Origin of the sequence: Methanobrevibacter wolinii SH (genome assembly GCF_000621965.1) — an archaeon.
Taxonomy (GTDB): domain Archaea; phylum Methanobacteriota; class Methanobacteria; order Methanobacteriales; family Methanobacteriaceae; genus Methanarmilla; species Methanarmilla wolinii.
Genome location: NZ_JHWX01000021.1, coordinates 1 through 44,201, shown reverse-complemented (window position 1 = coordinate 44,201; position 44,201 = coordinate 1). Strand labels below are relative to the sequence as shown.

Annotated in this window: 37 protein-coding genes, 1 pseudogene and 1 riboswitch; of the genes and pseudogenes, 18 read left to right on the top strand and 20 right to left on the bottom strand. The window is 24.9% G+C overall.

Annotated features, from left to right (window positions below; genetic code table 11):
* Positions 1 to 151: 151 nt before the first annotated feature.
* A complete protein-coding gene (gene tfrA, locus T523_RS03330) occupies positions 152 to 1,828 on the bottom strand; it encodes a fumarate reductase (CoM/CoB) subunit TfrA (protein ID WP_042707507.1) in 1,677 nt (558 codons plus the stop codon).
* A 224-nt stretch (positions 1,829 to 2,052) separates the two neighbouring features.
* Positions 2,053 to 2,805, bottom strand: coding sequence for a 3,4-dihydroxy-2-butanone-4-phosphate synthase (gene ribB, locus T523_RS03325; protein ID WP_232229033.1), 753 nt, complete (start codon positions 2,803 to 2,805; stop codon positions 2,053 to 2,055).
* Positions 2,790 to 2,925, bottom strand: a riboswitch (FMN riboswitch). (Overlaps the previous gene by 16 nt.)
* Positions 2,926 to 3,131: 206 nt before the next feature.
* Here ribB and T523_RS03320 point away from each other — a divergent pair.
* Positions 3,132 to 3,512 (top strand): DUF120 domain-containing protein, encoded by a 381-nt coding sequence (locus T523_RS03320; RefSeq protein WP_042707506.1) that lies wholly within the window; start codon positions 3,132 to 3,134, stop codon positions 3,510 to 3,512.
* Positions 3,513 to 3,892: 380 nt separating this feature from the next.
* On the opposite strand, the gene T523_RS03315 is transcribed toward T523_RS03320, so the two are convergent.
* The 3 genes from T523_RS03315 to gatA all read right to left on the bottom strand — a co-directional run bounded on the left by T523_RS03315 (position 3,893) and on the right by gatA (position 8,151).
* Positions 3,893 to 5,416 carry an AAA family ATPase gene (locus tag T523_RS03315; RefSeq protein WP_042707505.1) on the bottom strand — a complete coding sequence of 508 codons (1,524 nt, stop codon included), beginning with the start codon at positions 5,414 to 5,416 and terminating at the stop codon, positions 3,893 to 3,895.
* Between the two features lie 209 nt (positions 5,417 to 5,625).
* Complete coding sequence (locus T523_RS03310) at positions 5,626 to 6,627, bottom strand: glycosyltransferase family 2 protein (RefSeq protein WP_042707504.1); 1,002 nt, start codon at positions 6,625 to 6,627, stop codon at positions 5,626 to 5,628.
* Positions 6,628 to 6,771: 144 nt separating this feature from the next.
* Entirely contained in the window at positions 6,772 to 8,151 is a 1,380-nt protein-coding gene (gene gatA, locus T523_RS03305; RefSeq protein WP_042707503.1) for an Asp-tRNA(Asn)/Glu-tRNA(Gln) amidotransferase subunit GatA, read from the bottom strand.
* Between the two features lie 211 nt (positions 8,152 to 8,362).
* Here gatA and T523_RS03300 point away from each other — a divergent pair, with 211 nt between their 5' ends.
* Positions 8,363 to 9,160: an HAD family hydrolase gene (locus T523_RS03300; protein WP_042707502.1), complete on the top strand. Its 798-nt coding sequence runs from the start codon at positions 8,363 to 8,365 to the stop codon at positions 9,158 to 9,160.
* Positions 9,161 to 9,230: 70 nt separating this feature from the next.
* On the opposite strand, the gene T523_RS03295 is transcribed toward T523_RS03300, so the two are convergent.
* Both T523_RS03295 and nudC read right to left on the bottom strand, forming a co-directional pair.
* Entirely contained in the window at positions 9,231 to 9,992 is a 762-nt protein-coding gene (locus T523_RS03295) for a sugar phosphate isomerase/epimerase family protein (RefSeq protein ID WP_042707501.1), read from the bottom strand.
* Between the two features lie 165 nt (positions 9,993 to 10,157).
* Positions 10,158 to 10,967, bottom strand: coding sequence for an NAD(+) diphosphatase (gene nudC, locus T523_RS03290; RefSeq protein WP_042707500.1), 810 nt, complete (start codon positions 10,965 to 10,967; stop codon positions 10,158 to 10,160).
* A 124-nt stretch (positions 10,968 to 11,091) separates the two neighbouring features.
* On the opposite strand from nudC, the gene T523_RS03285 reads away from it, so the two are divergent.
* The 4 genes from T523_RS03285 to T523_RS03270 are packed head-to-tail and all read left to right on the top strand — an operon-like array spanning position 11,092 to position 15,077.
* Positions 11,092 to 11,541 (top strand): PadR family transcriptional regulator, encoded by a 450-nt coding sequence (locus T523_RS03285; protein WP_052334623.1) that lies wholly within the window; start codon positions 11,092 to 11,094, stop codon positions 11,539 to 11,541.
* A 25-nt stretch (positions 11,542 to 11,566) separates the two neighbouring features.
* Positions 11,567 to 12,649: a daunorubicin resistance protein DrrA family ABC transporter ATP-binding protein gene (locus T523_RS03280; RefSeq protein ID WP_042707499.1), complete on the top strand. Its 1,083-nt coding sequence runs from the start codon at positions 11,567 to 11,569 to the stop codon at positions 12,647 to 12,649.
* A 7-nt stretch (positions 12,650 to 12,656) separates the two neighbouring features.
* Positions 12,657 to 13,832 carry an ABC transporter permease gene (locus T523_RS03275; protein WP_042707498.1) on the top strand — a complete coding sequence of 392 codons (1,176 nt, stop codon included), beginning with the start codon at positions 12,657 to 12,659 and terminating at the stop codon, positions 13,830 to 13,832.
* Positions 13,833 to 13,841: 9 nt separating this feature from the next.
* Positions 13,842 to 15,077 (top strand): outer membrane protein assembly factor BamB family protein, encoded by a 1,236-nt coding sequence (locus T523_RS03270; protein WP_042707497.1) that lies wholly within the window; start codon positions 13,842 to 13,844, stop codon positions 15,075 to 15,077.
* A 540-nt stretch (positions 15,078 to 15,617) separates the two neighbouring features.
* Here T523_RS03270 and albA read toward each other — a convergent pair.
* The 4 genes from albA to T523_RS03250 all read right to left on the bottom strand — a co-directional run bounded on the left by albA (position 15,618) and on the right by T523_RS03250 (position 19,535).
* Complete coding sequence (gene albA / locus T523_RS03265; protein WP_042707496.1) at positions 15,618 to 15,890, bottom strand: DNA-binding protein Alba; 273 nt, start codon at positions 15,888 to 15,890, stop codon at positions 15,618 to 15,620.
* Between the two features lie 42 nt (positions 15,891 to 15,932).
* Entirely contained in the window at positions 15,933 to 17,483 is a 1,551-nt protein-coding gene (locus tag T523_RS03260; protein WP_084486407.1) for a 2-isopropylmalate synthase, read from the bottom strand.
* A gap of 311 nt (positions 17,484 to 17,794) precedes the next feature.
* On the bottom strand, positions 17,795 to 18,460 hold the full coding sequence (locus tag T523_RS03255; protein WP_042707495.1) for a PHP domain-containing protein: 666 nt from the start codon (positions 18,458 to 18,460) through the stop codon (positions 17,795 to 17,797).
* A 10-nt stretch (positions 18,461 to 18,470) separates the two neighbouring features.
* On the bottom strand, positions 18,471 to 19,535 hold the full coding sequence (locus T523_RS03250) for a DUF1786 domain-containing protein (protein ID WP_042707494.1): 1,065 nt from the start codon (positions 19,533 to 19,535) through the stop codon (positions 18,471 to 18,473).
* Between the two features lie 501 nt (positions 19,536 to 20,036).
* Here T523_RS03250 and T523_RS03245 point away from each other — a divergent pair.
* Together T523_RS03245 and T523_RS08845 are read left to right on the top strand one after the other, a co-directional pair.
* Positions 20,037 to 20,813 (top strand): ParA family protein, encoded by a 777-nt coding sequence (locus tag T523_RS03245; RefSeq protein WP_042707493.1) that lies wholly within the window; start codon positions 20,037 to 20,039, stop codon positions 20,811 to 20,813.
* Between the two features lie 11 nt (positions 20,814 to 20,824).
* The gene (locus tag T523_RS08845) at positions 20,825 to 21,313 is read left to right on the top strand and encodes a hypothetical protein (RefSeq protein ID WP_042707492.1); all 489 of its coding nucleotides are present in this window, start codon (positions 20,825 to 20,827) and stop codon (positions 21,311 to 21,313) included.
* Positions 21,314 to 21,658: 345 nt separating this feature from the next.
* Here T523_RS08845 and T523_RS03235 read toward each other — a convergent pair whose 3' ends face one another.
* A complete protein-coding gene (locus T523_RS03235; RefSeq protein ID WP_042707491.1) occupies positions 21,659 to 22,777 on the bottom strand; it encodes a radical SAM protein in 1,119 nt (372 codons plus the stop codon).
* A 173-nt stretch (positions 22,778 to 22,950) separates the two neighbouring features.
* Between T523_RS03235 and cfbB the strand changes: the two genes are divergently transcribed.
* The 4 genes from cfbB to T523_RS03215 all read left to right on the top strand — a co-directional run bounded on the left by cfbB (position 22,951) and on the right by T523_RS03215 (position 29,045).
* A complete protein-coding gene (cfbB, locus tag T523_RS03230; protein ID WP_042707490.1) occupies positions 22,951 to 24,351 on the top strand; it encodes a Ni-sirohydrochlorin a,c-diamide synthase in 1,401 nt (466 codons plus the stop codon).
* Positions 24,352 to 24,603: 252 nt separating this feature from the next.
* The gene (locus tag T523_RS03225) at positions 24,604 to 25,773 is read left to right on the top strand and encodes an oligosaccharide repeat unit polymerase family protein (RefSeq protein WP_042707489.1); all 1,170 of its coding nucleotides are present in this window, start codon (positions 24,604 to 24,606) and stop codon (positions 25,771 to 25,773) included.
* A 371-nt stretch (positions 25,774 to 26,144) separates the two neighbouring features.
* A complete protein-coding gene (locus T523_RS03220) occupies positions 26,145 to 27,623 on the top strand; it encodes a hypothetical protein (protein WP_042707488.1) in 1,479 nt (492 codons plus the stop codon).
* A gap of 591 nt (positions 27,624 to 28,214) precedes the next feature.
* A complete protein-coding gene (locus tag T523_RS03215) occupies positions 28,215 to 29,045 on the top strand; it encodes a F420-dependent methylenetetrahydromethanopterin dehydrogenase (RefSeq protein ID WP_042707487.1) in 831 nt (276 codons plus the stop codon).
* 618 nt (positions 29,046 to 29,663) lie between these two features.
* On the opposite strand, the gene hisB is transcribed toward T523_RS03215, so the two are convergent.
* The 5 genes from hisB to T523_RS03190 form a co-directional block, all read right to left on the bottom strand.
* Positions 29,664 to 30,242, bottom strand: a complete 579-nt coding sequence (gene hisB, locus T523_RS03210) for an imidazoleglycerol-phosphate dehydratase HisB (protein WP_042707486.1) — start codon at positions 30,240 to 30,242, stop codon at positions 29,664 to 29,666.
* 24 nt (positions 30,243 to 30,266) lie between these two features.
* Positions 30,267 to 30,470 carry a 4Fe-4S dicluster domain-containing protein gene (locus T523_RS03205; RefSeq protein WP_232229032.1) on the bottom strand — a complete coding sequence of 68 codons (204 nt, stop codon included), beginning with the start codon at positions 30,468 to 30,470 and terminating at the stop codon, positions 30,267 to 30,269.
* Between the two features lies 1 nt (position 30,471).
* Positions 30,472 to 31,164, bottom strand: a complete 693-nt coding sequence (locus T523_RS03200) for a TOBE domain-containing protein (RefSeq protein WP_042707485.1) — start codon at positions 31,162 to 31,164, stop codon at positions 30,472 to 30,474.
* A 118-nt stretch (positions 31,165 to 31,282) separates the two neighbouring features.
* Complete coding sequence (locus T523_RS03195) at positions 31,283 to 32,845, bottom strand: flippase (protein WP_042707484.1); 1,563 nt, start codon at positions 32,843 to 32,845, stop codon at positions 31,283 to 31,285.
* Between the two features lie 322 nt (positions 32,846 to 33,167).
* Positions 33,168 to 33,770 (bottom strand): flavodoxin family protein, encoded by a 603-nt coding sequence (locus T523_RS03190; protein ID WP_042707483.1) that lies wholly within the window; start codon positions 33,768 to 33,770, stop codon positions 33,168 to 33,170.
* 164 nt (positions 33,771 to 33,934) lie between these two features.
* On the opposite strand from T523_RS03190, the gene T523_RS03185 reads away from it, so the two are divergent.
* Positions 33,935 to 34,834, top strand: coding sequence for a V-type ATP synthase subunit I domain-containing protein (locus tag T523_RS03185; protein ID WP_042707482.1), 900 nt, complete (start codon positions 33,935 to 33,937; stop codon positions 34,832 to 34,834).
* Positions 34,835 to 35,159: 325 nt separating this feature from the next.
* Here T523_RS03185 and T523_RS03180 read toward each other — a convergent pair whose 3' ends face one another.
* From T523_RS03180 to T523_RS03170, 3 genes are all read right to left on the bottom strand, one after another.
* Positions 35,160 to 35,477 carry a zinc ribbon domain-containing protein gene (locus T523_RS03180; RefSeq protein WP_042707481.1) on the bottom strand — a complete coding sequence of 106 codons (318 nt, stop codon included), beginning with the start codon at positions 35,475 to 35,477 and terminating at the stop codon, positions 35,160 to 35,162.
* A gap of 73 nt (positions 35,478 to 35,550) precedes the next feature.
* A complete protein-coding gene (locus T523_RS03175; protein ID WP_042707480.1) occupies positions 35,551 to 36,774 on the bottom strand; it encodes a bifunctional 5,6,7,8-tetrahydromethanopterin hydro-lyase/3-hexulose-6-phosphate synthase in 1,224 nt (407 codons plus the stop codon).
* A gap of 208 nt (positions 36,775 to 36,982) precedes the next feature.
* Positions 36,983 to 38,815, bottom strand: a complete 1,833-nt coding sequence (locus T523_RS03170; RefSeq protein WP_042707479.1) for a threonine--tRNA ligase — start codon at positions 38,813 to 38,815, stop codon at positions 36,983 to 36,985.
* Positions 38,816 to 39,066: 251 nt separating this feature from the next.
* On the opposite strand from T523_RS03170, the gene ilvD reads away from it, so the two are divergent.
* From ilvD to T523_RS08975, 5 genes and pseudogenes are all read left to right on the top strand, one after another.
* Positions 39,067 to 40,722 (top strand): dihydroxy-acid dehydratase, encoded by a 1,656-nt coding sequence (ilvD, locus tag T523_RS03165; protein WP_042707478.1) that lies wholly within the window; start codon positions 39,067 to 39,069, stop codon positions 40,720 to 40,722.
* A gap of 355 nt (positions 40,723 to 41,077) precedes the next feature.
* Positions 41,078 to 41,500, top strand: coding sequence for a signal peptidase I (locus T523_RS03160; protein ID WP_042707477.1), 423 nt, complete (start codon positions 41,078 to 41,080; stop codon positions 41,498 to 41,500).
* Between the two features lie 78 nt (positions 41,501 to 41,578).
* Positions 41,579 to 43,303: an arginine--tRNA ligase gene (gene argS / locus T523_RS03155; protein WP_042707476.1), complete on the top strand. Its 1,725-nt coding sequence runs from the start codon at positions 41,579 to 41,581 to the stop codon at positions 43,301 to 43,303.
* A gap of 201 nt (positions 43,304 to 43,504) precedes the next feature.
* Complete coding sequence (locus T523_RS03150) at positions 43,505 to 43,888, top strand: acyltransferase family protein (RefSeq protein WP_042707475.1); 384 nt, start codon at positions 43,505 to 43,507, stop codon at positions 43,886 to 43,888.
* 170 nt (positions 43,889 to 44,058) lie between these two features.
* Positions 44,059 to 44,201 (top strand): annotated as a pseudogene (locus tag T523_RS08975) (IS5-like element ISMefo1 family transposase); the annotation flags it as partial.

Below are 44,201 nucleotides of genomic sequence, written 5' to 3'. Positions count from 1 at the left end.
AGTGATTATTATTTATTATTTTTTAAAGTTTAGTTTACTCTATTTAGATTAAGTGATTATTATTTATTATTTTTTAAAGTTTAGTTTACTCTATTGAAATAAGTAATTATTTATAGCTTAGATTTATTTAAAAATAAGTATTTAAAAGAGTTTACTCATTAAGAGTAAATTTTCTATCTCTTTTAACAAATCTTACTTTAGTTGGTCCAAAAACAATACTTTTTTCCCAACCTTTTTTTGTTTCAGGGAAATCTTCCCTATAATGTGCACCTCTACTTTCACGTCTTAATATTGCTGATTTTACAACAAGTATTGCAACTTCACACATATTTATTGCTTCTAATGCATTTTGAAGGTCTTTATTATAGTATTTTATATCTTTAACATCCATATTTTGAAGTTCATTTTCTTTTAAATCAAGAAGACGTTTTAAACCTAAACGTAAGTGGGTTTCATTACGTATAATAGATACATTTTCCCACATTATTTTTTTAATTTTATTTTTAACTTTTTTTGGTTTAATATTACCTTTAGATACAAGATTTTTAATACGATTTTCTTCTTCTTCTATTTCTTCTTCATTAATTTCAAATTCTTCAATTTCAGATGCTATTGCAGCTGCTTTTCCTGCTCTTTTTCCAAATACTTGAGTGTCTGCAAGTGCATTTCCACCTAGACGATTAGCTCCATGAACTCCTCCTGCAGCTTCACCACATGCATATAAACCTTCAACTGTAGATTTACAATCTTCATTTATAAATACTCCTCCCATAAAGTGGTGAGCAGTAGGTGCAACTTCCATTGGTTCGTTTTTAATATCTACACCAACATCTTTAAATTGTTCTACCATAGTTTCAAGTTTTTCATCAATAATATCATCGTCAAGGTGACTAATATCAAGGTATACTCCACCATCTTTTGTACCTCTACCTTCACGAATCTCGTTATAAATTGATCTTGCAACTATATCACGTGTAGCAAGTTCTCCTCTATCATCATAATTAAACATGAACCTTTCATGATTTTTATTATAAAGTATTCCTCCTTCTCCACGTACTGCTTCTGTTACAAGGACTCCTGCTTTAGATTTTGGTTTAATCATACCTGTTGGGTGAAATTGAACTTCTTCCATATCAACTAGATTTGCTCCAGCATCCCATGCAAGTGCATATCCATCACCATTTTTCTGTACTGTATTTGAACTTACTGGATAAAGTTGTCCTGCACCACCGCTTGCGATAATTACTTCTTTAGCTTGGAAAAATATTGTACTAGAATCTTTTAAATTAAATCCAATTGCACCTATGACTTTTGGAAAATCATCATTGTTTTTTATTAATTTTGTAATCATAACTTCATCAATTGTTTCTATGCCTAATCTAGTTACTTCTTCTTTAAGTGCAGTTATGATTTCGTGACCAGTTCTATCTCCTGAAAAGCAAGTTCTTCTATATCTTTGACCACCAAATGGCCTTTGATTAAGTTTACCATTTTCTTGTCTATCAAATAGTGCACCATAATTTTCAAGATCTATTAATCTATCTGGTGCTTCATCAACAAGAATATTTACAAGTTTACTATCATTGAGATAACTTCCACCTTTTAATGTATCTTCAAAATGTGCTTTTTTACTATCTTCAGAATCTACAAATCCAAAAGTAGCATTATAACCTCCTTCTGCCATTCCTGTACATCCTGATTTAAAAGATAATCCTTTTGAAACTATAATTGGTTTTAATCCCTGTTTTTTAACCTCTATAGCTGCTCTAGATCCTGCTCCTCCAGAACCAATAATCAATACATCTGATTGAATAATTTTACTTTCCATAAAAATTCCTCACTATAATAAAATAATCTTAAAATTAGTCCTTTTTGACTTTGTGATTTTTTTAATATAATATTTTATAAGATTATTTAATATAATAAATCTATTTAAAATAAGTAATTTTTTATTTTTATATATTATTTTAAAAAATAGTGCATGATTTTATTTAAAATATATAGATATTAAAAGTTTAAAAAAAGATTTAAAATTAAATTTTATTTAAAAATTTAATTTTCATGGTTTAATCTATATTTTTTAATATCATCAATGGTTACAATAGGCATATCTCTTTCTTTAGAGAATTTAATAACATCTGGCATTCTTGCCATTGTACCATCTTCTTTTGTGATTTCACATAAAACACCACATGGTGTAAGGTTTGCTAATTTCATCATATCTATATTAGCTTCTGTATGGCCATCACGTTCTAGGACTCCTCCATTTTTAGCTCTAAGTGGGAAAACATGTCCTGGATGATGTAAATCTTCAGGTTTTGCACCATTTTTAGATGCTGCTTTAACTGTAGTTACTCTATCTGCAGCACTTACACCAGTTGTAACACCTTCTGCAGCTTCAATACTTATAGTAAATGCTGTACCATAAGTACTTGTATTATCTTCAACCATTAATGGTAATTCTAATTCATCTGCTTTTTCGTCACTCATACATAAACAGACAATTCCACTACCTTCTCTTATTAAAAGGGCCATTTGTTCATTTGTAAGGTAGTCTGAAGAAAAGAACATATCTCCTTCATTTTCTCTATCTTCATCATCTGTTACTATAATACCTTTACCTTCTTTAAGGTAATCTATAGCAGTATTTACACGTTCTTCATATGTTCCTTTTAGCATACATTCTTGATTCATAGTAATCTCCTTAATTCTTAATAATGTTCTAGATTTCTTAGAATCAGGGCAAAAAAAGATATTATACCTATAATTAACTAAATAATTATAATTTTCTGTATTCTCTTTCATCCGGACTTTCACCGTTGGTTTTGGACTTTAACCAAATCAACACTCTTGTGCTCGTGGACTTTTTAATATTTTTATTAAATTACCACCAGTGGAGAATTTCACTCCGCCCTGAGAATAATTAATTTTTATTCACTATATGTTTTTATTTTTTAATAATATATAATTTTATATTAATCTTTTTTGATTTAATAAAAAGTTTATATTATTTTAAAATTGTTTTTAATTATTTTAGTTATTTTTAAATAGTGGATTTTTATAAATTTATATATTTAAATATTATTTTAACTATAATATATTATTAGAATTTTTTAAATAAGAGGTATAATATGGAAATTAATGGTACTGTTACATCAGGTTTTGGAAAAGCTGCATATTTTTTAGGTCAAGATTTTTATAAATCTCAGTTTAAAGTTAAATGTGGTTTTATCCCATATCCAGGTACTTTAAATCTTACAGTCCCTGAAAAAGATCTTGATAAAATTAATAATATAAAGAATAATTGTAGAAATGTAATAAAATCTGATCAAGGGTTTGGTGGAGTTAAATATATTAAAGCAAAATTAGAAAATTCTGTTACTGGTGCTATTGTTTTTCCAGATAAAACAACACATGAAGAAAATTATTTAGAATTTATTGCTAAAGATAATCTTAGAAAAAAATTACATTTAAAAGATGGTAATAAGGTTTCCTTAGAAATTAATATCTAATTTCTTTTTTATTTTATTTACTAATTTTTTCTATTTATTTAAATTTCTTCTTTTATTTTGGTTTTTTTAGGTTTTTTTGTTATAAGTTATAAGTTATACTTGTGGTTTATTTTTTTCTTATTCTGGTTTTTTGTTATAAGTTATAAGTTATACATACTTTTTTGTTTTTTGTTTTTTATTATAAGTTATAAGTTATACATACTTTTTTGTTTTTTGTTTTTTATTATAAGTTATAAGTTATGTTTGTTTTCTTGTTTTTGGTTTTTTATTATAAGTTATAACTTATACTTAATAATTTTAAAAATAGTTTAAAATATTCATTAATTTTAATTATTAAATTAATATAAAAAAAGTTAAGATATATTTTTTTAGAATATATCTTATTTATTATAAATCTTTTTAATTTCATCAAAACTTAAATATCTATCAAATTTAGGTTTTTCTTTGATATCAGATATTATTCTAATATCAAAATTGTTATTTACTGTTTCATAAGCTTTTAATGCAAAATCTTCTAATTTAATTTCTACTTCTGGAGTTCCACCACGAGATTCTATTTTAACTTTTGGTATTCCAATCACTGTATTAATACCAGTTTCTTTTTGGATATATTCTTTAACCTCATTGAAAATATCCATATCATATATTTTATTAAGTATTATGGCTTTAATATTTACACCAAAGTCTTTTAGTTTTTTAGCATGTGAACTAATATCAATTGCAGCAGACTCAATACCTCCTTTATTAACACCAGTAGTTAATATAACTGGAATATTTCCTGATTTAGCTATTTCTGCTGTAGAATATGGTATTTTTTTATTTAATATTCCAGTAAATGCACTCATAACTCCTTCTATTAATACAACATCATAATTTGAGTTTTTAAGCCTTTTTAATATGTTTGATAATTCCATCCATCCAAGATTAGATATTTGAATGCTTCCATAATCTTCCATATAACCTTTTGTAAGGTATAAACCTGGAACAATATCACGTATATCTGGACCAACTTTTAAAAGACCTACTTTAAGGCCTTTTTCTCTAAATACTCCTGCAAGTCCAGTTGTAATAAATGTTTTTCCAGAATCTGATCCAGTACTTGCCATTAAAACTACAGTTGGCATTTTACCATCAGATTTTTTAAGATCTTTTGTAAGGCAATTTTTACCAGGTATTCTTATATCCACATCTGTTTCAATACCAATTTCTTTATTAATGTACTTATTAAATTCAAGATTTCTTTTATATATTGAGTTAATATCTTCTTCAGATGCATCTATAAATTTTAGTACATTTTTTACAACATCTGGATTATTATCAAGAGATCTATGTATTAAAGTGCCAATAACATTTCCATCATCACTAACTACACCAGATAATATTTTTTTATTTTTATTTGAATAGTTTACTCTTTTTATATTTGAATATAAAACTTCTTTTGCATTACCTTCAATATGTCCATAAGTATGACAATGAAAACCAGTAATTGGTGTTTTTATATTTTTAGTAAAAAATGAATCTCCAACAATCTCTCCTTCTACACGATCATTACTAATTAATGGTGAGAAATTTACATCAAGTATACCTAATCCTTTTTTAATTATTGGTATTTCTGATTTTCTTCCAACATCTGTCTGATTTGCAAGTAATTGGAATCCAGAACATATACCAATTATTGCTTTACCTTCTTTACTCATTTTTATAATTTCTTTTGAAAGTTCACAATCATATGGTATTCCTTCTGATTCTACTATACTTCCACCAGGAATTATTAAGGCATCTAATTCTTCACTTGCTTTATTACCATTTACTAATCCATTAGTTTTAACTATGTCTGTTGGGAGATGTCCAAAGTTTTCATAACCTGGAAGTGCTCCTTTTACATATGTAAGGCCTATTTTCATTTTTTCAACTTCTTTTAAAATTATTGCCCTTAAGATGAAATCTTCTATATTGTATTTTAAGATATTAAATTATTTAATGTTTATATTTTTTTAGTTTTGATTTTTAAATTTATTTAATTGCCAGTTGGGTTATGATAATTTTAATTATATTTAACTGATTGTGAAATAATTTTATTTAATTATCAGTTGGCTATATGCTAATTTTATGTTTAACTAATTGTGAAATAATCTTTTCTAAATTGACATACATTTTTTGTATTAAGTATAGAGTTAAATATTCTTAAATTTTTATTGTTCATATATTTTAAAAAGTCTTCTTTGTATTTGCTATTATATATTTTTTTAAATTCTTCTTTAGATAGATTATAGAATTCTCCAAGTAAATTACTATCTATACAGTTTACAGTAAGTCTATATGCATCGATTCTATAATTAATTAAATCTTCTTTATAATCTTTGTAAAAGTCATTTTCAATAAAGATTTTAAATAATTCTATACCACTTGGTATAATATCAAAGAATTTTTTATCACAAGTACCAGTAATAGATTCAGGATGTACTCTTCTTATATAATATTGTTTTTTGATTATTGTAATACGTTTTGCTTTAAGCCATACATAGTAGAAAAAAGGATTATCTTCAAAATATATTCCAACAGGAAATTTAGCATTAATATCATCTAAAAAACTTTTTTTATAGATTTTTTGACATGCACTAACTGGTAATTTAAAAAGAAAATTTTTGGTTTTACTTGCATCAAATACTTTATTGTCATATTCATTACTTAATTCATCTAAATTAGACCATTTATTTTCATGAAAACTTTTATTTTCATCATTGTAATTAGTCATTTGAAACATAGTAATATCTGTATTTAGTTTTTTAGATTTATTATAGGTTTCTTCTAAGCATTCTTTTTTAATCCAGTCATCCCCATCAACAAATGCAATGTATTCTCCTTTAGCTATTTTTAATCCATTATTTCTACTTAATCCAAGTCCTAGATTTTCTTCATTATTGATTAATTTAATTCTTTTATCTTTACTTTTATATTCTTTTATAATTTCAAGAGATTTATCACTTGATTTATCATTAATACAAATTACTTCGATTTCTTTAAGACTTTGATTAAGTATACTATCTAAAGCTTTTTTAAGATATTTTTCTTCATTATAAACTGATATAATAACTGTTACTTTTGGATTAGTCATTTTATCACCTTAAAATTTTGATTATATATCTTTATTAGATTTATTTAAAATAAGAATTTCTATATTGAATATATTAAGATTTAAAAATAGTATTTTAATTAGTTATTTAAAAAAATAAAAAAAGTAGATTGAATAATTCAATCCTTATAATTCATATGCAGCTATAGCTTTGATGATTTTTTCATCATCTTCAGGTTTAGCTTGTATTTGTAATCCTACTGGAATATTATCAACTTCACCAGCTTTAATACTTGCAGCTGGAATACCTGCAAGATTTGCAATTACAGTTAATACATCGTATGCATACATTTCCATAGGTTCTAATTTATCACCAATATTATGTGGTAATTTAGGAACTGTAGGACCTACAATTAAATCAACTTCATCTAACATTTTATTGATTTCATTTCTAATAAGAGATCTTGCTTGAAGTGCTTTTTTATAATATTTTCCACTGTATTCTTGTTGTGAAATATAAGAACCAATTTGAATTCTTCTTAATACTTCTTCTCCACAAGTTTCTTCAATTCTTGAACCATATTCTCTTCCATCATATTTTCTAGTAGCTGAGAAGAATTCTACATAGTTAATAAGATAATAAGTTGGTAGACAAATATCAATATAATCAAAACTTAATTCAACAAGTTCTGCACCTTGTTCTACTAATTTATTAATAGCTTTATCAACAACATCATTGATTTTATCATCAGTAACTTCAGTAAATTCTTTTACTTTAGCTATTTTCATACCTTTTAATGGTTTTTCTTCATCTTTTGTTTTTTTAGCTATATCAGTGAAATTAGGAATTTCAGTGTTTAAAGTTGTACATTCTGAAGAATCATATCCAGTAATAGTATCAAGTGCAAGTGTAAGACCATATACATCACTTGACATTGGACCAATTTGATCAAGACTCATTGATAAATCAAGTAAACCTTGTCTTGAAACAAGACCATAAGTAGGTTTAAAACCATCAATACCACAATGTGAAGACGGATTTCTAATTGAACCACCAGTATCTGATCCAATTGCTATATCACACATTTTACCTGCAATAGCTGCAGCTCCTCCTCCACTTGAACCACCAGTGATTTTTCCAGGTGCTGCTGGGTTATTACATACTCCATAATATGATGTTTCTGTAGAACTTCCTGCTGCAAATTCATCCATATTATTTATACCTATTATAATTCCATCTTCAGCTTTAATTCTTTTTACAACAGTAGCATCATAACTTCCAATATAGTCTTCAAGAGTTTTACTTGCTGCAGAAATAGTAAAATCTTCTACATTAATATTTGCTTTTATTCCAATAACAAGACCTGCAAGTAAACCTACTTCTTCACCATTTGCTATTTTTTCATCGATTTCTTTTGCTTTATTAATAGCATTTTCTTTGTTAATTTCTAAAAACGCATTAATTGAATCATTAGTTTCATCAATTACTTTTATATAATTATTAACATTATCTAATGCTTTTATTTCACCATTTTTAATTGCATTAGCTTTTTCTAGTATATTCATTGAAACACCTAATAAGTATTAAATTATTAATTAATTATGAAAAAATTTATTTTATAATCTTTATATTAATTAATTATATATTTATTTAACTTTAAATATTTAGCTATTAAATAAACTTTTTATTTATATATTTTTTAGAATTTATTAAATCTATAATTTTTTATAAGATTAAACAAATATTATTTTTTAATTAAATTTATAAAATGGTAATATGAATAAGAAAGCTGTTGTTTTTGATAATTCTGGTACTTTAATTAAAAGGTATAAAATCTTGAAAGATGTTATAAATAAAGAATTTATTACTGATAAAAATTCATTTGAGATTATTCATAACTTTGAATCTGCTGCTCTTGTTATCCTACAGTTTAATACCTCTTGTTTGTTAAAACTTGATCCTAATACTAAAATTTCAGATTTACTTTCTGATTATAATATTGAGTTTTCTGTTAGTTATAGTTCAACTAATCTTAATAATGATGATATATTGGATATAATTAAAAATGATGATACTGCAGTGATTTCAGATATTACTGATGGATTTAGTATTTTGAAAAAACAAGTTCCAAATATGGAAATATGTAATGGAACTGCATTAATTATTGATTGTAAAAATAAGAGGATTTTATATACTATTACTACAGCAGGTAAATTGTTTGATAATGCATTATATACAGTAGATAAACTTAAAAATAGAGGTTATGAAATATTTATTGCATCTGGTGATAGAGTCGGTGCTATTAAAACCTTAACTAAATTTTTAGATATTGATTCTTCTCATGGATTTCCAACTGCAAGTCCTATAGGTAAAAAGAATATTGTTAAAGATTTGCAATCTGAGGGATATAATGTTACAATGGTTGGAGATGGGCCTAATGATTATTTTGCATTAAATCAAGCTGATTGTGGAATATTAACTATTGCTCAAAGTTTTATTGAAGAAGATTATTTACTTGTAGCTTCTGATTATATTATTAATGATTTAATAGAACTTCTAAATATATTATATTAGTATAATTATTATTGTCAAATATATATTTTATTTATCAATATTTTCTGTATATTTTCTAGTAGATATTATTTTAATTTATTAATTTTAGTTCTTCTATTATATTTTTTGTTTTTAATACATTTTCATATTTGTTTAATTCTATAATTCCATTGTTTACTTTTTTTAATAAATTTAAATCCAAATTACCTTCTTTAAGTACTAAATGTTGGTCTTTTTTTCCATTGTTATCATGTATATGATAATATATTATATTATTTAAATCAAAAAATTCTCTGCAATTATCACATGTATTTGCATGACCAGTGTCTATTGTTATGTAAGAATTTGTATTTTCTTGGATATACTCTAATTCTTCTACATTATTTCCAATAAAATTAAATCTATTTGGTAAATTTTCTACAGATATCTTAACATTCTTATTATTGTCTTTACTATAATCTATACATTTATTAATTGAATCTATTGCATAATCTATGACTACTTTTCGTATCCTTTCATCATTTCTTCCTACTTGTCCAGCATGTATTGTTATTGCTTCTCCACCTAATTTATTTGCAAGATCTATTGTTTCATATATCTGTTTAATAGATTCTTCTCTTATTCCTTTATTTAAACTTGCTAAATTTATATCAACATTAGGCCCATGTAAATATAATTTTATTCCTTTTTTATCTAAATTATTAATAATTTCTGAGTGTTTTAATAAGTTATATGGGATATATGGCCCTTCACTTAATAATTCAATTAATTCAAATCCATCTCTTTTTGCAATGTCAAACATATTTTGTATTGGTTTCATAAAAAGAGATAATGTTGAAAATCCTAATTTCATAATATTACCTTCTTTTTATATTATAATTTATTTAGAGTATTTTATAGATACTAATTTTTATTATTTTTAATTTTATTATATAAGAGATTATAGATATTAATTTATTTTTCTTAATCTTTATTATCTAAAGATTGATAGAGTATAACCTTTTGATAGTTTATAGATTTATTTATTATCTAAAAAATCATCTATTAACCATGAAGATATACTTATATTTGATCTTCTTTTTATTTGATTTCTATTAAACCATTTTGCATCTAGAATCTCGAAGTTATCTACCTCTATTTCACCACTATCATATTCTGCAGTAAAACCTACCATTAAAGAGTTTGGAAATGGCCATGATTGACTTCCAAAATATTTGATATTTTTAATATTTATTCCAACTTCTTCTTTTACTTCCCTTCTTACAGCTTCTTCTAATGTTTCTCCCGCCTCTACAAATCCTGCTAATAAAGAATAATCATTTGTTTTATAATAACTATGATATGCCATTAATAATTTATCTTCTTTTCTTATGGCTACAATTATTGCAGGAGCAATTCTAGTATAATTTAAGTGACCACATTTTGGACATTTAAGCATCATTTCTCTTTCATCTATTATATTGTGTTCTCCACATACTCCACAATATTGATGATTTTTATACCAATCTCTAACTTGTGATCCTCTTCCACCTATTAAGAATAATTCTTCATTTATATTAAATACTTCATGTAAATTATAGAATCCTTTATCATTTTTTCTATTTATTAAGTTTACTACAAAACATGCTTTATTTTTATATGTTCCAATATATAAGTCAAAGTCCACATCGAATGTTTTATACAATTCTTCTTTAGTAAGTAATGGAATATAATTATTTTCTAAATATATTTCATCATTATAAAATATTAAAAAATAAGATTTTTCATCTGTTTTATATTCTTCTTTAAAATCAATACTGTAGTTATCATAAAGGCTTGAGTTTATCATATTTGTATTATATGTTTTTATTTTATATAATCTATTTTTAAGTAAAACCTTTATATACTACTAAAGTATATCTATATATGATATATATCAAAATTTGATATAATAATTTTTATGGAGGTATATTTTGGAAGTTTTAAACTCTTATGATTTTGATAAAACTGAATTTTTTGATGAAAAATTTGTTAAAGAGCATAAAAAAATTCAAAAAGTTTTTATTAATTCTTTAACTCCTTTATTAATTCTTTGGTTTTTAAGTAAAGAAGATTTACATGGTTATGGATTAATGAAAAAATTAGATTCATTTTTTCAATTTCAAATTGAAAAAGGTATCCTTAAAAAATTTAATTCCAGTAAAGTTTATCCTATATTACAGAAAGCTGAAAGTATAGAATTTATTGAAGGTAATTGGAAAATTAATAATGGTAAGCGTATAAAAGTTTATAATTTAACTGATAAAGGTTATAAATTCCTTTATTCTATGAGAAAAAGAAATTTTTATCTACTTGAAGAACATAAACTTGATAATTTCATAGAGTTTCAAGATTTTCTCATTTCTAATCCTGATAATGACTGAAATTAAATTATAAATTGGTGATTTAATGAAATATGCAATTGAAACTTTTGATTTAACTAAAAAATATAAAGATTTCACTGCAGTTAATTCTTTAAATATGAAAATTCCTAATAAATCAATTTTTGGTATGTTAGGACCTAATGGTGCAGGTAAAACCACAACTATTAAAATGTTAACTTGTCTTACAATACCAACAAAAGGTACAGCTACTGTTGGTGGTTATGATATTAATGATAATCCTAATGAAGTTCGTAAACTATTAGGTATGGTACCTCAACAAGTTAGTTTATATAAAGATTTAACTGTAAAAGAAAATGCAGAATTATGTGCAGATTTTTATGGTGTTCCATCTGATGAGAAAGAAGATAGAATTAATGAATTAATGGAACTTGTAGATATCTCATATGCAAAAGATAAAAGAATAGGTAAAATGTCTGGTGGTCAAAAACAAAAAGCATCACTTGTAGCTAGTTTAGTTCATAGACCAGATATTTTATTTTTAGATGAACCTACTATTGGGCTTGATCCAACTACAAAAAGAGTTTTATGGGATTTAATTCAAGATTTAAATGATTCTGGACATACAATTATTTTATGTTCTCATGATATGCATGAGGTAGATATGTTATGTGATAATGTAGGAATTATAAGTACAGGTAATCTTGTTGCTTATGATTCACCAAGAGCATTAAAAGATCAATTAATCAGTTCTCAAAAAGAAGAATATACTAATCTTAATAATGCTATGTATCAATTTAAAAAAGATAATAAGGTTAATGATAAGATTTTATCTGATAGTGAAAAAGCTCTTGAGATTCAAAAACAAGAACTTTTCTCTTATAAAGAAATGTCTTTTTTACTTAAAAATCCTTCTGATGAACTTTTAAATTATATAAAAACTTTACCTTATGTTCATGGTCTTGAAGTAAATAAAAACGGTAGAATCTCTCTTAAAATTGATAAATTTGATGATAATGCAGTTACTGATATTTTAAAAGCATTATTTAATAAAGGTGCTATTATTAGTTCAATTTCTACTCAGGAACCATCTCTTGAAGATGTATTTATTAAAACAACTTCAGAAGCAGATTTAGGTCCAAGGGTTTAGTGATATTATGTTTGAATATAAAAAAATGTTTTGGATGATTAAAAAAGAATGGTTAAGTTTAAAAAGACATCCATCTCGTCTTGCTGCTATTATTATAATGCCAATTGTAATGATTTTATTATTTGGTTATGGTATGGGAGGAGACTTAACTGATTTACCTGTTGTTGTAGTCTCTCAATCTCATGGTAATCTTACAGATACAACATTAAATGATATAAAATCAACTAGTGTTTTTAAAGTTACAGATATTATGGATAATGTTACAGAGGCAAAGGAAATGGTAGATAATGGAAAGGTTAAAGCGGCTATTATACTGCCAACTAATTATGATGATGATACGAATTCTCAAAAAACGGCCACATTATATTTAGATTCTTCAGATCAAATGGCTTCTCAAACTATTGTTCCAGCATCTCAACAATTATTTAATCAATTATCTATTAATCAACTTCAATCTTCACAAACACAATCAAATCAAGCAAATCTTTCAGTACAAAATGCATCTAGTAAAAATTCAGTTTCATCACAAATTAATAGTGTTAAATCTGGTATTGCTATTCAAATTAATAGAATTTATGGTAATATTAAGTATATTGACTTTTTAGTACCTGCAGTACTTGGTATGACTGTTATGATGAGTTGTATGATGGGTATGGGTGCATCTATTGCTGGTGAACGTGAAACTGGTGAACTTGCAAGGTTATTCATGACTCCTACATCTGTTTCAACTGTTATTGCAGGTAAAATATTTGCAAAACTTTCAGTTGAAATGATGCGTGCATTAATATTATTATTTGCAGCTATTATTCTATTTAATGTTGTTGTTAAAGGAGGAATTTTACAAACATTATTCCTATTATTCCTTGGAGCAATATGTTTCGTTGGATTTGGTGTTGCATTATCTTCTCGTGCTCAAAATCAAGAGGATTATTCACAATTGGTCATGCCATTTTCTATGCCTATGATGTTTGTTTCTGGAGTATTTTATCCAGTTGAAACAATGCCTTGGATATTCCAAAAAATTGCATATATATGTCCATTAACTTATTTAAATGATGCAATGAGAGCTGTAATGATTCAAGGTCATTCACTTGGATTTGTATGGGTGGATATTTTAGTAATTTTAGGATTTACATTATTGTTCTTCTTAATAGGTGTTGTAAGTTTCGATAGGGATGTATAGGTGAAAAACATGTTTAAACAAAAGAAGTTTTTAATTATTATAACAGTAGTTCTATCATTGTCTTTAATTAGCAGTCCAATTTATAGTGCAGATTGGACTATGTTTCAGAATTCTCCAGATCATGTGGGATTTGTTGAAGAAAATAGTAATTTTGTTTCAAATCTTTGGTCTTCTAAAATTTCATCATCAATTAATTCTACACCTGCAATTCATAATAATACATTGTTTTTAATTTCAAGTGATGGTGTTTTAAACTCAATAAATATGATTAATGGAACAATTAACTGGTATAATGATTTATCTAATAATGTATCTGCTTCACCAGTTGTTAAAGATGATTTATTATTTGTTGGTGATTTAAATGGTCATTTTTATGCTTTTAATGTAAGTTCTCATAATATTAAATGGACTTTTAAAGCACCAAAAGCTATTGAATCTACAGCCGTTGTTAATGGTGATAATGTTTACTTTGGTTGTGATGATGGTAAAGTATATTCATTATCAACTAAAGATGGTAAGAAAAATTGGAATAAACAGATTGGAGGTAAAATTAAAACTCCATTAACCTTATCTAATGATACATTGTATTTTGGATCTACTAATGGAGGAATTTATGCTATAAAATCTACTAATGGAAACTCTGTATGGAATTATACTACTGGAGATGAAGTATTATCTGCTCCAGCATATGGTAATGGTAGAATTGCTGTTGGTTCTGTTGATAATACATTATATGTTTTAAATAGTTCTAATGGTAATTTACTTTGGAAACAAACAATGGATAATAAAGTAATTTCTTCACCATCAATTGATGGATACAATAATAATATTTATGTTGGTGATGATTCTGGTAATTTATCTTGTTTAGATTTAAGAGATGGAACAATTAAATGGTCTTATTTAACTGGAGGTGCTATTAGATCTAGTCCTGCTATAGTAAATAATTCTCTTGTATTTACATCTTCTGATGATACTGTATATGTTTTAAATAAATACAGTGGAAAAGTTAATATGACTTATAATCCAGGAGCTTATCTATTTAATTCACCTATTACTACATCACCAGTTATTAATGGTAATACTTTATTTGTAGCAGCTAATGATGGTTATTTATACTCCATTGATTTAAATAAACAAAATACTCCAATATCTGATTATATTTATTATGATATTGTTGTTGTTATTGTTGTTTTAATTGTAATTATTGCTTTAGTTAAATTAAATACTAGACGTAAAAATAAATAATTCATTTTATGAATTATTTTTTTATTTTTTTTATTTTTTCTTATTATAAGTTATAACTTATTAGTTATACTTATTTTTGTTTAATATTTTTATATTATTTTCTTATTTTTTATAATATTTTTTAGTATTTTTATAATATTTAATATTCTTTTGAATTAATTTTTATCTATATCTATTTCTTAGATTAATTATTTTTTTTAAAATAATTAATTTTCAATATAAAATAATTTAAGTAATAATTGAACTTTTATAAAATATTGGCTTTGTTGAAATTCTCAAAATTTTTAGAATAAACTTCTTAAAATTGATTTTTAAGTATTATTAATGTTTAAATTTTTAAAAAATAGGATTTCAACAGACCTAAAATATTTTAAATTATTAAAATTATTTTAGTTTTTAAAATTATTTACTCGTTTGAATTAATGGTTTATTAATTTCTTTAAATAAAAATAGTTTTTGATAGGTTAATTAATATGATAGTAATTAGTTTAATAAAAAAAGTAGTTTTAATAATGTTTTCAAATGAAAACATTATATTACCTATTTTATGATAGGTATTGTAATACTTGAAACATTAGTGAATCTTCCATCTACATTTTCAATTTCATCTGTAGCTGTTGTAATTTCACCAATATCTGATTCAGGTATAAATCTATTTCTTACAATCTCTGCAACATCTACTGCTCTGCTAATAGCTCTTCCACGTGCTTTTAAGATTACTTCATTTTTTCCATTATTCATTTGTGTAACTACTGCTAATACGTAATTCATTACTGGTTTACTACCGATATATATAATATTTTCTTCTGTCATTTCTAAGTCTCCTTTTGTTTTTAATTAATTATGTAAGATTATTTAATTTTCTTTAATTTCTTCTTTTCTAATGATTAGAAGTTTGTTAATAGAATCTAATACTGCTTGTACACTTGCTTTAATAATGTCTTCATTAGCTGCTCTTCCTGTAGCATAGTATCCATCATCATCACTGATTCTTACAAATACTTCACCAAGAGCATCAGTACCACCATTAATAGCATCGATGTGATATTGTTCTAATTCAATTGAGGTAGTGTCTTCTATTAATGCTTGAACTGCATTTAATGCTGCATCTACAGGACCTACACCAATTTCAGCAGTTTCTTTTATTTCATTGTTTATTGAAAGTCTTACAGTTGCTGTAGGTGAGACTGTATCTCCACTAGACACAGATAATCCTTCTAATTTTACAGCTTTTTCTTTTGCAGAGTTCATTTCATTTATTGCTAAAGCTTTAAGATCATCATCAGTGACAGCTTTACCTTTATCTCCTAATTCTTTGATTTTTCTAAATACATCATTGAATTGTTCATCAGTTAAATGTATATTATATTCTTCAAGTTTACCTTTAATAGCATGTCCACCACTTTGTTTACCTAAAACAATTCTTCTAGTTTGACCTACTATTTCTGGACTAATAGGTTCATAGGTATGTGCATTTTCCATTACACCATGAACATGAATACCTGATTCATGTGCAAATGCGTTTTTACCAACAATTGCTTTATTTGGTGGGATATTCATACCAGTAACTCTTGATACAAAGTCTGAGAGATTGTATATTTTAGTTGTATCTACATCCATTGGATGATTGTATGCAATAACTAAACTCATAATAATTTCTTCAAGTGAAGCATTTCCTGCTCTTTCACCAATACCATTTACTGTTGCATGGAATTGATTTGCTCCAGCTTCAAGACCCATTAATGTATTTGCTACACCAAGTCCAAAATCATCATGGAAGTGAGTACTGATAGGTACTTTTAATTCTTGTTTTAAATCATATATTAAAGTTTTAGCATCCATTGGTGTTAATATACCTACTGTATCTGGTACATTAATAACGTCAGCTCCAGCATCTTCCGCTGCTTTATAAACATCAATTAAATAATCCCATTCAGTTCTAGTTGCATCTTCTGCTGAAAATTCTACTTTTAATCCATGATCTTTACAATATTCAATTGTTTTTATAGTTTTGTCTTTAATTTCTTCTTTAGACATTTTTAATTTATAATCTCTGTGAAGAGGACTAGTTCCTATAAATGTATGTACATAATCAAGATCACTATCAATAACAGCATCTATATCTTTTAATACAGCTCGTGCTAATCCACAAATTGTACAATCTAATCCTAATTTTTTAACTGCTTTAGCAGTTTCTCTTTCACCTTCAGATGCTATTGGAAAACCTATTTCCAATTTATCTACTCCAAGAGCGTCTAATTTTTGTGCAATTTCAATTTTTTCATCTACAGTAAGTGCTACTCCTGGAGATTGTTCTCCATCACGTAAAGTAGTATCGAAGATTGTTATTTTGTCTTGTAAGTTTTCGTATAGTTGATCCATTTCATATATTGGTTTTCGATTCATTTTTTTCCTCCGATATACATTTGATTTATAAAAGTACAATTTGTTGTATTTTTATATAATTTAATTTCTAAATTATTTATATATAATATTATTGTTTTTATTTATTTAATATGTGTAATTTAATTTTTAATTTCTTAAATCTTATTTATTTTCCATTTAGTTCTTTTTTTCTTAATTTAAGATTTTATATTACTTAGAATAGATTTTATTTATTTTCCATCTAATTCTTTTAAGATTTTATATTACTTAGAATAGATTTTATTTATTTTTAATAAAATATACTCATTTTCTTTTTTATATTTAATATCAAATTATATTGGTTTATTATATAATTTTCTCACATGTTTATTAAATAGAAATTTACTTAATTTTATATTAGAAGTTCCTTTTCCTAATGCTTTAGTTTTTTTATTTTTTATAGCTTTTAATACACTATCAATGTCTTTTTCACAATCTATTTCAGTATAACAATCCATAATAAATTCTTTATAATGTGCATCACTAGAACCTATTTCTGCTATATTTTTTTCATTAGCTAATTTTTTACCCATATGATTTGAGTATCCTAATATAAATCTAGCATTCTTTGATTCTACACCATCAATATCTATGTTTTTATTTTTATATTTACAAAATAGGCCATTTCTATAATAACAATAAGGGTGAGGTATTATTGCTAGTCCTCCTTGTTCATGAATAAAATCTATTGTTTCTTCAGGATTTAAGCCTTTTTTTATTGTTTCTTCTACTCCTAAACCTAAAATATGGCCATATTCACTACTAATTTCTATTGATGGTATTACTAATAAATCATCATTTTTACTTAATTTTCTTGCTTCTTCATTTCCTTTTACTGTGTTATGGTCACTTATTGCTATTATATCTAATCCAAGGCTTTTTGATTTTTCTATTATTTCTTTTGGTGTATTTACTGCATCTCCTGAATAAGTACTATGTATATGTGGATCAAGTTTCATTTTATCGTCCTTATACTTTTTTATTATTTAATTGGTATTCTAATGATTTTATTAATCCTATTGTACCTGTCATCATTACATCTCCACCAGGGCATGCTTCATGATAATCAAGATTTGTATTTTCAATTAAGCTCCTTTTTGGTCCTGTAACAATCACTTTTTCTATTTTTTTAATTGGATTTAATACATGTGCTCCGTGACCATGGTCATTGTATATCTCTTCATTTGTAAGTGTTCCATTAGCTAATTTTTTTATGTATCTTTCTAATGATTCACTTGTTAAATTTCTTGTATGATGTTCAAATACTCCTTGTATTTTACCATTTTCTATTGATGCTGTTGTTGTATGACCATTACCAATATCAGTAACTATATAACTGTTTAATTTTTTAGATTCATCATCATAGCACATTCCACATATTGATGCAAATTTAGTGTCCATTATTAATGGAATATTCTTAATTTCTGTTTTTGTTTTATTTTTTAGTGTATTTTCTACTGATTTCATTCTACTATAATACTCAGGTATATTTCCATACCATCCAAATTCTTCAGGTTTCAATGGTTTATTTAATTTTTCTCTAATTTTTTCAAATCTAAAGTTTCTATCTCCCATATCTTTATTATATCCATGGTCTTGTACTGCAATTGCTATGTTATCAAATTTAAAATCAAGATCATATTCTTTTAAAAATTCAGATAATTTATCTATATCAATATCTGTAAGTTTTATTTTGCTATAATTTTTATACTTATCTATATCTTCTTTATTTGCTGTTTTTATTCCATAAGCTTCAACTTGTTTAAGATCATCTCTTATTGTTTTAGCACAGTGTTTTTCCATTACAACATCATAACCTTCTTTCATATGTTCTAATATTGCATTTTTTAATTTTCCTCCTCCCATTATTTCTCCATAAAAATAGATATTATTTTTTGTATTTCTTATTTTTTGACCTATTAACAAGTGTGGAGATGGTAAAACTAATTTTATTGAGTTTTCAACTTCTTTTTCATCATTATAATAAATTATATCCTGTGTTCCTGTTCCAATATCTATTGCTAATGTTTTCATCTTATCCCTTATTTTATTTTTATACTATTATAACTTATAACTTATCAGCTTTTTATAATAACTAATTAAATATATTAAATTAGTCTCTTAATATTCTTTTTTAAAATACTTTTATTATAACTTATAAGTTATATCTTATAATATACTTCTTTAATCTATTTTCAATTTTAAATTCATGATTTTTATAAGTTATAAGTTATAACTTATATCCTCTAACATATTATTTATAAGATATAAATTACAATATATAAGAACTAACTTAAACATACTAAGTGATAATTTTTAAGTTAAAATTTTTCACTTATACATTAAAATTTATAAGAGTTAAGTTTTCAGGTTTAAGTTTTAATTTATACTTTAGAATGTATAATGAATAAGTTAAAATTTATAAGATTTAACTTTGAGCTTTTAATTTTAACTATAAATTAAATTGTGATTTAATTTTATTTTTTTATTTTATAGAATTTAATTAATTAAAAAATTATAGTTGTGAGTTTAGACATGGGAGAAATAATAGCGATAATGAATCAAAAAGGTGGTTGTGGTAAAACTACAACTGTTGTTAATCTTGCAACATCTCTTGCAGTTATGGGTAAAGCTGTTCTTGTAGTGGATATGGATCCACAAGCTAATGCAACAACAAGTTTTGGTTTTAATAAAACAAAATTAAAACATACTATTTACTCTGCAATAAGTGGTGATGTTTCTATTAAAGAAACTACATTTCGTACTAGTATAAAAAATTTATACATTATTCCAAGTAATATTTCTTTAAGTGGTGTAGGAGTAGAGTTAAGTAAATTAGATAATTATCATATAATTCTTAAAAATTTACTTAAAGAAATTAAAGGATACTTTGATTATATATTAATTGATCTTCCACCATCTCTTGGAATTATTACAATTAATGGTTTAGTTGCAGCAGATAGTGTTATAATACCTATTCAAGCAGAGTATTATGCACTTGAAGGTGTTGCAGATTTAATTAATACAATTGATTTAGTTCAAAATAGACTTAAAAGTCCAACACATATTAAGGGTATTTTACTTACATTATTTGATACAAGGACTCGTTTAAGTAAAGAAGTATTTAATGAAATTAAGAAATATTTTGAAAATAAGGAACATATTTTTAAAACTGTTATACCAAGAAATATCAAACTAGCTGAAGCACCAAGTTATGGTAAACCTTGTATTTTATATGATCAAGAAAGTAGTGGAGCTATTGCTTATTTAAAATTAGCTCAAGAGATTTTAGATTTAGAAGAAGATGAATAAGGAGGTTTAATATGCCTAAAAAGAATAATGGATTAGGAAGAGGTTTAGATTCTTTGATTCCTTCAGATTTTTATGATGAAGATTTTGATAGTAATTCTTCAGAATCATTAGAAGATGTTTTAAATGATAAAGAAGAAAAAACTGTTGAAACTAAAGTTGAAAAACCTATTAAAGAGGATATAAATAAAGAAGCTAAAGAAGATAAAAAACCTGAAGTAATTTCTGAAGATACTGAAGATACTGAAGTTGATACTAAAGTAAATCAAGATGAATCAGATGATTTAGACGATGATCTTGTTCAAGAACATGTAAATGAAGTTTTAGAAATTGTTAAGAAAAATCCAAGAATTACTTTATGGTCTGTTAGATCATCTGCAGTATTTAGATATTTAAGAAAAACAAAGCCTGAATTTAGTATTAGTAAAGAAGCATCATCTTTAATTGATGAAGCAGTTTCTAAAAAATATCCTGATATTTGGGAATTATTTAAAGATATTTAAATATTAATTCTTTTTTTTATTATTTTTTATTTTCTTATATTCTATTTCTTTAATTAATTTTATTTTAATCTGACTTTGTTTTTATTATTTAGTTTATAGAATTTGTTTATTTTTTTGATTTTATTTTATTTGGATTTGTTTTTATTATTTAATTGGTCTTAAATTTTTTATATTTAAAAATACTTATTTAAGAATTAAATTTTAAAATAAAATCTTTTTAAGAGGCTATATTTTTTATTTACAATATTTAATTTTTAAAAGTTTTTTATTTATAAATTATAACTTATAACTTATAATTTAATTTTTTTAAAAATATATCTTAATTTTAATAAATTAGATAATTGATTATAGATAGTTGTCTAAAGAGTTTTGATATTCACCTTCTAATTTTATATAAGGTTCTGCTCTTTTTGTAACAACTCCTAATCTTTTTAAATCATCTAAATTATTAAATGGTTTTTTACGTCTAATATTAATAATTTCTCTTGCAGATTTTGTTCCAATACCTGGAACTCTTATTAAATCATGGTAATTTGCTTTATTAATTTCAAGTGGAAATATTTCCATTTTCTTAGCAGCTAATATTTTAGGGTCTTCATCTAGTGATAAATTTCCATCTTCATCAAATGCTATCTCTTTTGTTTTAAAATGATAATCATTTAAAAGTGCATCTGCATGATATAATTGATTTGTTCTTTTAAGATTACATTCTTTATTTTTTTCAAGTTCTGTTCCATTTATTGGGATAAATCCTGAAAAGTATGTACGTCGTAAATCTGTTTTTTTATATATTGATTCCATTCGTTTTAAAATTTCATCATCCGTTTCATTATTTGCACCTACAATTAATTGTGTAGTTGCACCTGATGGACAAAGATTTTTATTTCTTTTAGCTATTTTATTTATCCAATAAAGTCTTTTTAAAATATCTTTATTATAATCTTTAGTACTTGATAGTTCTGCTAAACCACTAGGACTTGCAGCTTCAATATTAATACTTACTCTATCTGCAAGTTCCATTGCTCTTTTTATTTGATCTTTTGATGCACCTGGGATAATTTTTAAATGTATATAATCTTGGTATCCATAATCTTTTCTAAGTATATTACAAGTATCTATTAGATTTTCCATTGTTTCATCTATTGAATGATTTACACCACTACTTAAAAAAAGACCATTAACATAAGCTTTATTATAATAATTAAGAAATACTCTGGATAATTCTCTTGGACTAAGTTCTAATCTTGTAAAATTTCTTTTAGAACAATTAATACAGTATTTACAATCATTATTACATTTATTTGTTAATAATGTTTTAAAAAGTGGTATAGTACATCCGTTTGCACCAGTTGCAGGATAAATTCCTGGAAGATTTACTTGTGATTTTTTCTGTTTATTTTTTGAATCACATAAATCAAATTGTGCACTATCACTTAATATTTGTGTTTTTCTAAGTTTATCCATTTTAATCATTTTATTAATAATTTTACTTATTTTAATAAGATTTTTCTAATTTTTTATCTAATAAAAATTAATTTATTTTCTAAATTATCTAATATACTATTTATATATTTATACTTTATTTTTTATCATTTTTTAAAAAACTTTTAATAATATTATTAATATTAAATTTATATATGAATATTGTATTAGCTGGAACAAGTAGTGCAGTTGGAAAAACAACAATTGCAACAGGAATTATGGGAGCTCTTTCTAAAGAAAAAAATGTACAAGCTTTTAAGGTAGGACCTGATTTTATAGATCCTTCTTATCATAGTTTAGCAACTGGAAATGTATCTAGAAATTTAGATTCTTTTTTTATGAATGATTATCAAATTAATCAGTGTTTTAAAAGGGGTTTAGAAATTTCAAATTCTAAAATTGGTATTGTTGAAGGAGTACGTGGATTATATGAAGGAATATCTCCTACTGGAGATGTTGGTAATACTGCTTCTATTGCAAAAGCATTAAATTCTCCTGTTGTTTTAATTATTGATTCAAGAAGTCTTGTTAAAAGTGCTGCTGCAGTAGTTTTAGGTTTTAAAAGCCTTGATCCTGAAGTTAATATACAAGGAGTTATTTTAAATAAAGTTAAAGGTAAAAGACATTATTTAAAAGCTAAAAAAGCCATTGAATCTTTAACAAATACAAAAGTTATTGGTGGAATCCCTAGAAATAAAGATATTGAAGTTTTACAACGTCATTTAGGTTTAGTTCCAGCATTAGAAAAAGAAACTATTGCATCTAATATTAATAAATGGGTTGAAATTGTTGAAGAATATGTTAATCTTGATGCTTTATTAGAAATTATGAAAGATTATTCCTCAAACTCTAATAAATCTATTAAAAATACTCAATATATTTCTGATAATGAAGAGTTTAAAAAAGCTGATTCCAATGAATTATGGAAAGTTGGAAATAAAAAACATGTTAAAATTGGAGTTGCTCGTGATGAGATATTTTCATTTTATTATCAAGAATGTTTTGATGCATTAGAAGATAATGGTGCTAAAATAATTGAGTTTAGTCCATATAAAGATGATGAAATCCCAGATGTTGATGGATTATATATTGGTGGAGGATATCCTGAGCTATTTACTAAAGACTTAGAAGAAAATTATTCAATGAGAAAATCTATCTATGATTTTTATAATAATGGTAATCCTATTTATGGGGAATGTGGAGGATTAATATATTTATCAAAATCTATTGATGGTAGAAGTATGTGTAATGTTCTTCCATATGATTCAAAAATGAATAAACATGTTCAAGGATTATCATATACTATTGCAGAAGCAAGTGAGGATAATCTCATATCTAATAAAGGAGATATATTCAGAGGACATGAATTCCATTATACTTCTTTAGGTACTGATGATAATGCTAAATTTGCTCTTAATGTTAAAAGAGGTAAAGGTATTAATGGTACTCAGGATGGTATTTATAATAAAAATGTAATGGCAAGTTATATTCATATTCATGCATGTTCAAATCCAAATTTTGCATATAATTTTACAAGATATATTGGTGAAAATTAGTTAAAATTATGTCCTTAATTATTGATTATATGTATAAAATTTAAATCTCATCATGATATTCTTTAACAAGGTTTTTCACTTTTAATTATTGATTATATGTATAAATTACTAGATATGGTAATTATAATAATGTACTTTGATATATGATATATTGATTAATTAGTACTAGTTAATTAGATATTATTAGATACTAAATTTAGTTAATTTAGATATTTTATTGTAGAATTTAAAATTATTTATTAGGTAATTGAAATGTTTAAAAAAAGAGACTATTTAAATCCATATATTATAGTTTTTCTTACTATTATATTTGTATTAATTTCAATCCCTATTCATTTTACAAGACCTAAATTAATACATTTTCCAAGTTCTTATGTATTTCTGTATATATTTTTAGGTATTGTATTTTTAATATTTGGATTTGAGTTTTCAGATTTTATACTTAAAAAAACTCAATTAATTAAAAAATTTTCAAAGATAAATACTAGGGTTAATAATTCTGATAGCTATTTTAGAGTATATTTAAAAAAATTAAATTTATTTGATGGATATTCTAATTTAGAGTTATTATTAGTATCTTTGATTATTTTTAGTTTAGTCTTACAGTTAATTAATTTTTATTTATTAGGTGGTATTCCATTATTTAGTGGATACCTTAAAAAGAAGGCAGCAAGTAAAATTTGGTTTTTATCATTTTTAATATTCTTACCATGTATTAATATATTACTTGCTAAGTATAATAGAAATGCTCATTATATTTTACTTCTTATTGGGATAATATTATTTTCATTAACTGGATATAGGACAACACCAATTGCAATATGTTTATCAAGTTTTATAACTTTATATTATACTCGTGAAATTAAAACTAAATACAGGATATTATTCCTAATTTTAATTGTATTACTTCTTATTGGAATTGGTTTTATTGCTATAAAATCTATTGAATGGCAACATTGGAAAATTAATCCATTAGAATTAGTTTCATATAGATCTGCATATACAATTAATATTCTTGATAAAATTGTTTATAAACAAGGAATTTCACATGGAGCACTTTTATATTCTACTTTAACAGGTTTCTTTTCATCTGTTGATCCTCGTGTTTTAGTTGGATCATATGTAATATCCAATTCTCATTCAACAACATCTACAATATTTGGTCCTTCTCTCCTTGATTTTGGATTTATTGGAATGTTTATACAGATGTTTATTTTAGGTTTTATTCTTAAATCACTTCATACAGTACAGAAATATAAACATGATATTTTTACTGCATTCTATGCTATAATACTTGCTCAAACAATAATATGGTTAGAAACAGGACCTACAGATTTAGTTGTTTGGATTTTTTATATATTGTCTATTATTGTTTTAATATATGGATTATATGAAATTAAGAATTCTTATCTTGAAACTTAATACTTAGCTATTTTTTTAGATTTTAGTATTAAGTTTTTAGCTATTTTATTTTTTTAGATTTTAATTATTTCATTTTTATAATCACTTATTTAAACAATTTATATTGGTGAATAGTTTTTATTAATTATCTTATTTTTATAATTACTTATTTAAACAATCTATATTGATGAATAGTTTTTATTAATTATCTATATTTTTATTTATTTTTTAATTATTTTTAAATTCAAATGAATTATTATTAATATTTCTATTTTATTATTTTTTTTTAGATATTTCTTAAAATCTTTATAAAATTCGCTTAATTTAAATAATTTATTTAATAAATTAATACATAATATATTTTATAAATTTTATAATTAGGTTGGTTTTTAATGGAAGATTCTAAAAAGTCTAAAAATCTAAATATATCTAATACTAATAAAGAAAATTATGAAGATGATGTATTATTAAATCAGCTTCACATGAGTCCAGATGAATTTAAAGATGAATTTGGAGTATCTATAAATGAATTTGAACAAGATGTGGGAGTATCTGTTAATGAGTTATTAGATAATTTAAACCTTTTAGATGATGATGAAAATAAGGTTCATACTGATTCTAATTCTAATATTATTAAAGATACTGAAGAAAATGATGATTCTATTGTAACTGGTATTAATGAAGCTAGAGAATATTTTAGACGTAGTAAATTTGCACCTAAAGATAATCCAAATAAAGTTGAACTTAGAACTTTAGCTTTTGCATGTGAATTAACACCAGCTAAAACTATTATTCCTGTAATTAAATGTATTAAGGGTCTTGAAGAAAAAGGAGAACTTAATTGGAAACATACTAGAATTATTGGCCTATATCATGGTGATGGTGTTAAGGAATTAATTGAACCATATTGTGATCAAGTTTTTTATATTGGTCAAGGAAGAAGAGCAAACCAATCTAATAAAGGCAATACTCATCTTGCAGGTCTTATTTTTAGAGATATTTTTAGAGCTCTTAAAGCAATGATAGGTGAACAAATTGATCTTCTTATTACTTGTGGTAATGCTGGAGATGTAAGAAAATCTATTGCTGCTGCTAAATTATTAAGAACTCCTGTATTACATATTGAACAAGATATTTACAATCCTATTGAATTAATTTCACAGGCTAACCTTATTACAGTACCTTCTAATGACTATGAGTTATATCTTAAAATACAGTATGGCCTTAAGAATGTTATTAATATTGGTGGATATCCAATGGCTAAATATGTTCAAGATCAAGTTTTAAATAGTGATTTATTATCTAAAGAAGATATTGAAAATAAATATGGTTTTAGTCATTATATTCTTGTTTTACTTGGGGGAGACTTAAAAAAAGAAGATTTATCTGATTTGATTCCATTAATTGATGGATTTGATTATCCAACCCTTGTTGCACCTTTTAGATTTGATAAATCTTATGTTGAAAATTTATCTAAATCTCCTAAAGTTAAAATATTAGATAATCATGTAGATATTATTAGTTTAACATATTCTGCTGATGCACTTATTTATGGTGCAGGTATGGGTATGACTATTGAAGCTGGAGTATTAAAAGTACCTTCTATTAAAATTTATGGCTATCATGTTTTCCATAGTAGTATAAATCTTGCAAAAGAATTAAATATTCCTATTGTAAATATTTGGGATATTCCAAGGGCATTAAGAAAATTATATCCTCCTAGCGGGGATCTTGTTGAAAATGGTCAATTAGCTATTTATAATCTTGTTAATATTATAAATAACTTTAATTACTCTCTTAAAAAAGGTAATATTAGAAGTACTTTTAAAATTTGGAGAGCTAGATCTAAATTTAAAAACTCTCAAAAATAATCATGTTTTATATTTAAATTTAATTTCAACTCTTTTTATCTTTTTATATTTTTTTGATTTTTTTTGAAAAACTATTTTTTTAAAAATTTAATTTTCTAGAATTAGTCTTTTCTTGTTTAGAGATAAATTATATAGAAATTTTAATTTTATTAAGGTATATTTTTATTTTCTTTTTTATTATAAGTTATAAGATTTAACTTATAAATTCTAATTATATTTTTTTATTATATCTTATAAGGTTTAACTTATAAATTATAATTATCTTATTAATTTAATTATAAGTTATAAATTATAAGTTATAAATTATAAGTTATGTCTTCATTAATTTAATTATAAAATTATTTTTATATTAAATATTATAGTTTTTTTAAGATTTATGGTTTGATATTTTTTTAATTCTAATTATATTAAAATTAAAATTGTTATTTTTTTAAAAATTTATTATAGACCTTTATTTTTTATAATAAACCTTTATATTTCTTTTTTTATTTAGTTTATAATGAAAATTATATTATATTATTTAAGTTTTTTGGTTTATTTATAAACAAAAATACTTAATAAGTATTTTAATATACTATTATTTGTGATATTATGGTTGTAAAAATTGGAATAGTTAAAAGCGGAAATATTGGTACATCACCAGTATTAGAATTATTACTTGATGAAAGAGCAGACAGACCTAATATTGATGTTAGGGTATTCAGTTCTGGTGCAAAAATGAACCCAGAACAAGTAGAAGAAGTAGTACCTAAGGTAAAAGACTTTGACCCTGATTTCTGTGTTTTCATAAGTCCTAACCCAGGAGCACCAGGTCCTGCTAAAGCAAGAGAATTATTATCTGAAGGAGACATTCCAGCATTTGTTATTGGAGATGCTCCAGGTAAAGGTAAAAAAGATGAAATGGATGAACAAGGTATTGGTTACATTATTGTAATGGCTGATCCTATGATTGGAGCTAGAAGAGAATGGTTAGATCCTACTGAAATGGCTTCATTTAATGCAGATGTAATTAAAGTATTAGCTGCAACTGGTGCTTACAGGTTAGTACAAGAAACATTTGATAAAATCATTGCAGATGTTGATGCAGGAAAAGATGTTGAATTACCAAAACTCATCATTACTGCTGATAAAGCTGTTGAAGCTGGTGGATTTGCAAACCCATATGCAAAAGCAAAAGCTTATGCTGCATATGAAATCTGTGGTAACTTAGCAAAACTTGATACTAAAGGATGTTTCATGATGAAAGACTACAAAGATTTCTTACCTGTTGTAGCTGCTGCACATGAAATGGCTAGAGTTGCTGCTAATTTAGCTACTGAAGCAAGAGAAATAGAAAAATCCAATGATACAGTAATGAGAACCCCTCATATGGGTGATGGTTCAATTGGATCTAAAGTAGAATTAATTTCTAAACCACAATAGATTAAAGTAGTTTTTTAACTACTTCTTCTACTTTTTTTATAATTGATTAAAGCTTTTTTTTAGATTTTTAACTATTTTTGTATAAATTATATATTATAATCTATATGTATTATTCTATTTTATCTATTTTTAATGATACATTTTATTTAATTAATTTTCTACTTAATTATTTTAAATAGATTTAAATTTATTTATAAAATTATTGTTTAATTTTTATAATATTTAGTTATTTAATTTTATTAGATTTTTTAAACTTATTTTATTTTATTTAAATAGTAAAAATAGTATTTATAAAAATTTATTTCACAAATTCTTATTTTTTAAAAAATTATTTAGTTTATTTTGAAAATTTGTTTTATTTAAAGTTTTAATTTTTAGCTTGTTTAAATCCTATTAAATAGTATTAATACCTAGAAATTGATTTTAAAAAAATATAGGGTTGTTGAATTCCTATTTTTTATAAAAATTTAAATAATAATTAATGCTTGAAAATCAATTTTAAGAAAATTTATTCAAAAGATTTCGAGGATTTCAACAAAGTCAAAATGTATTATAAAAATTAGAAAGATTTCAACAATCTTAATAATATAAAAATAATAAAAAATAGATGGTTTTATTTTATAAAACACCTTTAGTACTAGGTATTTTATCATGTTCAATTTTACATGCTTCTTTTAATGATTTAGCAAATGCCTTAAAAAGTGCTTCAGCTTTATGATGATCATTAAAACCAGAAACTTTAGCATAAAAGTTTATTTTAGCTGAATCAGCAAATGATTCAAAGAAATGTATTATGTTTTGACTGCTTACATCTCCAATTTTTTCATTAGTAAAATCAACATACATATTACAATAACTACGACCACTAATATCAATTGCAACTGTTGCAATTGAATCATCCATAGGAACTGTTGCATCAGCCATCCTTTTAATACCTTTTTTATTGCCAATTGCTTCTTTAAATGTTTCACCAAGTAATATACCAACATCTTCAATAGTATGGTGATCGTCTACTTCTATATCTCCTTTTGATTTAATATTTAAGTCAATAAAGCTATGTCTTGAAAATGATTCTAGCATATGGTCTAAGAAATGTAAACCAGTATCAATATTGTAATTTCCTTCACCATCTATGTTTAATTCAATTTCAATATCTGTTTCTGATGTTTTTCTTTTAAGTTTAGATTTTCTAGCCATTATATCACTGGTTATTATTTATTTTTATCCATTTCTTTCAACTAAAATTGCATCTTGTTTACATGCCATTGCACAAATGGTACAAACATGACAATATTGGAGATTTGATGCATGTGCAATATTATTGCTTATTTTCCAAATTTTACCACCTTTTGGACAGATTTCTTTACAATCTCCACAACCAATACATTTTTCCTCATCAACTATTATTTTTAAAATTTTAAACACCTCATATTTTTAGTGTTGCTATTGAAACAGCTTTAAATCCAATATAAACTTCTTTACCTATGGTTAATTCTAAATCTTTAGAAGCAGAAACGGTAACATCTGCACATATTGGTATGCCATCAACATCAATTTTTACTCTAATCATTTCATCTTCTAATTTTAATTCAACTATTTTACCTTTTAAAACATTACGAATACTGGATTTTTGTGGTTCTAGCATAATGAAAATATTATCATAACTAATTAATGCAATTATTCTATCTCCAACATTGTATTCTTCATTTAATGGAATTGTAATAATTGTGTTTCTCATTTGTATTTTCATTATTCTTTTTGATTTATCAATTTCAAGAACAGTTGCTTCGATTTCATTAACCTCTCTATGAAGCTCCATTATAGCATTGATTTTCTTACATTCCTTAAGAATCATCTTACCTTCTTCAGTTAAAGTAGTACTACCTCCACCACCTTTTCCACCTTTTGTAGTGTTTACTACTGCAATATCTAAATTAGATTCAATTTTATCTATATAATTTAGTGCAGTTCTGTAAGATACTCCAGTTTTATCAGCAGCTTCTTTAATTGAATTAGAAGAATTAATATATTTTAAAAGATTAAATTTCTTCTGATTAAGTAAATAGGATTTACCATCTAAACTTATTTTATATTCAACATCTGCAGTTACTTTTGTCATAAAATTACCTACCTATTGTAACTACATATACTTTTATTATTAAAGTAATTTAAAATTTTTTATATTAATATTTTTATTTTAAAATATTATAATAATAGGAATAATTAGTTTTATTATTCTATTCATTTATTGTTTTTTCTTCAATTTTTTTAACTATTTTTATATAAATTCCTTTTAAAGGACCAAATTTATTGTTTAAGCTTTTCATTCTTTCTATATCTTCAGATTCAAATATTCTAAGATAAATTAAGGAAATTAGATATATTATAGGACTTAAAATTACTGCAAGTATTAATCCATATACATTATTTGGAATTATATATAAAATTATACCCATTATAATACTTGCTAAGATGATTTTATTTAGTTTACTATATTTTAATTTAGATTTAGTAAGTCTTAATGTTATATAAACTGTAGGAACTGTAAATATTATTGTTGATATTGTTGTTGCAAGAGCTCCTCCAACAATTCCCATTTTTTGAATTAAAAACCAGTTAAGAATTATATTTAATCCAGAACCAAGAAGTAAAATATACATTGATATTTTTGGGTGTCCTATACCTTGTATAATACCTGTTGATACACTATATAATGCATAAAATGTCATACCAATAACAAGTATAGCAAGTGCACTTCCTCCTAATGAATATTGTGCATTTGTGAAATAAACAACTCTCATTATTGGTTTTGCAAATATCATAATAAAAACACATAATGGTAATGTTAATAATATTGAATATTCATAGGATTTAAATACATAATGATTTAATTGTTTTTTATCTCTTTTTACATATGCTTCTGCTGCTGCAGGTAATATTGTTGTTGCAATAGATGTAGATACCATTAAAGGTAATCTAGCAATAGGATCTGCTGCTGTAAAATATCCAATTAAAGTACTTGTTAAGAAGATACCCATAATAAAAGTAGAAATACTGTAAATAATCATTTCAGCAAGTGCTGTAACAGTTACAGGAATTGAAAAACTAATAAGTTTTTTTGCAAGTTTTAATTTATCTTTTATACTAATTTTAAAATTTGGATTTTTAATTTCAATATATTTTCCCATATATTTTTTGTATATATATACACCAGAAATTGAACTTAAGAAAAATCCTATAACTGAACCTAATACTGCACCAAAAGCATTTAATCCAATTAATACAAATCCTGTAGCAAAAATAATCATACCTATTTGTTCAACAGCTCTTGTTGCTACGATGTATTCCATTTTATATACTCCTTGGAATGCACCTCTAAATGCACCAACAATTACACTAAATGGAGTAATTAAACCTACAGCTTGTAATGGGAGTAATGCAATTGGATTTTTAAATACAGAATATGCTAACCATGGTGCTACAATGGTTATCATAATAAAACCCATAAATATTCCTAAAAAAACCATGATTTTCAGTGATGTTTTTATGGTTTGTCTAGCCATATCTTCTTTGTTTAGAGTATTATATTCAGATACATATTTAGCTATTGCAGGTGGAAGTCCACCTGCAGATAATATTTGAAATACTCCTTGGAATGGTAGAGTTAAACCTAAAATACCATACATTGCTGGTCCTAGTAAGGAAGCCATTAAAAAACGATAGAGATATCCACCAATACGAAATATTATATTTCCTATTAATATGAAAAAACTACCTTTAGCTACCTTAGATTCCGTCATTTTAGCACCATTTAAAAATAATACTTTTAAAACTATATTTAAAATTTTATATAAACTTTGTTGTTTTTTCTTTATTCTCTTTTATATTTCCTGTTTTTAATTTTTTTATAAAATTTTGCTTATATTATTTCTTATTATTCTAAATTACTGTCTATTGTTTTTTAATTATTCAAATATTTTATTAAATCAATTTTAGGTTTAAAAATCAGATATATTCCTTTTATATTATAATTCAATTAATTATAATCATTAATTTAATAAATAATCTCTTAAATTATAATTATTTAAAAAATAAGTTAAAAAAAGATTCATGTTTTTATATTTATTGAATATATTTATCTAATGCTTTAATATATTCATTTAATGTTCTATTTAAGCTTTCAAATCCATATTTATCTTTTTTAATTTCTTCTAAACTATCTTGTGACCAGAAACATGCACCTAGATTAGATCCAAATGGACCACCACTTATTGGAATTATTCCATGTAATATATAATATGTGTTTATTTCTTGTATTGCAAGTTCTTGTCCACCACATCTATCTCCTCCTATTGCAATACTCATACCTATTTTACCTCTTAATAAATTATAGTCAATTGCTTCAAGTGCTCTTGTTCTATCCATAACAGATTTTAATTGAGCACTGATACCACCACTATGTATTGGAGATGCTATTATTATTCCATCAGCTTCTTGTATTGATTTATAAAATTCACACATATCGTCTTTGTTAATACATTCTTTATTTTCAATACAGTAATCACAATGGAAGCAGTATCCAATTTTTTTCCCTTTAACTCCTAAAAATTTAGTTTTGAAATTGTTTTCATCTAATTTTTTAAGGGTTTCTTTTAAAACATATTCTGTTGTAGCAGATCTAGGGCTTCCACATATTCCTAATATTAATTTATCTTCTCTTTTCATAATTTTTAATTATATTTTAATTTAATAAATTTTTATCTTTTTAGATTTACTTTTAAAATCTTAAAATTTAATTGTCTTTTATTAATAGTAATATGTATATAAAAAGAATTTTAAATATTTAAATAGTATAAAAATTTTTAATAACTCTTATTTTTGGTGTAATAATGAGACATGTTAAAGGTATTGTTAAGAAATATTCTAGAGAATATACTAGAACTTTAAAGGATGGTAAAAGAAAAACCTATAAAACAGAACAAATTCAGATTACAATACCTAAACAAGATAATGTTTTTGAAGATAAAGAAGATGTATTAATTTTCCCATATTCTGAAGATATCTTAGATTATGATACTAAAATTACTTCATTAAAAGAAAAATATTCTCAATTAGAAGAAGAAAATAGGAATCTTAGTTTAAAACTTGAAAATTTTAATAATTTAGATAAAAAGAATCAAGAACTTAATTTTAAACTTAGTAAATTTGAAGATTTAGATAAAGAAAATAAGGATCTTTTATCTAAGCTTAATGAGTTTGAGGATTTAGATAAAAAGAATAAGGATCTTTTATCTAAGTTTGAAGATTTAGATAAAGAAAATAAGGATCTTCTATCTAAATTAAATGATTTGAATAGTGAGAATCAAAAACTTAATTTAAAGCTTGAAGACTTTAATAATTTAAAAGATGAGAATGTTGCACTTAATAATAGACTTAATGAACTTTTTAATTTAGAAAATGAAAATAAAATACTTTTATCTAAACTTGAAAGTCTTAATGATTTAAAAGATGAGAATATTGCACTTAATGAATCTATTGAAAATCTTAAATCTTTAAAAGAAGAAAATTTAGAACTTAAAATAAAACTTCAAACTATTGAAAATTTAAATGAAAATAAAGATTCTACTGAAGAAAAAGATAAATTAATTTCTCAACTTCAAGAAGAATATATTAATCTTTCTAAAAAATATGATGATATTCAAGAAGAGTTATATTCTACTCGATATGATAAAATTTCAAATGAATACACTATTAAAAGACTTAAAAATTTTATTTTAAATCAAAATTAGTTTAATCTTAGATTAGTTGAAATGTTTTATTTAGAGATTTAACTTAATTAATATTTAAGTTTAAAAAAAGTTTTCTTAAATTTTTGAAGATTTTAATAGATTTTAAGAATAATTTTTTATTTTATTAAGAATTAGTTTTTTCTATTTTTAAGTTAATTTACTTTATTAAAAATTAGTTTTTTTTATTTATTTTATAATTTTATATCTATTTTTAATTGAATAGATTATTTAAGGATTTTAAAGCATTTTTTATTAAAATTAGATATTTAAAATTTTAATTAAATTTAATGAAATATTAAATATTAAATTTATTTAATTAGATTCATTATTTATTTCTATATCCTTTTTCTTCTTTTTTAGTGAAATGTTCTTGTTCTGATTCATAGTTTTTATTCCATCTTTTAAGATTTGGTATGAAATTTATAAGTAATCCAGTTGCATCTCCTTCTCTTAAATCAGGATTTTTATCTAACATTTCTTGAGCTTTTTTAACAATCATATCTTCTACTGTTAAATCAGGTTCTGTAAATTCACCATTTTGATAACAATCTATACAATAATATTCATTTGGACTACCATCTTTATTTGTTCCAAGTTCATCTGTTCTTGTCATTGGTTTACCACATGAATTACAAAATCCCATATTATCACCTAATTATTAAAAAATCTCTATATATTAAAAAAAGTTAAAAAAAGAAAAAGTAATAGTTAAATATTTAAATAGTTTCATCTTCATCGAGAGCAAGTCTCATATTATCTGGGTCTACAGGGAAATGAGCTAAGAAATCATCAGCAGCCCTTCTAGGATCTCTAGAACCAATGATGTATCTTCCTGCAATAATAATGTCTGCTCCTTTTGAAGTTGCTTCTTCAACTTTTTCTGGAGTTATTCCTCCAGCAACAGCAATTAAACCATTACCTAAAATTTTCTTAATTTCTTTAATATTACCCCATTCAGTCATATCGCTAGTATCTTCACCTTTTTCAGCTTTACTAGTTTCTAAATCTACATTTCTGTGGAGTAAAACAATATCTGGTTTTAATTCAGGTTTGATTTGTTTAAGTTTTCCAGTAAAGTCATCTACATTCATCATATCTAAGATTGAGTAAATACCTTGTTTTTGTGTTTCATGAATAGCTTTTTCAATAGATTCAACAGTTCCAAGACCAGAAATTGCTACTGCATCAGCAGTTTCATCTGCTGCCATTTTAACTTCTACTCTTCCTACATCTAAAGTTTTTAAATCTGCAATAATAAATGCATCAGGACGTAATTCTCTGATTTTACTTACTACTCCTACACCGAATTTTTTAACAAGTGGAGTTCCTGCTTCAATGAGGATTCTTTCTCTTTGTGGAAGTGCATTCATGATTCTTTCTACAGCATCTAAGTTGTCTAAATCAAGAGCAACTTGTAAGTATGGTGGATTCCATAATCTTTGTACTTTGAAGCCCATAATTGGGTGAGTTCCACGATCTTTTTCTGCTAAAACTTTTTTCATATCTGGGTATCCATTCATTGCTCTTCTAATTGCTAATTTAGTAGCACCATAATTGTATTGGTATATTTTTCTGTAATCTTCAGCACCAGGTCCAATAAATACAGAAACTAATATAACAATATCATTTACAATATCTTTAGGTATTATTCCTTCTTCTACTGCATCAGCAACAGCTCTACCTACAGCGGTTTGTGCAGGTCCAAATACTTTACTTGCATCTTCTAAGTTTCCAACTGTAACTTTAGGAATAATTGCAGTTGCAGGTTTAGTCATTAAGTTTGGTCTAATAACAGTAAGAAGTGGTGTGTGTCCTACTGATAAATTAGTTAAACTTGTAGCAAAAGCAGTACCTGCTGGTCCTTCTTTATCACCAATTATTAAATCAACATGAGCTAATTCGTCTCCATTTCCAATGAGAGCTTCTCCTATATTATACATTTCATATCCTCCAATCATATCATTACTTAGAAAGTAATCATGAATTTGATTATTATATATTATGTTATTAAATACATAAATATTTTTTATTAAATTTATTTTTATATTTTTTATTATTTTAAATAATTTCTATTTTACACTTGAAATCCATGTCTATAAATATAAATTTATATAAGTTAAAATCTTAACTTATATACTTAATATTTATTTAGAAGTGGATTCTATTTGCAGTATTTCTTGGTATAGGTAATCTTCTGTAAGGCATTCCTTTAGTTTTTTCATGAATTTCATCTATTAATTCATCAATAGTCATATCCACTTTTTCACCAGTTTCCCTTACAGTTACTTGGAATTTATTATTTTCTAATTCTTTATCTCCAATAACGAATACATATGGTACCCATTCTTTTGCAGCATTCCTAATTTTTTTACCTACTCTATCTTCAGTATTATCTATATCTACACGAATATTATTTTCACTTAATTTATCTGCTAATTCATTAGCATATTCAAAGTGTTTATCTGCAATTGGTAAAATTCTTACTTCAATTGGACTTAACCATACAGGTAACATTGGTGATTTTTCATTAATTTCTGTTGCAGTTTTTTCAAGTAAACTACAAATAACCCTTTCAATACTTCCAGTAGGTGAACAATGTAAGATTGTTGGATGATGTTCTTCGTTATCTTCACCAAGGTAGTTAATATTGAAACGTTTACCACTTTCAACATCTATTTGTACAGTAGGGTTTTCAATAGGTCTTCCAAGATAATCAATTGCTGCAAAGTCTATTTTACAACTCCAGTAATGTTTTCTTTCAGGTAAAATTTCTAAAAGCATTGGTTTACCTATTCTTCTTGCAGTATTGTACATCCATTCTTTATGTTCATCATAAAATGCTTTAGTTGCTCTAAAGATAATTTCATAATTAACATCTAAATCAACACCAGTTTGTACACACATATCTACTTGTTTATCAAATTCTTCTAAAGTATTATCCATATCTTTACAGAAAGTATGGAAATCTGGCATTGTAAATGCTCTTAATCTTTTAAGTCCTACAACTTCACCTTTTTGTTCATATCTGAAACTGTAAGTAGATAACTCATATACTTTTGCAGGAAGGTTTTTCCAAGTTAAGTATGTATCTCCAAGTACTCTAAATGCACCGAAACAACATGCAAATCTAAGCATTAATGGATTTTTAGTAGCAGTTCTATATTGTCTTTCTCCAAATTTAGCTGCATGTTCTCTAATTGCATCATTTTCAAGATTGTAGAAAATTGGGGTTTCAATAGGCATTGCACCTTGATCTACTACTAAATTGTATACATAATCAGATAATAAATCACGTACTAAACGACCTTTAGGATACCATTTAAGATTTCCAACATCTGAAGCTGCTTCATAATCACATAATTCTTTTTCTCTCATTAATTTAACATGAGGAGGTTCACATTCTTCAGATTTAGCAGTACCTAATTCATTTTTAACTAATGTTTCTAATTGGCTTGTATTATCATATTCATAGTTTTCTGGGTCATAAGTTTTACCATCAGAAAGTATGAACCATTCTGATTTAGGACCTTCTTTTTTCTCTTCTTCATCATCAGACATATCTGATGTAATAGTTCTTGAAAGTTCACTTAATGGATGACCTTTACAAGATAATTTAAATCCTTTATACCAACCAAATGGAACTCTATATACATTGTATCCATCTTCTTTAAGGCTTTTTTCAGCATTTTCTAATATTTCTATTGCAAATTTTGGAGAGCCTAATGAAGAAGATAAGTGAGCATAAGGATATAATACAATATTTTCTGCTTTAACATCATTGTATACTTTTTTAACTTCTTTAACCATATTTTTAACGATTGCATCAGGATTTTTCTCATCTTCTTTCTCAACAGATGTGAAAACAACTAATGATTCATTAAAATCTCCTTTTTTATGAGCATCATCAATTTTTTCTGCTACAGGAGTTTTGTTTTTTGTCTCATATTTTAAATAATCTGAATGAATAAGTAATATTCGCATTTAATCACCTATTGTAAAAATTAATAATTTAAAAAATTAGTATAAATTTTTTATTATAACATTTTAAATTTTGTAGATAATATTATTTATATTATATTTTTTTATAAACTATTTTTATCTAATTTTTTTATTTTTTAAAAATTTTTTTATAAAAGAAATTATAAATAATTAGATGTCTACTTTTTATCGTTTTAAAAATGATATTAGGTTTTTAAAAATTTATTCTTAACTATTAATTTTTAAGTGATTATATGAATAGTGATAATGTAAAAAAAGGCCCACAAAGAGCACCACATAGATCTCTTTTAAGAGCTTGTGGTCTTAATGATGATGATTTTAAAAAACCATTTATTGGTATAGCAAACAGTTTTACTGAGGTTGTTCCTGGTCATATACACCTTAGGGAATTAGTTGAATATATTAAAAAAGGTATTATTGAAGCTGGAGGAATTCCTTTTGAATTCAATACTATGGCTATCTGTGATGGTATTGCAATGAACCATGAAGGTATGAAATATTCTCTTCCTTCAAGGGAAATTGTTGTAAGTACTGTTGAAAGTATGGCTAAAGGTCATAGTTTTGATGGTTTAGTACTTCTTCCATCTTGTGATAAAGTTGTACCAGGTATGTTAATGGCAGCTGGTAGATTAGATATTCCATCTATTGTTGTTACTGGTGGACCAATGAAACCAGGTCATTATAAAGGTAAAAATGCTGATTTAATTACAGTTTATGAAGCTTGTGGTGAATTAGCTGCAGGTAAAATAACTGAAGAAGATTTAAATGAACTTGAAAAAGTTGCATGTCCAGGTGCAGGTAGTTGTTCTGGATTATTTACTGCAAACACTATGGCTTGTGTTACTGAGACTTTAGGTATGAGTCTTCCAACTTGTGCAACTGCTCTTGCTCTTTCTGATGATAAAAAAGAAATTGCATTTGAATCAGGTAAACGTATTGTTTCATTAATTAAAGAAGATATTAAACCTTCTGATATTATGACTCAAGAAGCATTTGAAAATGCTATTGCTATGGATATGGCTCTTGGTGGATCTAGTAATACTGCTCTTCATATTCCGGCTATTGCAGCAGAACTTGAAGATAAAGGAGTATCTGTAAATCTTGATTTATTTGATAAAATTAGTAATGAAATTCCACATATAGCACTTCTTTCACCTGCTGGACAACATACTATGTTTGATCTTCATAATGCTGGAGGTATACCTGCAGTATTAAAAGCTATTCAATCTAAATTAAACAAAGATTGTCTTACTTGTAGTGGTAAAAAATTAGGTGAAATCATTGATGAAGCTGAAATTAAAGATTCAGATGTTATTCATTCAATGGATAACCCTATACATAAAGAAGGTGGATTAGCAGTATTAAAAGGTAATCTTGCACCAAATGGATCTATTGTTAAAAGAGGTGCTGTACCTGATGATTTATTACATCTTAAAGGACCTGCTAGAGTATATAATAGTGAAGAAGATGCTGTTGATGCAATATTTGGTGGTAAAATCAATGAAGGGGATATCATTGTAATTAGATGTGAAGGTCCAAAAGGTGGACCAGGTATGAGGGAAATGTTAAACCCAACATCTGCTATTACTGGTATGGGTATTAAAAATGTTGGTCTTATTACTGATGGAAGATTCTCTGGAGGAACTAGAGGTCCATGTATAGGACATATATCTCCTGAAGCTAAAAGTGGAGGACCTATTGGTCTTGTTAAAGAAGGAGATATTATTGAAATTGATATCTTAAATAAAAAACTTAATGTTGAATTAAGTGATGAAGAGTTAGAAGCAAGAAAAGGTACTATTGACCTTCCAGATAAAGAAGTTAAAGGTTGGTTAAATATTTATAGACGTTCAGTTTCTTCTGCTGATAAAGGTGCTATTTTAAGATAAATTATTTATCTTAATTTTTTTCTTTTTTTCATTGATTTTTATCATTAACCTTTGTTTAAACATATTATTTTTTAAATTTAATTATTATACTTAAGTTAATTTTTAAATAGAATATCTTTTTTTTAAGCTAAATTTTTTATAATTTTAAATACTAATTTTTAAATATTTATAAAATAAAATATAAAACTTAGTTTAATAAAATTGTTTTATATTTATTTATTAAATTTTATTATTAAATTATAAATCTAGTTAAATATGCTTTATAGATTTTATATACTGAGTTTATATTGATATTTTACAATTTACTAGTTTATTTAAATTTTTTTATTTATTAAATTCATAAAAAGGTGTTTCTTTGTCTGACACGAAAGAAATAATTCTTTATATTGTAATAATTTTTGTAGTCTTAATTGCAGGACAACATTTAAATGTTGTAGTATCTGGAAGTATGGAACCTGTTTTTTATAGGGGAGATATAGTCGTTGTTGAAAAGACTGATTGTTTCGGTATAAATGAATTTAATCCAAATGATGTAAAAGTAGGAGATATTGTTGTTTATGATGCAACATGGTATAATAGTCCAGTTGTACATAGGGTAATTAATATTACAAATATTAATGGAACAACATATTATGAGATTAAAGGAGATAATAATAAGCTTCCTGATCCTTATCTGGCTACTAGTAGTCAAATTAAAGAAAGAGTTCTTACTGTTAATGGTCAACCATTAATTATTCCTAAAATAGGGTATATCTCTATTTGGTTTAAAGGACTTTAGAATAAATCTTCTTTTTATTAAATTTAAAAAACTTGAGTTTTTAACTCTATTAAATTAATTTTTATTATAGGTGAATCAATGTATAATGAAATAGAAAAACTTGCTATAGATGCTTTATATGATGCTACTTGTAAATTAGATGCTGAAATTCCTAAAGATAAAATTACTTTAGAATTTCCTCCAAATCATGAATTAGGAGATATTGCATCTACTGTTGCATTTCAATTAGCACCTGTATTGAAAAAATCACCTGCAATGATTGCACAAGATATTGCAGAGGTAATTGAATGTCCTGAAATTTATACTAAAATTGAATCTAAAGGACCATATGTAAACTTCTTTATTGATTATAATTCATTTGCAGTTGGATTACTTAATTCAATTAATGATAATTATGGTCAATTAAGTAAAATTGATGAAAAAATAGTTCTTGAACATACTAGTGCTAATCCAAATGGTCCATTACATATTGGACATATTAGAAATTCAATTATTGGAGATTCATTAACAAGACTTTTAAAAGCTTCTGGTAGAGAAGTTGAAACACAGTATTATGTTAATGATATGGGTAGACAACTTGCTATGGTTGTTTATGGTATTAAAGAATTAGGTTTAAAAATAGAAGATCAAGGTGAAGATAAAGTAGATCATAATATTGGTCAAATCTATCTTAAAGTAAATCAAAAATTTAAAGAAGATCCTTCACTTGAATCTGGAGTGGATACTTTAATTAAAGAGTATGAAAAAGGGGATAATGAAGAATTAAATAAATTATTTGAAGATACTATTAATCATTGTCTTGATGGAATAAAAGCTACATTAAAACGTATGCATATTAAACATGATAAATTTGTTTGGGAAGGAAAATTTGTACGTAATGGTGATGTAGATAAATATGTTGATGAAATGGTTGAAATAGGCTATGCTCGTATGGAAGATGTTTTACGTCTTCAACTTGGTGAGTTTGGTATTAAAAATAGTCTTGTTTTAAGAAGAGCTGATGGTACTTCACTTTACTCTACAAGAGATATTGCATATCATATGTATAAATGTGACCAAGGAGATATTGTTTTAGATATTCTTGGTGCAGATCATAAACTTGCATTCCGTCAAGTAAAAGCTGCTCTTGAGATTCTTGAAAAAATAAAATCTAATAGTGATGAAGTAGAAGTTTTATTCTATGAATTTATTACATTACCTGAAGGAAGTATGTCTTCACGTACTGGTAACTTCATCTCTGTTGATGAACTTATTGATGAATCAGTAGAAAGAGCAAAAGAAGAAATTAAATCTAGACGTGAAGATTTATCTGAAGAAGAAATTGATGAAATTGCAGAAGAAATTGGTATTGGAGCAGTTAGATTCTTTATTGCTAAATTATCTCCAGAAAAACATATAAAATTCAAATGGGAAGAAGCATTAAACTTTGAAAGAGGTTGTGCATCTATTCAATATGCTCATGCTCGTGCTTCTAAATTACTTTCAAAAGCAAAAAATCAAGGTATTGATTTAGATAATTTAAAATTTGAAGATAATTGGGAACCTAATGAATTAGAATGTGATCTTGTTAGAACTTTAGCTAAATATCCAAAATTAATTGCAGAATCTGCAGAAATTAGAAGAATTCATCCAATTGCAGCATATTGTCAAGAATTAGCAAGTGACTTTAATAAATTTTATAAATCTAATCAAGTAGTTGGATCTGAATTCCAAGCTTCTAGATTAATTTTAGTTGAAAAAGCTAAAATTACTCTTAAAAATGCTTTAGATATTTTAGGTGTTGCTGCACCAGAAAGAATGTAGAGATACATTCTTTTTTCATATTTTAAAAAAATTTATAAAATTTATATTCAATGTATTTTAATTCTTGAAATTATTTAGAATAGTCTAATTTAATTAAATTGAATTTCATTTTAATGGTATTATTCTTAAAATATTCATATAATTTTTTAAATTTATTAAATATTATTTTTAAATATAATTTAGAGAGAAGTAATAATTTAAGTGGGGGTATTTTTTATAGATTTAACTAAAAATAACAGAATATTTTATATAGATGGATTAAGAGTTTTCGCTATTTTTTGTATTATTGCATGTCATATTTCTGCTATGTTTGTAGTAAAGCCTAATTTGTTTAATACAAAATTATGGTATTATTCACTTTTTTTAAATTCTTTAAGAGATGTTGGTGTTCCATTGTTTGTAATGATTAGTGGTGCATTATTAATTAATAAAAAAGATTCGTTTAAAAAATTCGTAACTAAACGTTTGAAAAGAGTTCTTATACCCTATATATTTTGGATAATAATTTTTATATTATTCGTATTCTTTTGTATTAGTATAAATTATCATTTTCATCATATGTCATTAAATCTTTTAGGGGCCTGAATTTTTGACTTGTTTTTGAGCCCTCATTTTTCTTATTTTTATATTTTTAATTATTGTATATTCTTGTTTTGTAATAATACAATTGTAAAATTAGTAATTTAATAAAAAAAGGTCGTTTAAACCAATAAATTTAAATAATAAGTGCAACAAATATATATTTGACGATTAAAATGTTGCATAACTTAAATTTTGATAAAAACGACCCAAATTATATTATGTTGGACAAAATATTTAAAATTATTGGTTCTAGAAAATCAAAACAAATATTTTCATCTAATGGTTTTAAAAACCTTAAAAAATTAGATACAGTAAT

Bases quoted from the DNA above. Each gene is read 5' to 3' on its own strand.
- tfrA (WP_042707507.1), bottom strand. From the start codon at position 1,828: ATGGAAAGTAAAATTATTCAATCAGATGTATTGATTATTGGTTCTGGA.
- ribB (WP_232229033.1), bottom strand. From the start codon at position 2,805: ATGAAAGAGAATACAGAAAATTATAATTATTTAGTTAATTATAGGTAT.
- T523_RS03320 (WP_042707506.1), top strand. From the start codon at position 3,132: ATGGAAATTAATGGTACTGTTACATCAGGTTTTGGAAAAGCTGCATAT.
- T523_RS03315 (WP_042707505.1), bottom strand. From the start codon at position 5,416: ATGAAAATAGGCCTTACATATGTAAAAGGAGCACTTCCAGGTTATGAA.
- T523_RS03310 (WP_042707504.1), bottom strand. From the start codon at position 6,627: ATGACTAATCCAAAAGTAACAGTTATTATATCAGTTTATAATGAAGAA.
- gatA (WP_042707503.1), bottom strand. From the start codon at position 8,151: ATGAATATACTAGAAAAAGCTAATGCAATTAAAAATGGTGAAATAAAA.
- T523_RS03300 (WP_042707502.1), top strand. From the start codon at position 8,363: ATGAATAAGAAAGCTGTTGTTTTTGATAATTCTGGTACTTTAATTAAA.
- T523_RS03295 (WP_042707501.1), bottom strand. From the start codon at position 9,992: ATGAAATTAGGATTTTCAACATTATCTCTTTTTATGAAACCAATACAA.
- nudC (WP_042707500.1), bottom strand. From the start codon at position 10,967: ATGATAAACTCAAGCCTTTATGATAACTACAGTATTGATTTTAAAGAA.
- T523_RS03280 (WP_042707499.1), top strand. From the start codon at position 11,567: ATGAAATATGCAATTGAAACTTTTGATTTAACTAAAAAATATAAAGAT.
- T523_RS03275 (WP_042707498.1), top strand. From the start codon at position 12,657: ATGTTTGAATATAAAAAAATGTTTTGGATGATTAAAAAAGAATGGTTA.
- T523_RS03270 (WP_042707497.1), top strand. From the start codon at position 13,842: ATGTTTAAACAAAAGAAGTTTTTAATTATTATAACAGTAGTTCTATCA.
- albA (WP_042707496.1), bottom strand. From the start codon at position 15,890: ATGACAGAAGAAAATATTATATATATCGGTAGTAAACCAGTAATGAAT.
- T523_RS03260 (WP_084486407.1), bottom strand. From the start codon at position 17,483: ATGAATCGAAAACCAATATATGAAATGGATCAACTATACGAAAACTTA.
- T523_RS03255 (WP_042707495.1), bottom strand. From the start codon at position 18,460: ATGAAACTTGATCCACATATACATAGTACTTATTCAGGAGATGCAGTA.
- T523_RS03250 (WP_042707494.1), bottom strand. From the start codon at position 19,535: ATGAAAACATTAGCAATAGATATTGGAACAGGAACACAGGATATAATT.
- T523_RS03245 (WP_042707493.1), top strand. From the start codon at position 20,037: ATGGGAGAAATAATAGCGATAATGAATCAAAAAGGTGGTTGTGGTAAA.
- T523_RS08845 (WP_042707492.1), top strand. From the start codon at position 20,825: ATGCCTAAAAAGAATAATGGATTAGGAAGAGGTTTAGATTCTTTGATT.
- T523_RS03235 (WP_042707491.1), bottom strand. From the start codon at position 22,777: ATGGATAAACTTAGAAAAACACAAATATTAAGTGATAGTGCACAATTT.
- cfbB (WP_042707490.1), top strand. From the start codon at position 22,951: ATGAATATTGTATTAGCTGGAACAAGTAGTGCAGTTGGAAAAACAACA.
- T523_RS03225 (WP_042707489.1), top strand. From the start codon at position 24,604: ATGTTTAAAAAAAGAGACTATTTAAATCCATATATTATAGTTTTTCTT.
- T523_RS03220 (WP_042707488.1), top strand. From the start codon at position 26,145: ATGGAAGATTCTAAAAAGTCTAAAAATCTAAATATATCTAATACTAAT.
- T523_RS03215 (WP_042707487.1), top strand. From the start codon at position 28,215: ATGGTTGTAAAAATTGGAATAGTTAAAAGCGGAAATATTGGTACATCA.
- hisB (WP_042707486.1), bottom strand. From the start codon at position 30,242: ATGGCTAGAAAATCTAAACTTAAAAGAAAAACATCAGAAACAGATATT.
- T523_RS03200 (WP_042707485.1), bottom strand. From the start codon at position 31,164: ATGACAAAAGTAACTGCAGATGTTGAATATAAAATAAGTTTAGATGGT.
- T523_RS03195 (WP_042707484.1), bottom strand. From the start codon at position 32,845: ATGACGGAATCTAAGGTAGCTAAAGGTAGTTTTTTCATATTAATAGGA.
- T523_RS03190 (WP_042707483.1), bottom strand. From the start codon at position 33,770: ATGAAAAGAGAAGATAAATTAATATTAGGAATATGTGGAAGCCCTAGA.
- T523_RS03185 (WP_042707482.1), top strand. From the start codon at position 33,935: ATGAGACATGTTAAAGGTATTGTTAAGAAATATTCTAGAGAATATACT.
- T523_RS03180 (WP_042707481.1), bottom strand. From the start codon at position 35,477: ATGGGATTTTGTAATTCATGTGGTAAACCAATGACAAGAACAGATGAA.
- T523_RS03175 (WP_042707480.1), bottom strand. From the start codon at position 36,774: ATGTATAATATAGGAGAAGCTCTCATTGGAAATGGAGACGAATTAGCT.
- T523_RS03170 (WP_042707479.1), bottom strand. From the start codon at position 38,815: ATGCGAATATTACTTATTCATTCAGATTATTTAAAATATGAGACAAAA.
- ilvD (WP_042707478.1), top strand. From the start codon at position 39,067: ATGAATAGTGATAATGTAAAAAAAGGCCCACAAAGAGCACCACATAGA.
- argS (WP_042707476.1), top strand. From the start codon at position 41,579: ATGTATAATGAAATAGAAAAACTTGCTATAGATGCTTTATATGATGCT.